At 64.5% G+C, this 50,822-nt stretch carries 48 protein-coding genes; 23 read left to right on the forward strand and 25 right to left on the reverse strand.

Annotated features, from left to right (window positions below; all coding sequences use genetic code 11):
* The first annotated feature begins 68 nt into the window (after positions 1-68).
* Entirely contained in the window at positions 69-431 is a 363-nt protein-coding gene (locus tag NUV79_RS21915; protein ID WP_257735192.1) for a hypothetical protein, read from the forward strand.
* A gap of 48 nt (positions 432-479) precedes the next feature.
* Here NUV79_RS21915 and NUV79_RS21920 read toward each other — a convergent pair whose 3' ends face one another.
* Complete coding sequence (locus tag NUV79_RS21920) at positions 480-920, reverse strand: hypothetical protein (RefSeq protein WP_257735193.1); 441 nt, start codon at positions 918-920, stop codon at positions 480-482.
* Positions 921-1,191: 271 nt separating this feature from the next.
* On the opposite strand from NUV79_RS21920, the gene NUV79_RS21925 reads away from it, so the two are divergent.
* Positions 1,192-2,169, forward strand: coding sequence for an HNH endonuclease (locus NUV79_RS21925; RefSeq protein WP_257735194.1), 978 nt, complete (start codon positions 1,192-1,194; stop codon positions 2,167-2,169).
* 285 nt (positions 2,170-2,454) lie between these two features.
* Here NUV79_RS21925 and NUV79_RS21930 read toward each other — a convergent pair whose 3' ends face one another.
* The 7 genes from NUV79_RS21930 to NUV79_RS21955 form a co-directional block, all read right to left on the reverse strand.
* Positions 2,455-2,649: a hypothetical protein gene (locus NUV79_RS21930; RefSeq protein WP_257735195.1), complete on the reverse strand. Its 195-nt coding sequence runs from the start codon at positions 2,647-2,649 to the stop codon at positions 2,455-2,457.
* Entirely contained in the window at positions 2,650-3,123 is a 474-nt protein-coding gene (locus NUV79_RS21935) for an HD domain-containing protein (RefSeq protein WP_257735196.1), read from the reverse strand. It lies immediately after the preceding gene.
* Between the two features lie 29 nt (positions 3,124-3,152).
* A complete protein-coding gene (locus tag NUV79_RS25325; RefSeq protein WP_374679314.1) occupies positions 3,153-3,341 on the reverse strand; it encodes a ribbon-helix-helix domain-containing protein in 189 nt (62 codons plus the stop codon).
* 121 nt (positions 3,342-3,462) lie between these two features.
* Positions 3,463-5,880 (reverse strand): DEAD/DEAH box helicase family protein, encoded by a 2,418-nt coding sequence (locus NUV79_RS21940; RefSeq protein ID WP_257735197.1) that lies wholly within the window; start codon positions 5,878-5,880, stop codon positions 3,463-3,465.
* A 477-nt stretch (positions 5,881-6,357) separates the two neighbouring features.
* Positions 6,358-6,573 carry a helix-turn-helix domain-containing protein gene (locus NUV79_RS21945; RefSeq protein WP_257735198.1) on the reverse strand — a complete coding sequence of 72 codons (216 nt, stop codon included), beginning with the start codon at positions 6,571-6,573 and terminating at the stop codon, positions 6,358-6,360.
* Positions 6,574-7,023: 450 nt separating this feature from the next.
* Positions 7,024-8,271: a tyrosine-type recombinase/integrase gene (locus NUV79_RS21950; protein WP_257735199.1), complete on the reverse strand. Its 1,248-nt coding sequence runs from the start codon at positions 8,269-8,271 to the stop codon at positions 7,024-7,026.
* Positions 8,272-8,533: 262 nt separating this feature from the next.
* Entirely contained in the window at positions 8,534-8,992 is a 459-nt protein-coding gene (locus NUV79_RS21955; protein ID WP_257735237.1) for an Lrp/AsnC family transcriptional regulator, read from the reverse strand.
* Positions 8,993-9,155: 163 nt separating this feature from the next.
* Between NUV79_RS21955 and putA the strand changes: the two genes are divergently transcribed.
* The 5 genes from putA to NUV79_RS21980 all read left to right on the forward strand — a co-directional run bounded on the left by putA (position 9,156) and on the right by NUV79_RS21980 (position 17,673).
* A complete protein-coding gene (gene putA, locus NUV79_RS21960; RefSeq protein ID WP_257735200.1) occupies positions 9,156-12,857 on the forward strand; it encodes a trifunctional transcriptional regulator/proline dehydrogenase/L-glutamate gamma-semialdehyde dehydrogenase in 3,702 nt (1,233 codons plus the stop codon).
* A gap of 90 nt (positions 12,858-12,947) precedes the next feature.
* On the forward strand, positions 12,948-13,955 hold the full coding sequence (gene lhpH / locus NUV79_RS21965; protein WP_257735201.1) for a trans-3-hydroxy-L-proline dehydratase: 1,008 nt from the start codon (positions 12,948-12,950) through the stop codon (positions 13,953-13,955).
* Between the two features lie 145 nt (positions 13,956-14,100).
* Positions 14,101-14,784 carry a GntR family transcriptional regulator gene (locus tag NUV79_RS21970; RefSeq protein ID WP_257735202.1) on the forward strand — a complete coding sequence of 228 codons (684 nt, stop codon included), beginning with the start codon at positions 14,101-14,103 and terminating at the stop codon, positions 14,782-14,784.
* A gap of 1 nt (position 14,785) precedes the next feature.
* Positions 14,786-16,225, forward strand: a complete 1,440-nt coding sequence (locus tag NUV79_RS21975; RefSeq protein ID WP_257735203.1) for an aldehyde dehydrogenase family protein — start codon at positions 14,786-14,788, stop codon at positions 16,223-16,225.
* A 56-nt stretch (positions 16,226-16,281) separates the two neighbouring features.
* A complete protein-coding gene (locus tag NUV79_RS21980) occupies positions 16,282-17,673 on the forward strand; it encodes an amidase (RefSeq protein WP_257735204.1) in 1,392 nt (463 codons plus the stop codon).
* Between the two features lie 3 nt (positions 17,674-17,676).
* On the opposite strand, the gene NUV79_RS21985 is transcribed toward NUV79_RS21980, so the two are convergent.
* Both NUV79_RS21985 and NUV79_RS21990 read right to left on the reverse strand, forming a co-directional pair.
* Positions 17,677-18,738 (reverse strand): Ldh family oxidoreductase, encoded by a 1,062-nt coding sequence (locus NUV79_RS21985; protein WP_257735205.1) that lies wholly within the window; start codon positions 18,736-18,738, stop codon positions 17,677-17,679.
* Between the two features lie 70 nt (positions 18,739-18,808).
* A complete protein-coding gene (locus tag NUV79_RS21990; RefSeq protein ID WP_257735206.1) occupies positions 18,809-19,819 on the reverse strand; it encodes an amino acid ABC transporter substrate-binding protein in 1,011 nt (336 codons plus the stop codon).
* A gap of 184 nt (positions 19,820-20,003) precedes the next feature.
* Between NUV79_RS21990 and NUV79_RS21995 the strand changes: the two genes are divergently transcribed.
* From NUV79_RS21995 to NUV79_RS22005, 3 genes are read left to right on the forward strand one after another with little or no spacing between them, the layout of a single operon-like run.
* Positions 20,004-20,801 (forward strand): HpcH/HpaI aldolase family protein, encoded by a 798-nt coding sequence (locus NUV79_RS21995; protein ID WP_257735207.1) that lies wholly within the window; start codon positions 20,004-20,006, stop codon positions 20,799-20,801.
* 13 nt (positions 20,802-20,814) lie between these two features.
* A complete protein-coding gene (locus NUV79_RS22000) occupies positions 20,815-21,738 on the forward strand; it encodes a cupin domain-containing protein (RefSeq protein ID WP_257735208.1) in 924 nt (307 codons plus the stop codon).
* Between the two features lie 11 nt (positions 21,739-21,749).
* Positions 21,750-22,682, forward strand: a complete 933-nt coding sequence (locus NUV79_RS22005) for a DUF6282 family protein (protein WP_257735209.1) — start codon at positions 21,750-21,752, stop codon at positions 22,680-22,682.
* Positions 22,683-22,748: 66 nt separating this feature from the next.
* Here the strand turns inward: NUV79_RS22005 and NUV79_RS22010 are convergent, their stop codons facing one another.
* The 5 genes from NUV79_RS22010 to NUV79_RS22030 all read right to left on the reverse strand — a co-directional run bounded on the left by NUV79_RS22010 (position 22,749) and on the right by NUV79_RS22030 (position 27,201).
* The gene (locus tag NUV79_RS22010; protein WP_257735210.1) at positions 22,749-23,735 is read right to left on the reverse strand and encodes a Bug family tripartite tricarboxylate transporter substrate binding protein; all 987 of its coding nucleotides are present in this window, start codon (positions 23,733-23,735) and stop codon (positions 22,749-22,751) included.
* 87 nt (positions 23,736-23,822) lie between these two features.
* The gene (locus tag NUV79_RS22015; protein WP_257735211.1) at positions 23,823-24,626 is read right to left on the reverse strand and encodes a DNA-binding transcriptional regulator; all 804 of its coding nucleotides are present in this window, start codon (positions 24,624-24,626) and stop codon (positions 23,823-23,825) included.
* A gap of 87 nt (positions 24,627-24,713) precedes the next feature.
* A complete protein-coding gene (locus NUV79_RS22020) occupies positions 24,714-25,697 on the reverse strand; it encodes an NAD(P)H-quinone oxidoreductase (RefSeq protein WP_257735212.1) in 984 nt (327 codons plus the stop codon).
* Positions 25,694-26,335 carry a fumarate hydratase C-terminal domain-containing protein gene (locus NUV79_RS22025; RefSeq protein WP_257735213.1) on the reverse strand — a complete coding sequence of 214 codons (642 nt, stop codon included), beginning with the start codon at positions 26,333-26,335 and terminating at the stop codon, positions 25,694-25,696. Before NUV79_RS22025 ends, NUV79_RS22020 begins: the two co-directional genes overlap by 4 nt.
* Positions 26,332-27,201, reverse strand: coding sequence for a fumarate hydratase (locus NUV79_RS22030; RefSeq protein ID WP_257735214.1), 870 nt, complete (start codon positions 27,199-27,201; stop codon positions 26,332-26,334). The genes NUV79_RS22025 and NUV79_RS22030 overlap by 4 nt, the downstream gene beginning before the upstream one ends.
* A gap of 237 nt (positions 27,202-27,438) precedes the next feature.
* Here NUV79_RS22030 and NUV79_RS22035 point away from each other — a divergent pair, with 237 nt between their 5' ends.
* A complete protein-coding gene (locus NUV79_RS22035; RefSeq protein WP_257735215.1) occupies positions 27,439-28,890 on the forward strand; it encodes an aromatic amino acid lyase in 1,452 nt (483 codons plus the stop codon).
* A gap of 4 nt (positions 28,891-28,894) precedes the next feature.
* On the opposite strand, the gene NUV79_RS22040 is transcribed toward NUV79_RS22035, so the two are convergent.
* Positions 28,895-29,578, reverse strand: a complete 684-nt coding sequence (locus tag NUV79_RS22040; protein WP_257735216.1) for a GntR family transcriptional regulator — start codon at positions 29,576-29,578, stop codon at positions 28,895-28,897.
* A gap of 319 nt (positions 29,579-29,897) precedes the next feature.
* Between NUV79_RS22040 and NUV79_RS22045 the strand changes: the two genes are divergently transcribed.
* From NUV79_RS22045 to NUV79_RS22095, 11 genes are read left to right on the forward strand one after another with little or no spacing between them, the layout of a single operon-like run.
* Positions 29,898-31,430 (forward strand): ABC transporter substrate-binding protein, encoded by a 1,533-nt coding sequence (locus tag NUV79_RS22045; protein ID WP_257735217.1) that lies wholly within the window; start codon positions 29,898-29,900, stop codon positions 31,428-31,430.
* Entirely contained in the window at positions 31,427-32,383 is a 957-nt protein-coding gene (locus NUV79_RS22050) for an ABC transporter permease (RefSeq protein ID WP_257735218.1), read from the forward strand. The genes NUV79_RS22045 and NUV79_RS22050 overlap by 4 nt, the downstream gene beginning before the upstream one ends.
* Complete coding sequence (locus NUV79_RS22055) at positions 32,380-33,198, forward strand: ABC transporter permease (RefSeq protein WP_257735219.1); 819 nt, start codon at positions 32,380-32,382, stop codon at positions 33,196-33,198. The genes NUV79_RS22050 and NUV79_RS22055 overlap by 4 nt, the downstream gene beginning before the upstream one ends.
* 50 nt (positions 33,199-33,248) lie before the next feature.
* A complete protein-coding gene (locus NUV79_RS22060; protein ID WP_257735220.1) occupies positions 33,249-34,073 on the forward strand; it encodes a creatininase family protein in 825 nt (274 codons plus the stop codon).
* Positions 34,074-34,126: 53 nt separating this feature from the next.
* Positions 34,127-35,182: an extracellular solute-binding protein gene (locus NUV79_RS22065; protein ID WP_257735221.1), complete on the forward strand. Its 1,056-nt coding sequence runs from the start codon at positions 34,127-34,129 to the stop codon at positions 35,180-35,182.
* A 10-nt stretch (positions 35,183-35,192) separates the two neighbouring features.
* A complete protein-coding gene (locus NUV79_RS22070; protein ID WP_257735222.1) occupies positions 35,193-36,242 on the forward strand; it encodes an ABC transporter ATP-binding protein in 1,050 nt (349 codons plus the stop codon).
* A complete protein-coding gene (locus NUV79_RS22075; protein ID WP_257735223.1) occupies positions 36,239-37,081 on the forward strand; it encodes an ABC transporter permease in 843 nt (280 codons plus the stop codon). The genes NUV79_RS22070 and NUV79_RS22075 overlap by 4 nt, the downstream gene beginning before the upstream one ends.
* On the forward strand, positions 37,078-37,866 hold the full coding sequence (locus tag NUV79_RS22080; protein WP_257735224.1) for an ABC transporter permease: 789 nt from the start codon (positions 37,078-37,080) through the stop codon (positions 37,864-37,866). Before NUV79_RS22075 ends, NUV79_RS22080 begins: the two co-directional genes overlap by 4 nt.
* Positions 37,867-37,875: 9 nt before the next feature.
* Positions 37,876-38,556, forward strand: coding sequence for an RraA family protein (locus tag NUV79_RS22085; protein WP_257735225.1), 681 nt, complete (start codon positions 37,876-37,878; stop codon positions 38,554-38,556).
* Between the two features lie 11 nt (positions 38,557-38,567).
* Complete coding sequence (locus tag NUV79_RS22090) at positions 38,568-40,244, forward strand: cephalosporin acylase I (RefSeq protein ID WP_257735226.1); 1,677 nt, start codon at positions 38,568-38,570, stop codon at positions 40,242-40,244.
* Positions 40,245-40,281: 37 nt separating this feature from the next.
* Positions 40,282-41,247: a 2-hydroxyacid dehydrogenase gene (locus tag NUV79_RS22095; RefSeq protein WP_257735227.1), complete on the forward strand. Its 966-nt coding sequence runs from the start codon at positions 40,282-40,284 to the stop codon at positions 41,245-41,247.
* Between the two features lie 21 nt (positions 41,248-41,268).
* Here the strand turns inward: NUV79_RS22095 and NUV79_RS22100 are convergent, their stop codons facing one another.
* The 6 genes from NUV79_RS22100 to pobA form a co-directional block, all read right to left on the reverse strand.
* A complete protein-coding gene (locus NUV79_RS22100) occupies positions 41,269-41,985 on the reverse strand; it encodes an ABC transporter ATP-binding protein (RefSeq protein ID WP_257735228.1) in 717 nt (238 codons plus the stop codon).
* On the reverse strand, positions 41,972-42,730 hold the full coding sequence (locus NUV79_RS22105; protein ID WP_257735229.1) for an ABC transporter ATP-binding protein: 759 nt from the start codon (positions 42,728-42,730) through the stop codon (positions 41,972-41,974). The genes NUV79_RS22100 and NUV79_RS22105 overlap by 14 nt, the downstream gene beginning before the upstream one ends.
* Positions 42,727-43,734 carry a branched-chain amino acid ABC transporter permease gene (locus NUV79_RS22110; protein ID WP_257735230.1) on the reverse strand — a complete coding sequence of 336 codons (1,008 nt, stop codon included), beginning with the start codon at positions 43,732-43,734 and terminating at the stop codon, positions 42,727-42,729. The genes NUV79_RS22105 and NUV79_RS22110 overlap by 4 nt, the downstream gene beginning before the upstream one ends.
* A 1-nt stretch (position 43,735) precedes the next feature.
* On the reverse strand, positions 43,736-44,599 hold the full coding sequence (locus tag NUV79_RS22115) for a branched-chain amino acid ABC transporter permease (RefSeq protein ID WP_257735231.1): 864 nt from the start codon (positions 44,597-44,599) through the stop codon (positions 43,736-43,738).
* A 73-nt stretch (positions 44,600-44,672) separates the two neighbouring features.
* The gene (locus NUV79_RS22120) at positions 44,673-45,866 is read right to left on the reverse strand and encodes an ABC transporter substrate-binding protein (protein ID WP_257735232.1); all 1,194 of its coding nucleotides are present in this window, start codon (positions 45,864-45,866) and stop codon (positions 44,673-44,675) included.
* Positions 45,867-46,005: 139 nt separating this feature from the next.
* Positions 46,006-47,178 (reverse strand): 4-hydroxybenzoate 3-monooxygenase, encoded by a 1,173-nt coding sequence (gene pobA, locus NUV79_RS22125; protein WP_257735233.1) that lies wholly within the window; start codon positions 47,176-47,178, stop codon positions 46,006-46,008.
* 131 nt (positions 47,179-47,309) lie between these two features.
* Here pobA and NUV79_RS22130 point away from each other — a divergent pair, with 131 nt between their 5' ends.
* Positions 47,310-48,185: a helix-turn-helix domain-containing protein gene (locus NUV79_RS22130; protein WP_257735234.1), complete on the forward strand. Its 876-nt coding sequence runs from the start codon at positions 47,310-47,312 to the stop codon at positions 48,183-48,185.
* Positions 48,186-48,187: 2 nt separating this feature from the next.
* Here the strand turns inward: NUV79_RS22130 and pcaDC are convergent, their stop codons facing one another.
* The 3 genes from pcaDC to NUV79_RS22150 form a co-directional block, all read right to left on the reverse strand.
* The gene (gene pcaDC, locus NUV79_RS25290; protein WP_308218237.1) at positions 48,188-49,369 is read right to left on the reverse strand and encodes a bifunctional 3-oxoadipate enol-lactonase/4-carboxymuconolactone decarboxylase PcaDC; all 1,182 of its coding nucleotides are present in this window, start codon (positions 49,367-49,369) and stop codon (positions 48,188-48,190) included.
* A 10-nt stretch (positions 49,370-49,379) separates the two neighbouring features.
* The gene (locus NUV79_RS22145) at positions 49,380-50,477 is read right to left on the reverse strand and encodes a lyase family protein (protein WP_257735235.1); all 1,098 of its coding nucleotides are present in this window, start codon (positions 50,475-50,477) and stop codon (positions 49,380-49,382) included.
* 38 nt (positions 50,478-50,515) lie between these two features.
* Positions 50,516-50,822, reverse strand: a 307-nt coding sequence (locus NUV79_RS22150; protein WP_308218238.1) for a CoA-transferase, incomplete at its 5' end; no start/stop codon positions are given.

Genomic DNA, 50,822 nt, shown 5'->3' on the forward strand with positions numbered 1-50,822 from the left:
AAGGGGGGCTAGCCTTCAACGCGATAAGGGGGCTGCGCTTCAATGCGATTTGACACATCTTAGCCGTCATGCTAAAGTTGACAGTGTTTTTGGTCGATAATGCCTATGCCCAAATGCCAGGCTCTCCATACCTGGAAAGCGGCATCGCCAAATGCAGCGCCCCCGGCACCTCGATTGACTTCCAATTAGACGGAAACGGCAGCGCTCGTGTCTTAAAGAGCGCATCCAACTACGATGGGTTTCGTAGCGCCGCCCGTATCAAGGTTTGGCGAGTCTCGCGAGTCGAGAAAGATGGTAAGCACCTAATTGTATTCGACAACGGCAAAAATTCCCGAATTATGACTTTGGCTGGAAGCCAAAAATCAATGGGTTTCATCGCCGATGGTGGAGTATCGGATATGCTCTGCCAGATCTTGGTACAGGCGCGCTAAAATCGGTGAGAACGCGACGTTGCGGCGCCGCGTTGAATTGTCTTCCGGTCAGTCATTCATCTGATAAGTTCTAAGCGCGTTACCGCAGAGCTTGCCATTATCGGTCATCATGCATTTTGCCGACTTTTGTACACCGCGACTCTTTGGCGGGCAGAATTTATCGTAGATCGAATAATATCCAGCGTTCATAGGTTTTGCTCTTACCGCGTTATCCCGCGCAGCCCAAGTCAAAAGCTTATAATTACCGTCTTCTTCGATATGAATGCTTCCGGGATTGGCACATTCGATGCGGATTTCATATTTAGTGACATCTCCGCGCTCTCCAACTCGGATGCCTTGTATATGCCCACTATAGGTAGGGGTTCTTTTATCGACCGATAGCGTTTTCATAACGACAAAGCCGTACCCACCGAATTTTCCAACCTCTGTGAATGCTCCAGCATTAGTGGATGCTAGGCAGAGAGCAGCGACAGTAATCCATTTATCCATTTTACTACTCCTACTTTTTCTCCAATCTAGCGCTTCCCTTTTACGTCGATTCGCTCCCAACACCATAGGCATCGAGGTCAGGCGAGGAGATTGCGCGTGGCCACGCTGGCACATCGCGCTCCCTCTCGTTCTACTTTAAATGGTCAGGCGTGCTGCCATACGCACCACTTGGGTGCCGCCAAGCTCTTGGTTGGTTCGCTAGACGAAGAGGTGGCTTGGCGAGAATTCCTCCGATGAGCTAGGTGTGTAGGCATGGTCTTGGAGATGCCTGATGCGATACGCGTTTGCTCGAGTTGTCCATAACGATCACGATTGGATTCGCCCGTCTCCTCATCGTCTGAATTCCAGAATTGACAAGGGATACCTTGCGGAAAACGGGTATGGCTTTGAGGATTGGAATTTTAGCAAGGATATTTCTTCAGACGGATTCTGTTACGGATATCACAGATACGCCCCTCAAGATCGATCCAGTCTCTTTAACTTAGCCTTTGCCACCTACGACAAGGTTCACGGGTGGTTGCTTGTCGGCTGGTATGAGGGGGCGGAATACGTCGAAGCAGGATCAAATTTCAGCTCAGATATTTTGAATGCTCGTGCAGGTCATCTCACGGAACTGGACGCCAAAGGTTCTTTAGGTGGAAAATTAAGCGGCCTCAATCAGAAGCAGATTGCATATAATTTACGCAAATCTCAGACGTCGTGGAGTTGGAAGGTCTCGCCGTCGAATATGCATCGACTGCAATTTCCGATACCAGTTCCCGCCGAATTCACATTCGGATTTGGTAAGTACTTCACAACGGCGAAATTTATTGATGAAATTAGATGGAACCAGCTTCGATCTATCGCATATGAATATTTAGATAAGAAATCTCAATCAGATTATAATGAAGGAGGCGAGGTTGAATTCCCTGAGGGAAAATCATACCAAGTATCTCACTTCGAGCGAGAAAGGAGTCAGAAATTAGTATCGCTCGCCAAAGCGAAATTTAAAAAGAAGCATGGCAGATTATTCTGCGAGGCCTGCGGATTCAGCTTTGGCAACGTTTATGGCGGTATCGGGGATGATTTTATTGAGATGCATCATTTGATCCCGGTTTCGGAATTATCAGAAGGCTCCAAGACCAAATTGAGTGACGTGGTGCTAGTTTGCTCCAATTGCCATCGTATGCTTCATCGGCATCGTCCATGGATAACTTCGGTTGATAAGCTGAAATTCATCATGAAAAACGCAAAATATTCTGAGAAGTAGCATTCATGCGTTCTCCTGCGGCGATAGAGGCAGAGCCAGGAGACGGGCATTGCGGCTAATCATTGATGCCCTGAAGGCAGTTTTCCGTAAGCTCGGCTCCTAATCCATAAGCGTCGCAGCTTGGGCAGATGGAGTATATGCGTTTCATTGAGGGCGGTGATCCCTCGCGTATCGATGCCGGCAGGCTCGGCGATTTCAAGGCCGGCTTTATGACCTGAATAGCCTCTGCCAACAGCCTCCCTGGAATGCCGACGAGCGAGGAGCCGCACCTAGCGCAGAATCTCGTCACTGCTTAAGCTGGCCGGGCTCGGGAGCATCATCAGGGACCTCATGAAGAGGCGTGACCCTGCATAACATGGCCAAAGACCCCATCAGGGCATGGAATATGAAATCCCGCTGCTCCTGGTCCGTGGCCATCAGGACGGTCTTTCCATCCGAGTCGAAAACCACATCGTTGTCGTCCTGAATCGTAATCCGCATTTATTCTCCCTGAGATTGCTCTGGCATGGCTGCAGAGGGCTCGAGGCGGTTCAGGCGCTGCATGGCCCCCTCATATTTGGCAAGGAGCCTACCGGCCTTCTCTGAGGGTAGAAGAGCTATCCTGGATGCATCCATGTTATCCCTGAGATCGGCAATCTTCACCGGACGTGCCAACTCATTGGAAGCAGCGCGATCCAGGAATGCCTCGTAGCTCTCGCCGTCCTGCCTTGAGAGAGCGACGATGGCGTCGACAATCGCGTTGGAGAAGCCCTCATTCAGCAGGGCATCTGCCGTGATGTTGGTATCTTCGATGACATCGTGCAGGACGGCGATGATGGCTCTAGTTTCGTCCCCCGAACGGATGAAATCCAGAGCCACGCGCATTGGATGGGCAATGTACGGATTACCAGCCTTGTCGGATTGATCCTTATGGGCGATGGCGGCCAGATCGATTGCCCTTTCAAGGGTGCCCATTGAAGTTATCTCCCTATTCTGAGATCGGTTTAACCCGGTGCACCCTGTTTCGAAGACCTGTCCCTATTATCGAGATAGAGTCTGATCGCTTTTCTGATCAGGAAATTCCGGGATGCACCGGTTTCAATCGTAATTCGGCTAAGGCGCTCAACCAAATCCTCGTCACACAGGATTTCAACGCGCGCCCTCTGGTTATTCAATTGCAAGGCATTCTCCATATCCCGTCTAATACCGGCATAAAGATATTTATCGTAAAATAAACAGTGGGGCTAAATCCGATCAATTTATCGAATCTAATAAATGGACTCGATAATATTTCCGCATATCAACAAATAAGGCCTATCTCCTTTTCTTTATGAGTAGACGATCAAGCTGAGATAGCAGCTTATTTCTTTCTCTAGCTCTGGAGATGAGATGCGCCTCATCCGTCATGATCTCTCTGATTCTTTCGAAACGAAATCTTTTATTGACAAGGGCAAAATACAGGGCACTCCATCCTGCATCTCGCTTGTGAGGGACATTTCCCTCAGTGCGCCAGCGTTGGATATCTTCCTCGAAATCCTCCTCGACTGATGGACGATAAGTCCTCTCTGAAGCCGCCTTCTCGACCAGTTCGTGCAGATTTTCAGGGACATCCTCGAAGCTGATCCAACTTCTTGGGTCGAGCAAACCGCGTTCAGGACCACGAAATTCTAGGAAGAAGCTCCCATCAGGATGCGCAGCCTGACATGGGAGGTACATCATGTCTGACGGCCACTTTTTGTTGTCAAACCCATGCTTCTCGAACCCATGAGACTTCAAGCTATCGAAAATGCGGGATATGATTTCTCGGTAGCAATCCGGAGGCATGACGGTTTGGGTAGGGATATAAGCACGCCACCTCGGATTATCGGGAGTGCTAGAGAATGTATTAAAAATGTAGATCTCGAATCCGGACATGATAGAGGCAAATGCTTCAGGCGAAATTCCTCCGCCATCATTGTCGAGAATAAGGCCATTTGCTAGAACGAAATTATTGTGCTTCCTCATGCTTTCCGAATTGGGCGCAGGAAGTCCGAGCGTTAGAACACAATTGTCTTCCTTTTTGGCATATTTGATTTTCGAATACTCCTTCAGTTTTTCAATGAAAATAGCGTGGTCATCGGCAAAGATGTAATGTTTAGGAAATTTACTATATGTGTTTTCCCAAATCGTTGCATAAAAACGTGTTACTTTATCTTTATTAGATATATAAGGCGTTTCATCACATGAATTGTGACAATTTTCGCCTTCTTCCGACTGATTTTCTTCAATCCAACTAATCAGGTGCTCGTATAGACCATGATATGAAACGCTGGACATACGATCTCGATATGCCTTCATTTTCTCGCTATTCGACGAATGAATCCTTGGTCTCCCTACTTTGCGCTTTGCTTCATCTGGAAGCTCGATACCAAGCCACTCAATCGATGAACCATGGAAGATCGCCTGCAACCATTCAGCCAAGCCCCTATCAGGAACCACTATGATCTGATCTTCCGTTCCATCGGCCCTGCGAATTCCCCCTCTCAACACGGCTTGATAAGCCACGTTGTAATAAAAATCTCGACGAATTTCTTCGTAATTGAGGCCCAAGAAATTTAAGAATGCTCGATATTGCGGAGTGGGATTCAAGGCTGACAAGAATACCACCATGTTCTTGCCCATGTAATCATTGAGGCCATGAGGCGAGTTCGGCAACCTGATGGCGTTGGGCGAATTGTTAAAAATGAATTCCTGATCTAGGTTGGCAAGAAACAGGAATTCATTTCCGTTTGCCATCTCGACAGATTTTTCGATTAAGGGTTCTAGGAGTTCATTTTCGAATTCATCTCGGATATATTTCGACCAATTTCGATCAAAGCCATAATATATTTTTATGCGCTCGCAGTTCGGGTGAAACGAGTATTGCAACTCCGGTAAGGTCTCATATCTGAATTTCACGCCTTCCTTGCTCCAAAGGGAAACCAAATTGCTGTCGGCGATATGCGCTCCCGCCATCCTGACGCTTTTGAACCCAGCGCAGATCGAGGGTTTCAGCTTAGCGAATAGCATGGCTTCAGATTTCCCATCCGCCAGTCCATTCAGCAGATTGGAATAATGTTCGGAATGAACATATGTGTCCCAATGCGGCGATGTCAGAAGATTCAATGATTTAGCGAAAGGTTCTAGGCCAGCATCTGTTTTGGCATTTTTACGCAATTCGCTGGCTCCGGCAGGATCCGCTATCAGCAACTCTGACCAGATATGATCCCTCGGTGAGGTCTTCAGGTGATCTGTCAAGTTTCGATGGGTTTCAGGAAATTTCAAGGCTTCCATACGATGAGGCTGCAAGACCTCGTCGATAAAGAGGTGCCATCTCGAAGCCTGAAAGAAGTAGGGAATTCGTTCGAAGGACGCACGGGTTATGAACAATATTTTCCCTTCAGCATCCGATTCTCGAAGGTATTTCATGATCGACGCGACCGTCGATTTGATCACATCCGAATCGATTCTGCGGATTTCCGCTCCGTTTTCTAGCTTGGGGAATTTTTCGATTGTTTTGGAGATCAATTCCTTCGTTGGTTGAACGAATATGATCGCTTCGCCTTTGTTAGCCATTTTGGCTGCTATTTGGCATAGGGAACGTGTTTTACCAGAGCCAGCAGGAGCGTCATGTAGTATTATAGTTCCTCTATCGATTGGTACGTCGCAATTGTTGATTTCCTCGGATTGAATATCGGTGTGGTCTTCAAACATTTATTTTTCCTTTTATTGAGTAAATTTCTGAATTGCCGACGCCTATTCAAAGACGGTCGGCTGTTGTTGTGTGCATCGAAATATCGGTGCTGCGCGCTGGTTCGCTTGAGGTTTTCGATCCCATTTGGGATCGCCCCGACAGCCGAGTGTCGGCGGATCGAGTTTCAGCTTCGCGGTTTGGTTTCGTGCCCGCCTCGTCGCAGGGATCGAGAGGCGGCTATCCTCTCAATCGTCTCGCAGCCCGGTTCGAACCAAGCCGCTTCTCGATGGATCTGGCCGGGTTGAGGGCGGAACAGCGTATCGGCGCAGCGGCAGCAAATATCCTCGCTGACCTCAAACCGAGATCAGCCCGAAAAGTGGCGACCTTTACGCCGCGCACATCGGAGGCTCACTGGACGGCTTTCTCGCCGGTCGATGTTCCAGGAAAGGGATCACCATCCCATCTAGATGCGATCTGTCGACCGAGCCTGGTTCCAACTAAGCCGCGAGTTTCTCCGGTTCCCACAGTGGCAGGGCTTCCAGCCATGCAACTGCGTCGACATGGAGCACGATAGTTTTGCCGCCGGCCTTTCTGGCCTTCAAGCGACCGGCTCCGATCTCTTCCCAAATAACAGATTTTCCTCGCCCGCAAATCCTAGCGAGGTCCTTGATGTCATATGCCAGAGGGGTGATATCCATATAATTCGTCTTCATCTCTAAAATTTCCTTCTAAATCGAGTTCCTTTCGGGAGTTGGCAATGAGAACCGCAGCAATCTTTGAATGAGTAGATGTTGTTCAGATCATCAATCCTGTTTCTTATCTAGCATAAGTTTATTTCGGTGTGAATATGTTTTCTTGTTCGCAAATAAATTAAAACAACTCGAGATATCTATGATATATTATAGTATACAGAATTAATATCAAATTATGAATCTTGCGTAATCCTGGTTATGCGCGTATTGTGATCGGTGTGTGATTGATTCAGGCTATTCTTGGTTTTTATCCTAATAATAATATTGTATTGTTTTATCAATTATTTATTTTTGCCGTCATCGTCGATGGTGCGCGCGGGCAAGTCATATTTGCGGCCAACCCAAGCGCGCCTTGCTAACCTGCGGATTTCTATAGGGGCGAGCCACCTGCAATCCTGACAGCTAGTTGCCCTACTTGGTTCGATCTGGTTTCGGGAGGCGGTTTTTCGCTTTCAGCTGCTTGGGTGTTGTCGCTTCTCCCGAAAGGAATTTTGCCCACGCATCCATCAGCTTTCGGCGCTTATCAAGCGAATCGCCGCGTCGATAGGCTCGTTCAGTCTCATCGCCGACCACATGGGCAAGCGCGGTCTCGGCCAACTCTCGAGGGAAATCTGTCGTTTCCCCAGCCCAATCGCGAAAGGAACTACGAAATCCGTGCACGGTGATATCCGGTCGCTCCATCCTCTCGAGGAGATTCAGCATCGCCATGTTTGAGAGCGGCTTACCCTTCTTTTGGCCGGGGAAGACGTGATCTCCCTTCTTCAGCAGCTCCATCTCATCGAGGATTGCGAGGGCGCGCTCACCCAAAGGAACGCGATGCTCCTTGCCCGCCTTCATACGGGAGCCAGGAATAATCCACACGGCTCCTTTCCGCTGGATCTCGTTCCATTGTGCCCCAATCACCTCCCCCGTTCGAGATGCGCAAAGGATCGTGAATTCTAAGGCTAAGGCCGAAACAGCGCGGCGCTTTCGGAGGTTGACCATAAAGGCTGGCATCTCCTGATACGGCAATGCCGGGTGGTGGCCTCGGTTCAGTCTTTTTCGTTTTGTGAGTAATTTATCGAGGTGTCCGCGCCATCTGGCGGGGTTTTCCCCTGTTCGCAGCCCCATAGCTTTCGCAGCATCCAAGACGCGCTCAATGCGGCCCCGAAGGCGAGATGCTGTCTCAGGCTTTGTGGTCCATATGGGCCTCAGGACATCGAGTACGTGCTCGGTTTCGACGTTATTGATAGCGAGTGGGCTGAGTGCGGCAGCATAGACCTTAAGTGTCTGCGTCCATTGCCAACGATGCTTCTCGTTCCGGAATTCGCTTATGATGCTTTGAACCCACGTGTCGGCAAATTCCCCAAAGGTCTGCGCGCTGCCTTCAGTGGATTGTGACGCTGCCTTTTCGCGTTTACGGGCCTCGATTGGATTGGTGCCATCTCTCACTTGGCGGCGAGCGTCTATCGTTTTTTCTCTGGCCTCGGCTAGGGACACACCGGGGAAGCCGCCAAGACCCATCTCTTTGTGCTTCCCCTCCCACCGAAAGATGTAAAGCCATCTCTTTGCCCCGCTCGGATCGACGATGAGATAGAGCCCATTGCCGTCTCCATATCGCCCCGCCTTCGAGGTCTTTTGAATCGAGAGGGCGGAGAGCTTATTCACTGCGCGGGCCATTCGTACCCCAAAATTTACCCCAACAACTGCGGTGGATTGATATGGAGAGCGTCGTCCAGAAACAAGCTCCGGCTATGTGAAAATGCCGGATTTTGTTGGAATACTGGCTGAGAATGGCCGGCTATGGACGGTAGCTTGGCGGACCTCAGCTCCACCAAGGCCTTCCTTCGAGACGCTGATGCCGAGCCACTCTTGGTGAGTGGCTGTGCGCGGATTCCGTCCCTCCCGACGCTTGATGCCGTCCGGTCATGCTGGTGGGCTGTCACCAGGTTTCCTTGACCGTCTCCATGGCGACATTGGTCGAGGTGTTCGCGACATGGGGCAGGTTCGAGATCTTCTCGCCCAGCACGGCCCGGTAGCGCCGGATGTCAGGCGTCCTGATCTTGAGGAGATAGTCGAAACGCCCGGCGATCATGTGGCACTCCTCGACCTCCCTGATCTTCTTGACCTCCTCGTTGAATTTCGAGAGTGCCTTTTCCGTGGTATCGGACAGCTTCACCTCGGCAAAGGCGATGTGGTCGAGCTTGAGCTTCGCCGGATTGAGCGTTGCCCGGAAACCCTCGATATAACCGTCATCGACGAGCCGGCGGAAGCGGATCTGGCAGGGCGTCTTGGAGAGGCCGATCCGTGCGCCAAGCTCTGCGATTGAAATCCGGCCGTCCTCGCGGAGGACGTCGAGGATCTTCCGATCGAGCGCGTCCAAATCGCCTTCGTTTGGCATTTCCTTAGGCTTCTTCACTTGCAATCTCCAAATCTGAAGTCCGAATGGACTTCAGGATAGCGAAGATTGGACCGCCTGAGAATCGGGCTCATGATAAGCTCCGCGCAAGAACGGGAGAGGGGGTGCCCTCGGCCCGTCACGTTCGAACCTGCCGGGACAAGCCATGAGCCAAGCCACCGCTTCCGCCGTCGCCACCGCCACCAGCCCGGCGCCCTTCACGGGCTTCGCCCCGCCGATCCGCGAGCAGTCGCCGCTGCGTCAGGCGATCACCGCCGCCTATCGCCGGCCCGAGACCGAATGCCTGCCGCCTTTGCTGGCGGCCGCGAAGCTCGCGCCGGCGAGCAAGCAGGAGATCGCGCGCACGGGGCGCAAGCTGATCGAGGCGCTGCGGGCCAAGCACAAGGGCACCGGCGTCGAGGGGCTGGTCCAGGAATATTCGCTCTCCAGCCAGGAAGGCGTCGCGCTGATGTGCCTCGCCGAAGCTCTGCTGCGCATTCCGGACACGGCGACGCGCGATGCGCTGATCCGCGACAAGATCGCCGATGGCGACTGGAAGTCGCATGTCGGCGGCGGCAAGTCGCTCTTCGTCAATGCCGCGACCTGGGGCCTCGTCGTCACCGGCAAGCTGACCTCCACCGTCAATGACCGCAGCCTCGCCGCCGCCCTGACGCGCCTCATCGCCCGTGCGGGCGAGCCGGTAATCCGGCGCGGCGTCGACATGGCGATGCGGATGATGGGCGAGCAGTTCGTCACCGGCGAGACGATCGACGAGGCGCTGAAGCGCGCCCGCCCGCTCGAGGCGCGGGGCTTCCGCTATTCCTATGACATGCTCGGTGAGGCCGCGACGACCGCCGCCGACGCCGCCCGCTATTACCGCGACTACGAGAACGCGATCCATGCTATTGGCCGGGCCGCCAACGGGCGCGGCGTCTATGAAGGTCCGGGCATCTCGATCAAGCTCTCGGCGCTGCATCCGCGCTATAGCCGCGCCCAGGCCGGCCGCGTGATGAGCGAATTGCTGCCGCTCGTGCGCGAGCTCGCGCTGATCGCCAAGAGCTACGATATCGGCCTCAACATCGATGCCGAGGAAGCCGACCGGCTGGAGCTCTCGCTCGACCTGCTGGAGGCGCTGAGCTTCGACAACGCGCTGCAGGGCTGGAACGGCCTCGGCTTCGTGGTGCAGGCCTATGGCAAGCGCTGCCCCTTCGTGCTCGACTGGATCATCGATCTCGCCCGCCGCTCCGGCCGGCGCATGATGGTGCGCCTGGTCAAGGGCGCCTATTGGGACGCCGAGATCAAGCGAGCCCAGGTCGACGGGCTCGCCGATTTCCCGGTCTATACCCGCAAGGTCCACACCGACGTCGCCTATGTCGCCTGCGCCCGCAAGTTGCTGGCGGCCCCCGACGCGATCTTCCCGCAATTCGCGACGCATAACGCCCAGACGCTGGCGACGATCTATCATCTCGCCGGCAGCGACTTCGCGGTCGGCAAATACGAGTTCCAGTGCCTGCACGGCATGGGCGAGCCGCTCTATGACGAGGTCGTCGGCCAGGACAATCTCGACCGGCCCTGCCGCATCTATGCGCCGGTCGGCACCCATGAGACGCTGCTCGCCTATCTCGTTCGCCGCCTGCTCGAGAACGGCGCGAACTCCTCCTTCGTCAACCGTATCTCCGACCCGAAGGTGACGATCGACTCGCTCGTTGCCGACCCCGTCGATGTCGTCGAGGCGATGCCGGTCATCGGCATGCTGCACGACCAGATCGCGCTGCCGGAGAATCTCTACGGTGCCGATCGCACCAATTCTGGGGGTATCGACCTCTCGAACGAGGCGGCTTTGGCCGAGCTGGCCGGCAATCTCGCCGCGACAGTCGGGCAGAACTGGCATGCGGTGCCGCTGCTGGCGGATAACTCGACTGCGGGCACGACGCGGCCGATCCTCAACCCGGCGGATCATTCCGATGTCGTCGGACAGGTCACCGAGCTTGCGGTCGAGGATGCCCAGAAGATTGCGCGCCTCGCCGCCGAGGGCAGCAAGGCCTGGGCCGCCGTGTCCCCGGCCGAGCGCGCCGCCTGCCTCGACCGCGCCGCCGACATCATGCAGGCGCGCATCGAGACACTGATGGGCATCGCCATGCGCGAGGCCGGCAAATCGGCCGCCAATGCGATCAGCGAGGTGCGCGAGGCCATCGACTTCCTCCGCTACTATGCCGATCAGGCGCGCAAGACGCTGGGGCCGGCGCATGCGCCGCTCGGGCCGATCGTCTGCATCAGCCCGTGGAACTTCCCGCTGGCGATCTTCACGGGCCAGGTCGCGGCGGCGCTCGTCGCCGGCAATGCGGTGATGGCGAAGCCCGCCGGCGTCACGCCGATCATCGCGCATGAGAGCGTCAGGATCCTGCACGAGGCCGGCGTCCCGCGTGGTGCCTTGCAGTTCACGCCCGGCAGCGGACGTTTCGGTGCGGCGATGATCGCGGCACCGGAGACTGCGGGCGTGATGTTCACCGGCTCGACCGAGGTCGCGCGCGGCATCCAGGCGCAGTTGGCCGAGCGCCTTTCGACTGAGGGCAAGCCGATCCCGCTGATCGCCGAGACCGGCGGCCAGAACGGCATGATCGTCGATTCCTCGGCGCTGGCCGAGCAGGTCGTCGCCGATGTCATCGCCTCGGCCTTCGACAGCGCCGGCCAGCGCTGCTCGGCTCTACGCGTGCTCTGTCTGCAGCAGGATATCGCCGACCGGACGCTGCACATGCTTCAGGGCGCGCTGAAGGAACTGACCATCGGCCGCACCGACAAGCTCAGCGTCGATATCGGCCCGGTGATCAGCGAGGGTGCCCAGCGCGAGATCGACGATCATGTCGCGCGCATGCGCGGCCTTGGCCGCAAGGTCGAGCAGCTCCCGCTGCCGGACGCCGCGGCGAAGGGCACCTTCGTGCCGCCGACCATCGTCGAATTGAAGAGCCTATCCGACCTGAAGCGCGAGGTCTTCGGCCCCGTGCTCCACGTCATCCGCTATCAGCGCGACGATCTCGACAAGCTGATCGACGAGGTCAACGGCTCCGGCTACGGCCTGACCTTCGGCCTGCATACGCGGCTCGACGAGACGATCGCCCATGTCACCAGCCGCATCAAGGCGGGCAATCTCTACGTGAACCGCAACATCATCGGCGCGGTGGTCGGGGTGCAGCCCTTCGGCGGGCGCGGGCTTTCCGGCACCGGGCCGAAGGCGGGCGGACCGCTCTATATCGGCCGCCTCGTGCGCAAGGCGCCGATCCCGCCGCAGCACAGCTCGATCCATACCGATCCGGCCGTGCTCGAATATGCCGCCTGGCTCGCGGGCAAGGGGCTGAGCACTGAGGCGAACACCGCCCGCGAGATCGGCGGCCATTCGGCACTCGGTCTCCATGTCGAGCTGGCCGGCCCGGTCGGTGAGCGCAATCTCTATGCGCTGCATCCACGCGGCCGCATCCTGCTCGTGCCGCAGACCGAAGCCGGCCTCTACCAGCAGGTCGCGGCGGCGCTGGCGACGGGCAACCAGCTCGTCATCGATTCGGCCTCCGGGCTGAAGGGCGCTCTCTCGGGCCTGCCGGCGAGTGTCGAAGCCCGCATCGGCTGGACCTCGGACTGGGAGGCCGACGGCCCGTTCTCCGGCGCGCTGGTCGAGGGTGATACCCAACGGATCGGCGAGGTGAACCGCCGCATCGCCCAGCTTTCCGGCCCGCTCGTGCTGGTCCAGGCGGCGAGCACGGAAGAGCTGAAGCGCGATCCGGACGCCTATTGCCTGAACTGGCTGCTGGAGGAGGTTTCGACCTCGATCAACACCACAGCGGCCGGCGGCAATGCCAGCTTGATGACCATCGGCTGAGCCGAAGAATGCGCGTTCAGGCGTTACCCTTGCGGGCGGCGCCTGAACCTGCTCAAGGCTGTCCGGGACACAGCGGCACCAGGGGGAATTATGCAGGCCGATCGCGTCATCCAGACCGTCGAGGCTCATACCGGCGGCGAGCCTTTCCGGATCGTGACCAGCGGCTTGCCGCGATTGCCCGGTAAGACGATCGTTCAGCGCCGCGACTGGGTGAAGAACAATATCGACGAGATCCGGCAGGCGCTGATCTTCGAGCCGCGCGGCCATGCCGACATGTATGCGGGCTACCTGACCGAGCCGGTCTCAGCCCAAGCCGATTTCGGCATCATCTTCGTGCATAACGAGGGCTATAGCGACCATTGCGGCCATGGTGTCATCGCGCTCGCGACCGCGGCCGTCGAGCTCGGCTGGGTCGAGCGCACGGAGCCGGAGACGCGGGTCGGGATCGATGCGCCCTGCGGCTTCATCGAGGCCTTCGTGACCTGGGACGGGAAGCGCGCCGCCAGCGTGCGCTTCGTCAACGTGCCCTCCTATCTGGTTCATCGCGACGTCAGCGTCGAGACGCCGAGCTTCGGCAAGGTCACCGGCGACATCGCCTTCGGCGGTGCCTTCTATTTTTACACGGATGGCCGCCCCTTCGGCCTCGCGATCCGGCGCGAGAATGCCGAGGCGCTGATCCGCTTCGGCGCCGAGGTAAAGATCGCCGCCAACAAGGCCTTCCCGGTCGTGCACCCGGACATACCGGAGCTGAACCATATCTACGGCACGATTATCGATGGCGATCCGCTCGACCCGAAGGCAACGCAGGCCAATTGCTGCATCTTCGCCGACCGGCAGCTCGATCGCTCGCCGACAGGCTCCGGCACGGCCGGGCGCACCGCGCTGCTCCATGCCAAGGGGCTGCTGAAGCCCGGTCAGGTTCTGGTCAACGAATCCATCGTCGGCTCGATCATGACGGGCCGTGTCCTGCAGGAGACCAGGCTCGGAGAGATCGAGGCGATCATCCCGGAAGTCTCGGGCAGCGCGCATCTCTGCGGCCAGGCGACATGGTTCATCGACCGCGACGACCCGCTGCGGCACGGCTTCCTGCTACGATAGCGCGCCCGAATGCCCTGGCGTCTCCGGGGTTGAATTGTCCATTCCGGCCGAAGGGCATGCCCTGCGCGAGGGGGCGCCCAGCCGCGCGCTTGCATTGACAGCTTCTGTATCCTGGATACCATTTTCGGCGATTGTGGAGACGTCGATGGGCCAGGTGCTCGCATGGCGCAGCCAGTCGCGCCTGCTCGACGAAGTGGCGCAGGCCCTGCGCGAACGCATCTATGCCGGGGTCTACGCGCCCGGCGCAACGCTCAGGCAGGAGCGGATCGCGGCCGAGTTCGGCATCAGCCGGACGCCGCTGCGCGAGGCCTTCCGTGTGCTGGAGCGCGACGGGCTCGTCGTGAACAAGCCGGGCAGCGGGGTCAGGGTGGCGACGGCCGATCTGCCGAAACTGCTTGATGCCTATGCCGTGCGCGAGGCGATGGACGGTGTCGCGGCGCGCCATGCCGCCGAGCGCGCGACGGCCGCCCAAATCAGGGAGCTGGCGAAGCTGGTCGAGCGTCAGCGCAAGCTGATCGCGGACTGGAACGCGAGTGACTATTCCCAGTCGAATATCGATTTCCATCTGGCGATCATCGATGCGGCCGGGAATGCCTCTTTGCCGCCACTCGTGCCGCTGCTGCACCTGACCTCCCAGGTTTTCGCGCCGGCCTTCGCACTGTCCTGCGAGCGGGCCGCCGCCGCGGTCGCCGAGCACGGCGACATTCTCGACGCCATCCGGAAGCGCCAGCCCGACGACGCCGAGCGCGTCGCGCGGGCTCATATCCATGCGACGGCTGTCCGCCTCAAGGCGCAGCTCGCCGAAAAGCAGAAACCCATCGAGGCCTGACGTGAAGACCTACCGGAATTTCATTGCCAATGAATGGCGCGACGCCGTGGACGGCGAGCATATCGACGTCCGCAATCCCTCGACCGGGCAGGTCTTCGCGAAGCTCGCGCGCGGCCGCAGCGAGGATATCGATCTGGCGGTCGCTGCCGCCCGGCAGGCGCTCTCCGGCGAATGGGGCCGCCTGACCGCGGCGGAGCGCGGCCGCGTCCTCGCCCGGATCGCGACCGGCGTGCTTGCAAATATCGACCTCCTTACCGAGACCGAGGCGCGCGATGTCGGCAAGCCGCTGACGCAGGCGCGGGCCGATGTCGTGGCACTGGCGCGCTATCTCGAATTCTACGGCGCCTCGGCCGACAAGGTGCATGGCGACACCATTCCCTACCAGAACGGCTTCACCGTCCTGACGATCTACGAGCCGCATGGCGTCACCGGGCACATCATCCCGTGGAACTATCCCATGCAGATCCTCGGGCGCAGCCTCGGCGCGGCGCTGGCCATGGGCAATGCCGCCGTCGTCAAGCCGGCGGAGGAGGCCTGCCTCACCATCCTGGAGTTCGCGCGGATCGCGCAGGAGGCCGGCCTGCCGGCGGGTGCGCTGAACATCGTCACGGGCTTCGGCGCGGAAGCCGGCGCGGCGCTCTCCGCGCATACCGATATCAACCACATCTCCTTCACCGGCTCGGCCCGGACGGGCGAGATGGTGCAGGCGGCCGCAGCCCGCAACGCCGTGCCGGTGACGCTGGAACTCGGCGGCAAATCGGCCCAGGTCGTCTTCGCCGATGCCGATCTCGACCGTGCCGTGCCCTTTCTCGTCAATGCCGGCATCCAGAATGCCGGCCAGACCTGCTCGGCCTCCTCGCGCATCCTCGTCGAGCGTTCCGTCTATGAGGATGTGATCGCGCGGATGAGCGAGAAGTACCGCGCGCTCAAGGTTGGGCCGGCCGAGGCCGATCTCTCCGTCGGCCCCGTGGTCTCGCAGCGTCAGAAGGTGATCGTGGAGGATTTCCTCGGCGTTGCCCATAAGGACGGCCTGAAAGTCGCGGCGCAGGGCATGATCGTCTCGGAGGCGCCGTCAGAGGGTGCCTATGTCGCGCCGACCCTGCTGCGCGATGTCCCACCCGATCACAAGCTGGCACAGGAAGAAATCTTCGGCCCGGTGCAGGTGATCATGCCCTTCGACACCGAGGAGGAGGCGCTCGCGCTTGCCAACGGGACGCCCTACGGGCTGGTCTGCGGCATCTGGACGAGCGATGGCGGCCGGCAGTTGCGGATGGCGCGGGCCGCGCATGCGGGCCAGGTCTTCATCAATAATTACGGGGCCGGCGGCGGCGTGGAGCTTCCCTTCGGCGGCGTCAAGAAATCCGGCCATGGCCGGGAGAAGGGTTTCGAGGCCCTTTACGGTTTCGCCAGCATGAAGACCATTTCGATCTTCCACGGGTGAAGGCGTTTCCGCGGCCTCCGCGGCCGTGGGAAGCCGGACAGGACGAGAGCTGCTCCATGACCGACCTTGCCGATCTGAGCGCGGTTGCGCTTGTCGAAGCCTATCGCGCCCGCAGGCTTTCGCCGGTCGAGGTCGTCGACGCCGTCATCCAGCGCATCGACGCCTGGGAGCCGCAGCTCAACGCGCTCTGGGCCTATGATCCGGACGCCGCGCGCGCGAGTGCGCGGCAATCCGAGGCGCGCTGGGCCAAGGGCGAACCGCTGGGCGCGATCGACGGCGTGCCCCTCACGATCAAGGAGAACATCGCGACCAAGGGGACGCCGGTCCCGCTCGGCACGGCCGCGATGACATTGGTGCCGGCCGTCGCCGATGCGCCTCCGGCCGCGCGGACGCGGGAGGCGGGCGGGGTGCTCCTCGCCAAGACGACCATGCCCGATTACGGCATGCTCTCCTCCGGCCTGTCGAGCTTCCACAAGCTCGCGCGCAATCCATGGGACCTTTCGACCAATCCGGGCGGGTCCAGCGCCGGAGCTGGGGCCGCGGCGGCGGCCGGCTATGGCCCGCTCCATATCGGCACCGATATCGGCGGCTCGATCCGCCTGCCGGCCGGCTGGTGTGGCCTCGTCGGCCTGAAGCCTTCGGCCGGGCGCCTGCCGATCGATCCGCCCTTCATTGGGCGCGTCGCCGGGCCGATGACGCGCACCGTCGCTGATGCCGCGCTCTACATGTCGGTGCTGGCGAAGCCCGACCGGCGCGACACGATGGCGCTGCCCTATCAGGCACTTGACTGGCTCGACCTTGCGAGGCCGGTGAAGGGCCTGAAGATCGGCCTGTGGCTGGAGGCCGGCTTCGGACAGGAGGTTGGCTCCGAAACGCTCGCGGCGGTGCAGGGCGCGGCAGCTCAGCTGGCGGATGCCGGCGCGACCATCGTGCCGATCAAGCCCTTCCTGACGCGCGCCATGATCGACGGGCTCGACCGCTTCTGGCGGGCACGGGGTTACGAGGATGTTTCCCGTCTGCCGCCGGAACAGCAGGCCAAGATCCTGCCCTATATCTTCAACTGGATCGTGACCGCCAAGGACTTCACGGGCGGAGACGTCTATTCCGGCTTCGCCCAGATCGAGGCGATGCGTAACGCGCTCCACGCCGCGCTCAAGGACGTCGATTTCATCATCTCGCCGACGGCGCCGGAACCGTCCTATCCGGCGGAATGGGCCTCGCCCTTCAACGACCCGCAAAGGCCGTTCGAGCACATCGCTTTCACAGTCGCGGCCAATATGGGCGGCCAGCCGGCCGTCTCGATCAATTGCGGCTATTCCGGCGGCGGCCTGCCGATCGGCCTCCAGATCATCGGACAGGCCTTCGACGATCTCGGCGTACTCCGCCTGGCGCGCGCCTATGAGGAGATGCGCGCGCCGTCGCGGCCCTGGCCGAAGCTCGCGGGCTGAGTCCTAGGTCGCGGCAAGAGCTTCGGGAACGGCGACGCCGAGGCGGCCGGCATGGCTGCGCAGCGCTTCGAGCGTCTCCCTGGCGAGAGGGCAATGGCCGGTGAAGCGGCTGCGGGCCTGAGCCGCGCGGTCGCCGGGAATGCGGACAGGCGCCGCTCCGGGTGCGACCCGCGAGGCGCGGACGCGGCCGGCCAGCCCCGATGCGGCTGCCGCGAATTCCGCAGGCGGGCGCAGGCCCTCGATCCGGATCGCCAGGAACAGGTTCGCGCTGTCGTAGGGGCGAGCCATGTCGCCATACAGCGGCTGCACGGCCTCGCCCATGCCGCCGCCAGACAAGCCGCCGGCAATGAGATCGATCATCAGCGCGAGGCCGAAGCCCTTGGCCCCAGCCGCAGGCAGGAGCGTGCCCTTGAGTGCCTCCAGCGCATCGCGGGTCGGCAGGCCGTCAGTCGTCTGCGCCCAGCCTTCGGGGATCGGCTCGCCCTTGTTGGCCGCTAGCCTGATCTTGCCCAGGGCGCCGGCGCTCATCGCGAAATCGAGCACGACGGGCTCGTCGTTGGTTGGCACGGCGATCGCCAGCGGGTTGTTGCCGATGACCGCCTCCGTTCCGCCGAGGGCGGGCAGCATCGGGCGGGTGTTCGCCATCACGATGCCGATCTGGCCGGCGCGCGCGATCCTGCGGGCGAAGCGCCCGGCAGCGCCGAAATGGAAGGCCTTGCGGACAGCGGCCAGCGCGAGACCATGGGTTTCGGCGCGGGCGATAGCGATATCGCAGGCCTTCTCGGCAGTGACCTGCCCCAGCCCGTTCCCGGCATCGATGGTCAGACGCGCGCCCTGATCGACGACGATTTCGCCGGTGGCACGGGGATCGACGGAACCGCCGGCGATCCGGGCGAGATACATCGGCAGATGCAGCAGGCCGTGCGAGGGCAGGCCCTCGCTATCGGCCTCGACGAGCGCATCGGCCACGATGGTGGCATTGTCGAGCGGTGCGCCGGCCGCTTTGAGGAGCGCGATGGCGAAGCTTTTCAGGCTTTCCGCCGGATAGAGATTGGAAGCCGCCATCAGCCTATCCTCGATGCAAGACGCCCGGCGCTGTGGCCGGGCGTGGTCGTCAAACGCGTGATCGCTGTGCTCAGCGCACCGGCGGAGCGTATTGCAGGCCGCCCTGGGTCCAGAGCTTGTTGAGGCCGCGCCCGATGCCGAGCTTCGAGCCCGTGCCGACATTGCGCTCGTAGACCTCGCCGTAATTGCCGACCTGCTTGACGATCTGCTGGGCCCAGTCCGGCTTCAGCCCCATGGACTCGCCGAAATTGCCGTTGCCGCCGAGCAGGCGCTGGACTTCTGGCGAGCCGCTGGTCTTGAGCCCATCGGCATTGGCGGAGGTGACGCCGAGCTCCTCGGCCACGATCATGCTGTAGAGCGCCCAGCGCACGATGCTGGTCCAGGTCTCGTCGCCCTGGCGCACGACGGGGCCGAGCGGCTCCTTCGAGATCAGGTCTGGCAGGATGACGTATTCGGCCGGGTTCACCAGCTTCAGGCGATAGGCGGAGAGCGCCGAGACGTCGTTGCTGAACACGTCGCAGCGGCCGGATTCGAAGGCTTTTGCGACCTGATCGCCGGCCTCGAAGGCGACGCCCTCGTATTTCATGCCGTTCGCCCGGAAATAATCGGCGATGTTGAGCTCCGTCGTGGTGCCCGTGGGCACGCAGACCGAGGCGCCGTTCAGGTCCTTGGCGGAGGCGATGTTCGCGGATTTGCGGACCATGAAGCCCTGACCGTCGTAATAGGCGACGCCGACATAGCGCAGGCCCATCTGGGTATCGCGCCCCAGCGTCCAGGTCGCCTGCCGGGAGAGGACGTCGATCTCGCTGGTCTGCAGCGCGACGAAGCGGTCCTTGGGGCTGAGCGGCGTGAAGCGTACCTTCTTGGCGTCGCCGAGCACCGCCGCGGCGACTGCGCGGCAGATATCGACGTCGAAGCCACCCCAGAGCCCCTTCTCGTCCGGCACCGAGAAGCCGGCCACGCCCGGGCTGACGCCGCAGACCAGTTCGCCGCGCGCCCGGACGTTCTCGAGCGTGCCGGCGGCGGCGGGCAGGGCGGAGGCGGCAAGCAAGCCGGCGAGCAGCAGGAGGCGCTTCTTCATTTGGATGGCCTTTCAGACGGTGCGATCCGCCGTTTCGTTGATCCCGGCGTGATCCTGCCGGCTTTCTGACCCAGGGGCAGTTGCGCATCGGTGCATTTCGTCAAGTGAAACGAGGCCAATTCCAGCCGCGTGCGGCTCCGGTGATGCCCATCATCGCAACCATCGAAAACCGGCAGGTCGCATCATGCAGGAACCCGCACCGAACAGCTTCCGCCAGCGCCTGCTCAGCGGCGCCTTCCTGGCCGGTAGCTTCATCAAGACGCCGACCGCCCATGCGACCGAAATCCTCGGCTTCTGCGGTTACGACTTCATCGTCGTCGATCAGGAGCACGCGCCCTTCGACCGGAATGCGACGGATATCGCCCTGCTGGCCGCCCGCGCCGCCCGCATCGCAGGCGTCGTCCGGGTGCCCACGCTTTCGGCTGATGCGATCCTCTCCGTGCTCGATTGCGGCGCCGAGGGCGTGCTCGCGCCCCATATCGCCACGGTCGCCGATGCCGAGGCGCTGGTCGCCGCCTGCCGCTACCGGGGCGGCAAGCGCGGCTTCTCGGGCGTCACCCGTGCCGGCCGCTATGGCGGATCGAAGATGTGGGACCTCGTCGATGCCTCCGATGCGGCTGTGGCCGCCATCGCGATGATCGAGGACCCCTCCGCGCTAGAGCGGATCGACGATATTCTCGCGGTCGAAGGGCTCGATGCCGTCTTCATCGGCCGCGGCGACCTGACCGTCGCGTTCGGGGCGCCCAATCGCGATGCGCCGGTCATCCGTGATGCGGTCGATACGATTTTCCGGGCCGCGAAGGCTGCGGGAAAGCCAGTCTGCGTGATGACCGACAATGGCGAGGAATCTGCCGCCTTCGCCGAGCGCGGGGCCAGCGCCTTCATCCTCTCCTCGGACCAAGGGTTCCTGCGCAAGGCCGCGAGCGACACCCTCTCACAGATGCAGGCCGCCCGGAGCCGGGTCGAAGCTTCCGCGCGATAGGAGAACCGAACCCGTGTCCAGCTATCCCTCCAGCGACCCCCGCTCGCAACTGGCGACGCAACCGGCCGCCAAGGCTCCTGCGGTCAAGGCTTATGCCGGCGCCAATTATGCACGCTTCTACGCCGAAGCCCCGCAGCAGGCCGGCGATGGGTTCAAGACTTGGCTGGCGCGCGGGCAGAACTTCATCGTCGCCTATTCCGATGTCGAGGCCGATGCCTTTCTGGAACGCCCGGCGCAGCCCGACGAATACTGCCTGATCCTGCCGGAGGAGGCGCTTGGCGCAACGGTCACGGCCGGGGCTGAGACGGTCGAGGTGCCCGGCCGTTCGATCGCCTTCATCCCGCCCGGCGCGTCGAAGGTGACGGTGGCCGGCAAGGGGCGCCTGATCCGCATCTTCTCCAGCGCCGCGCCCGATCTCGCCGCCGCCTGCTCCAATGCGGCGTCCTATGCCGAGCCCCATGCCAATGTCGCGCTGCTGAAGCCCTGGCCGGAGCCGCGTGGTGGTTGGAAGGTCCGTGTCTACAACCTGGATGTCGATGCCGGTGGCACGGGGCGTTTCGGCAGCATCTTCCGTTGCACGACGCTGATGGTGAACATGCTCGATCCGCGCTTCGGCCTGCGCGACATCACCACGCTCTCGCCGCACCATCACGACGATTTCGAGCAGGGTTCGCTCGTGATCGACGGCGGCTATATCCACGATATCCGCTGGCCCTGGACGCCGGACATGCGCATCTGGCGCGAGGACGAGCACGAGCTGATGGCCGCACCCTCGCTCACCGTGATCCCGCCGCCGTCGATCCACACCTCGCGCTCGGTCCTGCCGGGCCTGAACCAGATGATCGACATCTTCTCCCCGCCCCGCCTGGATTTCTCGCTGAAGCCCGGCTGGGTCATCAACGCCGCGGATTATCCGATGCCCGGCGAAACCGCGTGAGGGCCACGGACATGAACGCCACCGCTACCAGCGCCGATGCGCGCAGCCGCCAGATCGCCGATCTCCTGGTCGGCGCGGTCGACCTGCACTGCCATAGCGGCCCGGCCGCGATGCCGCGCATCCTCGACCATCACGAGGCGATGCTCGACGCTGCCGCCGCGCAGTTCCGCGCCGTCGTCTACAAGGACCATTTCTATCTGGGCGCCGCGCACGCGATCCTGCTGGAGAAGCTCGTGCCGAATACCGGCGTCAGGCTGTTCTCCGGCATCGCGCTCAACAACGCCTCGGGCGGCTTCAACCCGCATGCGGTCGATCATGCGATCAAGCTCGGCGGCAAGATCGTCTGGCTGCCGACGCTCGCGGCCAAGAACCATATCGACGTGCTCGCCTCCGGCGCGGTGAAGACCTTCCCGAAGACGGCGCAGAAGATGCTCGATCCGATCCCGCTGACGGCCTTCGGCCCGGACGGCAAGCTGATCGACGAGGTCAAAGTGATCCTCGACCTGATCGCCGAGGGTGACATCATCCTGGCCGGCGGCCATCTCTCGACGCCGGAGCTTTTCGCTGTGTTCGAGGAGGCCAGGGCCCGTGGCGTGAAGAAGCTGCTCGTCAATCACCCGACCTACATGGTCAACAACTGCAGCGATGCGGAAATCCGTCACCTCGTCGGGCTCGGCGCGGTGATGGAGCATTCGATCTGCATGTTCGTCGAGGGCAAGTCCAAGAAGTTCGACCCACCGGAGCTGCGCCGGGTGATCGAGGTCGCCGGCGTCGAGAACACCGTGCTTTGCTCTGATCTAGGTCTCGTCGGCTCGCCGCGCCCGATCGACGGCTATCGCGAGATCATCGGCCATCTGCTCGACCTGCAGTTCACCGAAGCCGAGATCAAGCGGATGACCGGCGGGCATGCGGCGGAGCTGCTGGGGCTCGATCAGGCCGCCTGAGGACGGAACGAAAAACGGCCCGGATCGCTCCGGGCCGTTCTGCTTTGGATCGTGATTGCTTCACGCTCAGTCGAGCGTAATGCCGGCGGCCCTGATCACATCGGCCCATCTGGCGATTTCCATCGCTTGCGCCGTGCGCATCGCGGCTGCATCGCCGCTGCGGGCACGCACGCCGATCACGGCGAGCTTGTCGCGGCCTTCCGCGCTTTCGACATAGGCGCGGGTGATCGCGGCGAGGCGCGTCACCACCGGCTCCGGCAGGCCCTTGGGGCCGACGAGGCCGAACCAGCCGGCCGTGTTGACATCGGGCAGGCCGGCCTCCGACAGCGTCGGTACCTCCGGCAATTGCGGCGCGCGCTGGTCACTGGTGACCGCGAGCCCGCGGATCGCGCCGCTTTTGACATGGGGGATATAGGCCGGGATGAAGTCGACCGCGACATTGACGGTGCCCGCCAGCAGGTCCGTCGCCAATGGCGCCGAGCCGCGATAGGGCACATGCGTCATCTGGAAGCCGGCCTTGCGCTGGATCAGCTCGCCGATCATGTGGCCCATCAGGCCGAAGCCGGGGCTGCCGAAGGTGAGCTTGCCGGGATTGGCTTTGCCGTAAGCGACGAGTTCCGCGAAGGACTTGGCCGGTACGGACGGGTGCACGGTGACGATGCCCTGGACGTCGCCGAGCAGGGCGATCGGCGTGAAATCGGCGAGCGGATCGAAGTTCAGCGTCTTGTAGAGCAGCTTGTTGGTCGCGAGCGGCCCCGAGGACGAGAACATCAGCGTGTAGCCGTCGGGTGCGGCGCGAACCACGCTGGTGGCGGCGATATTGCCGCCGGCACCGGTCTTGTTCTCGACGATGAAGCCCTGGCCGAGCTCGCCACGCAGTCGATCCGCCAGCAGCCTTGCGACCACGTCGGTCGAGGCGCCGGCTGGGAAGGGCACGACGATATTGGTCGCGCGGCTCGGCCAGGCGTCGGCGAAGACCGGGCCGTTGCCCGTCAGGACACTTGTCCCGGCGATGCCGGCGATAAAGCTGCGGCGTGAGAGCTGTCGCTCCATTTCTGAATTCTCCTCCCCAAGGCGCCACTGCGGACGCGTTGGGCGGAGACTAGGGGCGCGCCGCCACGAGGCTGCGGAAATGGGGCGTCATTTCTCACCTTGAAACGCAACGCCCATGGATTGCGAGAGCGCCTCCAGTTGCGCCTCGATACTGGCGGCTGCCTTCTTCAGGGGATGGATGATTCGCGCCTTGTCGTCGGGATTGGCGACGGCCGCACGGAAGAAGGTGACGCCGAAGGTCGCGAGCACGCGTTCGCCGAGCTTGATCGGGACCGCGATCGTCGCCGAGTTGCGCGGCTCGACGGCGGTGTCCCGCTCGGTATAGCCGCGCCAGCGGGCCTGCTCGATCAATCGTGCGACATCCTCGTCGGTCAGGCTGCTGTTCTCGGCATCGGGAGAGGCGCGCATCGCGGCGAGCAGGACTTCGCGCTCCTCGGCCGGGCAGAAGGCGAGATAGGCGCGCCCGAGCGCCCGACCGCCGAGGCTCAGGCGATAGCCGAGCGTCGCGTGGAAGGGTGAGATCGGGCTGTCGGGGATCGTGCTGAAGCGGACGATGACGGCGTCGTAATCGAGCAGGCAGACGGTGCAGGGCCATTTGATCTGGCGGGTCAGTGCCGTAGCCCAGGGCCGCGCCGCCTCGATCACCATCGGCGCGCCATGGAAGCCCGAGCTCAGTTGCGTGACCTGCGAGGTGACGAGATAGCCGCGCATGCGCTCGTCGCGGGTGACATAGCCGGCCTCGATCAGTGTCTCCAGCAGGCGCACGATGGTCGGCTTCGGCAGGCCGGTGCGGCGGTGCAGTTCGCCGACGGTCGCCGGGCTGGAGCGATTGACCTCGGTCAGCAGCCGCAGCGCCTTGAGGACGGATTGAACGGGCGCGAAGGAGAACACTCTGCAGGTCCGGCGTAGCGAAGACGAACGCCGACATTAGTGCAGAATGCTCCGGGTTTGCGCGCGGTATTTCGGGGCGGGGACCCGTCAGCCCGGCATGGTCAGGACGACCTTGCCGATCTGCTCGCCGGCATCCATCAGCGCATGCGCGTCGCGGACATCGGCCCAGTCGAAGGTCGCGCAGATATGGCTGCGGATCCTGCCATCGGCGAGCAGGGGCCAGGCATGTTCCAGGAGCTTGGCCGCGATCCGGCCCTTATAGGCGGCGTCGCGCGGGCGCAGCGTCGAGCCGGTCAGGGTCAGCCGACGGCGGACGATGTTGCGGACATTGACCTCCGCCGTCTGGCCGAGATGGCTGGCGATCAGCACGACGCGGCCGTCGGGGGCGAGCAGGCCGAGCTGCTTCTCGGTATAGGGGCCGGCCTGCGCGTCGAGCACGACATCGACCTTCTCCTTGCCGATCGCGGCCTCGATCTCGGCGACCCAGTCGGCGCGGTAATCGAAGGCATGATCGGCGCCGATCTCCAGGCTGACGGCGCGTTTCTCGGCCGAGCCCGCGGTTGCGATCACGCGGGCGCCGCGCAGTTGCTTGGCGAGCTGGATCGCGGCCATGCCGACGCCGCTGGTGCCGCCCTGGACGAGCAGGGTCTCGCCCTCACTCAGCCGGCCGAGCCAGATCACGTTGTTCCAGGCGGTGAAGAAGACCTCCGGCAGCGCAGCGGCCTGCGCGAAGGAGAAGCCATCCGGCAATGGCAGGCATTGCGAGGCCGGCACGGCGCAGAACTCGGCATAGCCGCCGCCATTGGCGAGCGCGCAGACGCTGTCGCCGGGCTTGGGCCAGCTTACGTCGGCGCCGACAGCCTCGACCACACCGGCGACGTCGAGGCCGGGCAGATCGGTCGCACCGGGCGGCGGCGGATAGAGGCCGCGCCGCTGCTGGATATCGGGACGGTTCACGCCCGCGGCACGGACGCGGATCAATACATCATTTGGGCCGAGTTCGGGCCGCGGGCGCTCGCCGAAGGCGAGGACCTCCGGGCCGCCCGGCTTGGTGATTTCGATCACTTTCATCGCGATGTCTCGTTGTTGCCCGCAGAGGGGTGAAGCAGTTGCAGGATGTCGGGCATCCGCTCGCGCGCCGAAGCCATGAGGCGCTCATAGATCGAATTGCCGTGGGCATCGATGGCGACGATGACCGGGCCGAAGCCGTCGAGCCGGATGCGGTTCAGGCGGAACTGCATGATCAGGTCGATCCAGGCGCAGTCTGTCACGGCCTGAACACCCTGGCTCAGCAGGGCCGAGGCGCCGCCGACGAAGGAGAAATAGACGCAGCCGACCTCGCGCATCGCCTCGACGCTCTCGCGGCCGAGCCCGCCCTTGCCGCCGGTCGCGCTCAAGCCCAGCGACCGGATCAGGGTCGGCATCAGATGGTCGAAGCGGCTCGACGTGGTCGGGTTGACGTAATGGAGCGGGCCGGGGCCGTTCGCTGCCTCCTCATAGCTCACGCCCATGTGGAAGAAGGCGCCGCCGTGCAGCGGCAGGGGCAGTTCCCGGCCGGCTGCGAGTTCGGAGACCATGCGTTTCTGGGTGGGCATGCCGACGGTCGCGACCGCGTCGCCATCGAGCAGGACGACCTCGCCGAGCTTCAGCGATCGCGCGTCCTCGCGGGACAAGGGCAGGGTGAGGCGGCGGAGCGGCGGATTCGTCATTCGATCCGCTCCACCACGCCGGAATTGTGGATGCGGGCGCGGGTGCGCCGGTTGATCCAGCAGTTGAAGGAGACCGCGACCGGCGTGAAGCCATGGCCGGAGGCGTATTCGATATGGACGCCGAAGGTCGTCGTCGAGCCGCCGACGCCCATCGGGCCAAAACCCATCTGATTGACCGCGCGGGTCAGGCGCTCCTCCATCGCGGCGACCATCGCCTCGGGATTGCGTTCGCCGAAGGGGCGCAGGGTCGCGTCCTTGGAGAGCTTGGCGGCATGGTCGAAGGTCCCGCCGATGCCGACGCCGATCACGACCGGAGGGCAGTGCTGTCCCCCCGCGCGTAGGACGAGCTCGAGGATGCAGCGCTCGATCTCCTCCAGGCTCGGGCTGACCAGGGTCTCGATCGCGGCCCAGCGTCCGCCGCCCAGCGCCTTGGGCGCGCAGGTGATGTCGAGATAGTCGACATCACCGATCAACTCGCAGGAGACGAGCGGCATGTCCTTGCCGTGGAAGCTGCGCTCATTGGTCAGCGGGTTGGTGACGAAGCGCAGGAGCGGCGGCTGGATCGTGCGGACGAGATCGGCAAAGCCGTCGACGATCGCCTGGCGGATATCGCCTTCCATGCGGGCGCCGGAGCCGATCTTGAGGGTGTAGCTGGGCACGCCGGCATCGGAGCAGAGGAACTTGCCGGTCTGTTCGGCGCGCTCGGCGCTGTCGAGCATGAAGGCCAGTGTCTGGCGGGCCTGCGGCTCGGTCTCCGTCGTCAATGCCTTGCGGAACTCCGTCTTGGAGGATTCCGGAATGCGGCGTAGCGACCAATCGTAGAGATTGGCCGTGACCTCCTTGACCAGATCGTAGGTGATCGCCATGCGCTTGCGTCCGTTTCGATGGCGCGAAACTAGCCGATCCCGGATGGGTGACCGGGCAGGCAGGTCTTCATTTCAATCAATGAAATGAAGACGTTTCGCCGTTGCGCTCTTCGGCTTCCCGGCCATCACGGAAACGGTCAGGGCTGCGCGTGCGGTGTTACGCAGGCACGTTGAAAACAAGCCGGGTGAAGGGGGGCTCCCCAAACACCAGGCAGTCTTGCTGGGGACGGAGTTGCCATGGATCACGTGGATATCACCGGTTTCGATCTCACGATCGATCAGCTCGTCCGCGTCTCCCGAGAGAAAGTGCCGGTCTCGGTCACGGCGGAGGCGGTCGAGCGGATGAAGGCCGCCCGCGCCGTCGTCGACAATGCCGTGGCGCGCGGCGAGAAGGTCTATGGCGTCACGACCAGCGTCGGCGCCAAGACCGGCGTGCCGCTGGCGCCGGACCGGATCGGCGAGTTCAACCGCCGCCTGCTGCTGACCCATAATGTCGCGCATGGACCGCTCGCGCCGCATCAAGCGGTGCGGGCGATGATGGCGGTGCTGCTGAATTCCATGGCAAGCGGTCGCCTCGGCGTCAGGCCGCTGCTGGCCGAACGGCTGGCTGCCGCCCTGAACGAAGGCCGCGCGATCGACGTCCATATCTGGGGCTCGATGGGTCAGAGCGACATGGCGCCGATCACCGATCTGGCGCTGGCGCTCTACTCGGATATCGAATTGCAAGCCGGCGAGGCGCTGGCGATGCTGAATTCCAGCGCGCTTGCGCTCGGCACCGCGGCGCTGGCGATGGCCGATCTCAAAGATGTTCTCGATCAGTGGAGCCTGATCGCGGCGCTCAGCATGGAAGGCTTCGCCGCCAATCCCTCGATCGTCTCGAACGCCGCCTTGCAATCGCGCCCCTTCGCCGGGCTGAAGCGGCATGGCGAGCGCATCCGGGCCTATCTCGCGGGCAGCTATCTCTTCGCCAAGGGCGGGCCGCGCCATCTGCAGGACCCGCTGAGCTTCCGCTCGCTGCCTCTGCTCCATGGCGCGGCCGCCGACAGCATGGCTTTCGCCTATGGGCAGGTCGAGGCCGAGCTCAGCGCGAGCCAGAACAACCCGATCGTCTCTATCGAGGAGCAGGCGCTGGTCTCGGTCGCGAATTTCGACACAGTGTCGCTGTCGATGGCGCTCGACATTGCCCGGCTCGGCTTCGCGCCAGTGATGACGAGTTCGGCCGAGCGCGTCGCCAAGCAGGTCGATTCCTTCTGGTCGGGGCTCACCGTCGGGCTGATCGAGGAGGACGGTGTCGGCCTGCCCGGCTTCAACGGGCTGGCGCAATTCCACAAGGCGATCACCTCGGAGGCGCGGCTCGCGACCGCGCCCGTGGTGCATGAACTCGCCAGCTCCAGCCATTCCAACGGGAATCTCGACCGGGCCGGCATGGCCGGGCTCGCTGCCCGCAAGACGGCTGAGGTCGCCTCGCTCTGCCGGTCGATCGCGGCGGTCGAATTGATGGTCGCGGCGCAGGCGGTGGAGATCCGGAAGGCGACGCCGCTCGGCGCCGTCACGGGCAGGCTTCATGCGCTGGTGCGGGAGGCGGTGCCGTTCGCGGCAGCGGGCGATCGCGTGCCCCATCTCGATCCGCTGCTGCGGCATCTGGGCGAACGCCGCGATGCCGTCCGGACCCTGCTGGAGCCGGTCTGACGCGTCAGATCTCGCCGGCCTGCTCCGGCAGGCGCGAGATCACGCCGACGATCGGGCGCAGGTGCTGTTCGAGGATCGCCAGCGCCTTCTCCTCGTCCCATTCGGAGAGGGCGGCGACCAGAGCGTGGTGCTCCTTGCTGATCCGCACGACGCGGCTCGGGTCGGTGTTGATGGCCGTCATCGCGACGCGCTGCTGGCGGGCACCCAACGACTGGTAGAGCTCGGACAGCACGACATTACCGACCGCCGCGATCATCACGAAATGGAACTCGCGGTTGAGTTCGACGCGGTTGAAATAGTCGCCCTGCGGCAGGCGCTCCAGCTCGGCGAGGATCGCGTGCATGTCTGCGGGCAGCGGCAGTTCCTCGCGGCAGATGCGGCGGATCGCATGACCCTCGATCATGCGGCGGGCTTCATAGAGGTCGAGCAGCTCCTGCGCCGTCACCTGCCGGACGAGCGCGCCGCGGCGCGGCAGGAGATCGATGAAGCGCTCGGCCTCCAGGCGGTGGAACGCCTCACGGACCGGCGTTCGCGACACGCCCAGAGCCGAGGAAATCTCTTCCTCCTCGATGAAGCAGCCGCCGAGGAAGCGGCCGCGCAGGATCTGCTCGCGCACATAGAGATAGACCCGTTCCCGGGTCGGCTTCCCGCGCAAGGCAGCCATCTCGTCCTGTTCGATCATGGCCATCGACATCGTGCCCCTTTCGCTCTTCCATAGGGCTTTCGAGAGTAGACAACAAAAAATCCGCCACGTATACATGACGCATCAAGAGCGTGGCTCATCTGTTCGTCTACAGTGAAGTCGCGCCGGGGAACCGCATGACCGTGCACGCCATCATCGCGACAGAGAGCCGGAGTCCGGGCCGTTTGGCCAGGCGCGACCGGTCCTGTCGGCTTGCTGGCGCGGTTATTGCTCGCATCCGCCCGGCTCCGCCCTTCCCGCCATCGGGACGCGACAGGGCATAACGCCCCGCGGACAGCCGGACCCAGCAGCAGAGGATCAGCCGATGACCATCTCTCGCCGTTCCGTCCTTGGTGCCGGTCTTGCCGGTCCGCTGCTGGCCTCGCCCTTCCTGATCCGCCCCGCCAGTGCGCAGCGCGCCGCCGGCATCATCCGTTACGGTCTCTCGGCTTTCCCGCCGAACCTGCAGCCCTGGGTCTCGACGGGCGCCTCGGCCGGCACGGTCAAGATGCTGATCAACCGCAGCCTCGTCTCCTACGATGCGAAGGGGGAGCTGCGTGGTGAGCTGGCCGAGTCCTGGTCGCGCGATGCCGATGGCGCCTGGGTCTTCAAGCTGCGCAAGGGCTGCGTCTTCCACAATGGCGAGCCGGTCACGGCCGATGACGTGAAATGGTCGATCGAGCAGATCGCCGGCGAGAAATCGACCGCCTACATGCGCACGCAGTTCCAGCTGATCGAGCGCGTCGACATTCCCGATCCGCAGACCGTGCGCCTCGTCACCAAGGAGCCTCAGGTCACGCTGCCGAGCTGGTTCGCCAATTACAACACCTTCATCATCTGGCGGAAATCGAACGCGAACGAGCCGATCGGCGCCGGTCCCTTCCGCCTCGTCGGGCAGGAGCGCGGCAGCTCGGTGGAGCTTGCGGCCTTCGACAAGTTCTACAAGCCGGGCATCCCCAAGGCGAAGGGCATCAAGTTCATCGTCTATGCCGACGAGAACCTGCGCAACGCGGCGCTGATCTCGGGCGATGTCGACATGATCGAGTATGTGCCGTGGCAGTCGATGGCGACGGTCCAGGCCGACCCGCGCCTCAAGCTCGACACGCAGGAAGGGCCGTTCATGGACGTGCTCTTCAACGGCACCAAGCCGCCGTTCAACGATCCGCGCGTGCGCCGGGCCGTCGCCCATGCGGTGAAGCGCGAGGATATCGTCAAGGTCGCCTTCTTCGGGCGCGGCAAGCCGCTCGAAGGCGTGCCGATCGTCGAGGGCACGCCCTGGTACGACAAGGAATTGGCGCATGGCTGGAACTACGATCCGGCCCGCGCCAAGGCGCTGCTGACGGAAGCCGGCTACGGCAATGGCTTCCAGACCACGCTGCTCGCCACCGCCCAGTTCGGCATGCACAAGGATACCGCCGAGATCGTCCAGCAATATCTCGCGGCCATCGGCATCCAGGCCGAACTGCAACTGCCGGACTGGTCGACGCGGGTCAGCCGCGGCACGCGCGGCCAGTACGACATGGCGATCCATGGCGTGTCCTCGGACAATAACGACCCGGACGGGCTGACCGTGGTGCTCGATACCTCGCTCTCGCCGACGCATGGCCGCTCCTTCAAGGTCGATGCGCCGCGCACCATCGCCGCGCTCGCCAGGGGCCGGGCTGAATTCGACCAGGCCAAGCGCGTCGAGATCTACAAGGAGATGCAGCGCGCCGCCCTTGAGGAGGTGCCGCTGGTCGGCCTTGCCTGGCGCGAGCAAGGCTACGGCATGGACAAGGGCATCAAGGGCTTCGCCAACCTGCCCGGTGCGCTCTCGACCTCCTCCGGAAACCAGCTCGAGGAGACGTATTTCGGATGAGCGCGGCCTGGCTCGGACGGCGGCTTTTCCTGACCCTGGCGATGGCATGGGTCGTCGCGACGATCGTGTTCCTGGCGCTGCACATGGTGCCCGGAGACCCGGCCGAATTGCTGCTTTCGACCTCCGGTGCGATGCCCGATCCGGCGACAGTGCAGGAATTGCGCGAGAAGCTCGGGCTCGACCAGCCACTCATGGTCCAGTACGGCCGGTTCCTGGCCGGGCTGGTTCGCGGCGATCTCGGCACCTCGCTGGTCGACGATTATCCGGTCATCCAGGAAATCGCGCTCCGGCTGCCGCGCACGCTGGAACTGATTCTGGCGGGAACGCTGATCGCGGTGGCGATTGGCGTGCCTGCCGGCGTCTATGCCGCTGTTCATCGCGGCGGCACCTTCGACCGTGTCGCCTCCTGGATTACCGCGCTCCTGCTCGCAGTGCCGGTCTTCGTCGTCGGCACGCTCCTTGTGCTGCTGCTGGCGCAGACACTTCGGGTGATGCCGGCGGGCGGTTTCGTCCCCTTCGCACAGGACCCGGGCCAGCATCTCAAGCTCCTGACCCTGCCGGCCATCGCCATCGCCAAGGGGCTGGCCGCCGTGCTGTTCCGGATGACCCGGGCCGCGACGCTCGATGCGCTTGCCCATGACTATGTCCGCACCGCCCGCGCCAAGGGGTTGTCGCCGCGGCGGACCCTCGTGGTCCATGTGCTGCGCAACGCACTGAATCCGGTTGTCACCGTGCTGGGTCTCCAGATGGGGACCTTGCTCGGCGGCACTGTGCTGGTCGAATACGTCTTCAACTGGCCCGGCCTGTCGACGCCGCTGCTGCGCGCGGTCGAGGGGCGCGACTATCCGATGGTGGTCGGCATCATCCTGACGATCTCCGTGCTGTTCCTGCTCATCAACCTCCTCGTCGAACTGCTGCATGCGGCGATCGATCCAAGGGTGCAGCACGGATGAAGCGGCGCGGCATCAAACGGCTCATCCTGCCCGGCAGCATCGTCGCGGCGATCCTGCTCGTCGCGATCGCGGCGCCCTTGCTGCCGCTGCCCGATCCGATCCGGCAGGACGTGGCGCGGCGCCTGGCCGGGCCGATGGCCGGCTCCTGGCTCGGGCGCGACGAATTCGGCCGCGACGTGCTCTCGCGGCTGGTCTGGGGTGCGCGCACCAGCCTCTCCGTCGCTTTTGTCTCGGCTCTGTTCGCCGGTCTCGTCGGCATCACGCTCGGGCTGATCGGCGGCTGGGCGCGCAGCTGGGGCGCTTTCCTCACCGTGCGCAGCGTCGAGATCATCATGTGCTTCCCGCCGGTGCTGCTGGCGCTGCTGGTGGTGACCCTGCTCGGGCCGGGCGCCGGGACGCTGATCCTGGTGCTCTCGGTGCTCTACCTGCCGGGCTTCGCGCGGGTGGCCTATGCCGAGGTGCTGGCGGTGAAGGGGCGCGACTATGTCGAGGCGACGCGGGCGCTCGGCGCCACCCAGTCGCACCTGCTGTTCCGCACCGTGCTGCCGAACATCGCAGGGCCGCTGCTGGTTCAGTTCTCTCTCGCCGTTGCCGCTGCGGTTGTGATCGAGAGCGGCCTGTCCTTCCTGGGGCTCGGCGTGGTGCCGCCGGCGCCGTCCTGGGGGCTGATGATCCGCGGCGCGCGCTCCACGATGGAGCAGGCGCCTTTGCTGCTGCTCTGGCCCTGCGCCGTGCTGACCCTGACCATCCTCGCGATGAACCTGCTCTGCGATGCTTTGCGCGACGTTCTCGACCCGCGCACCAGCGAACGCTGAAGACCTAAGCCTATCCCAAGGCAAGCTGATTTCGAAGGAAGGACCACGCCATGGCTACCAAGACCGATCCCCTCGTCCATATGGGCACCATCACGGGCGGGGAGGCGCGCGAGCTGCTGAAGTCCAACCCCGTCATCCTGCTGCCGATGGGCAGCCATGAGGACCAGGGCCCGCATGCGCCGATGGGTGACTATCTGCTGGCCGAGAAGATCGCCGAGCTTGCCGCTTTGCAGGCGAGCAAGGCTGGCACGCGCACGCTGGTCGCGCCGGTGCTGCCCTATGGCGGGGCCGACTGGTTCGGCCCGATGATCGGCGGCATCGCCATCTCGCAGGGCACGCTGACCGCCGTCATCGCCGAGATGGTCGACTCGCTGCATCGCAACGGTCTGACCCGGATCATCGTCATCAACGGCCATGGCGGCAATGTCGGCCCGATCTCCGAGGTCGCGCGCGAACTCTATCAGCGCGAGCGCATCGTACTGCCGAGCCTTTATCTCTGGCGCATCGCCTATGGCATGCTGCCGGGCATCGTCGGCGCCGAGAAATCGGCGAAGGTCTCCGGCCATGGTGCCGATCCGCTGACCAGCCTCGGCCTGCACCTCTTCCCCGAGCTGATCCGCAAGGACTTCATCCCGGCCGGCAAGCCGATGAAGCGCGATCCGGTCCTCGACCTGCCCTTCACGGGCTTGGGCACCGCGAGCTTCGATGGCGCCGAAGTGGGCATGCCCAACGAATATGACGAGGTCTATCATGACGGCGTCGGCAAGGGCGATCCGACGCTCTGCTCGGCCGAGACCGGCGTGCAGCTGGCCGAGAAGCTGACCGATGTCTGCGCCCGCTTCATCGCCCATTTCGCGTCGAAGGTCCCGGCCTGAGCCGGCAGCTCGCCAACCAGCCGCCCGAGGCGGCGCCACAGCAGGAGATTGTCATGCTCACCCGCCGCCTCGTCCTCCGGTCCGGCCTCGCGACCATCGCGATGCCGGCCGTCCTGCGGGCCCAGACGCTCTCGGGGCAGATCACGCTGATGTCCTATGCGGGCATCTTCCAGGACAATTACACCAAGGCGGTGATCGAGCCGTTCCAGCAGGCGCATCCCGGCGTGAAGGTGAACTACGTGCCCGGCGGCACCTCGGCCCAGATGGTCGGCAGTGTCCGGGCTCAGAAGGCCGATCCGCAGACCGATGTGGCGATCATGGACGTCACCACCTCCAGCATCGGCAATCTCGAGGGGCTGTTCGAGAAGCTCAGCCCCTCCGAGTTCCCGGTGTTGAACGAGCTCCTGCCGGAAGCGCGCGCGGCCGGTGGCGAATTCGGCCCGGCGGTAACCTTCGATCATCTCGTCCTCGTCCAGGACGCGGCACTCAATCCCCAGCTCGCCAAGCTCGCCGATCTCTGGCGGCCGGACCTCAAGGGCCAGATCGCGCTCTCGGCGCCGCCGAACATTCAGGGTCTCGCACTGACCGCCATGACCGAGAAGATGGAAGGCGGCGACTATCGCAAGTCGATCGATGCCGCGATGAAGCGGCTGAAGGAGCTCGCGCCGAGCGTGAACACCTTCGACCCCAACCCGGATGGCTATTCGCTGATCCTGAACGGCGTGGCCAAGGTCGCGACCGGCTGGAATGCCCGCGCCCAACTCTATTCCGACCAGACCGGCGGCAAGATCAAGGCGTTGCTGCCCCCAGAAGGCTCGGTCTTCCAGATCAACACCATCAACCTGACGGCCGGTTCGAAGAACCGGGCTGCGGCCGCCGCCTTCGTCGCACATGCGCTGTCGCAGGGCGCGCAGAAGGCCTTCACCGAGCGGATGTTCTACGCGCCGACCAATGCCAAGGCCGATATCGACGCCAAGGCGCTGGCGCGCACCGCCGCCTCGCCGGAGAATCGCGCGCGGATGATCCCGGTCGACTGGAACGAGGTCCTGAAGGTGCGCGACCAGTGGAACAACCGCTGGCGCCGCGAGGTCATCTCGGCGGCACGTTGAGCGGCAGGCGATGAGCTATCTCGAACTCGCCGGGCTGCAGAAGCGCTACGGCAACTCCGTTGCGGTCGACGACGTCTCCTTGTCGGTGGAGCAGGGCGAATCCGTCGCGCTGCTCGGCCCCTCCGGCTGCGGCAAGACCACGACCCTGCGCATGCTCGCCGGGCTGATCGAGCCTAACAAGGGCACGATGACGCTCGACGGCAGCGAGATCACCAGGCTGCCGGCCCATAAGCGCAACATGGGCTATGTCTTCCAGTCCTATGCGCTGTTCCCGCATCTCTCGGTCGGCCGCAACATCGCCTTCGGCCTTGAGGAGCGCGGCGTCTCCCGGGCCGAGATCGACAAGCGTGTTCAGGAGGGGCTGGCGCTGGTGCGGCTTTCCGGGCTTGCACAGCGGCGTCCGAAGGAATTATCCGGCGGCCAGCAGCAGCGCGTCGCGCTGGCCCGCGCGCTGGTGATCCAGCCCTCCGTGCTGCTCCTTGACGAATCCTTGTCCAATCTCGACGCCAAGCTGCGCGACGCGATGCGCCACGAGATCCGTTCGATCCAGCGCTCGCTTGGGATCACCACGCTGTTCGTCACGCATGACCAGGTCGAGGCGCTGACGATGTGCGACCGGATCGCGGTGATGCATCGCGGCCGCATCGCTCAGATCGGCAATGCCGAGGATATCTACGACCGGCCCGCGACGCGCTTCGTGGCCGAGTTCGTCGGACGGGCGAACGTGCTGCCGCTGGCGCGCGACGCGCAGGGCCGCGCGACCGTCTGGGGACAGGCGGTGCCGGTCGAGGCGGCTGACAATGCCGATCTCTTCGTCCGGCCGCAGCGCATGCGGATCGTGCCGGTTTCCGAGCCGGCCGGCGGCGATGCGGCACGCCTGACCGGACGGGTCCTGCGCAGCGTCTTCGTCGGCGATCATGTCGAGGTGCTGGTGGAAGGCACTGGGGGCCAACTCACGGTCGAGATGCCTTCGGGCTCGGCTGCGCCGGCCGAGGGCACCGAGGTCGCGGTGGTCTGGCCGCGGGCCGAGAGCCGCGTCTTCGCGCGCGAGGCAGCATGACCGCCTCGCATCGCCTGCCGCTGCTGCTGATTCCGGCGACGCTGTTCCTGCTCGCCATCTATGTCTGGCCGTCGCTCGGGCTGTTCCGCAACGCCTTCAATGAGGTTGGGCCGACCGGCGCGATGGTCGAGGCCTGGTCGCTGGAGACCTGGCGCGCGACATTCCACGACAGCTTCACCTTCGAACTGACGCTGAACTCGCTTTGGCTTTCGGCGGTGTCGACGCTGATCGCGCTGTGCCTGGCCTATCCGGTCTCGCTCTTCCTGTTCCGTACCGATTCACGCTTTCGGGGTCTGCTCGCGGTGGTCGCGATCATGCCCATGCTGGTCTCCGGCGTGGTGCGTGTCTTCGGCTGGCTCGCCATTCTCGGCGACCGCGGGCTGGTCAATACGACGCTGCAATCGCTCGGCCTGATCTCGACCCCCTTGAAGCTCGTCTTCAACTGGACCGGCGTCACCATCGGCCTCGCCGAGAGCATCATGCCCTACATGATCCTGGCGCTGCTTGCCGGCTTCGGCCGGCTCGACCGCACGCTGGAGGAAGCGGCGCGCTCGCTTGGCGCCTCGCCGTTCCGGACTTTCCGGCGCGTCACGCTGCCGCTCAGCCTGCCGGCGATCGCGCTGGCGGCGGGCTTGGGCTTCGTGCTCTCGATGTCGGCCTATATCACGCCGAAGCTGCTCGGCGGCGGTCGCGTCTTCGTGCTGGCGACGGAAATCTTCGAACAGGCGACGACCAATACCAACTGGCCGGTCGCGGCGGTGCTGGCGATCTACACGCTCGTCCTGCTGCTTGCCCTGCTCGTGGTCTCCAACGTGGTGGCGCGGAGGCTGCAGCGATGACCGGTGCGGGGCGCGTTCTCTCCAGCTTCGCGGCGCTGGTCTATATCCTGATCCTGGCGCCGATCGTCGTCGTCGTCATGCTCTCCTTCTCGGCGGATAATTTCATCCTGTTCCCGCCCTCCGGCTATTCGCTGCGCTGGTTCAGGCAGCTCGCCGGTAACGAATCGTTGCTGGCCGCGCTTTGGCTCAGCGTGCGGATCGCGGCGGTGGTGACGCTGCTGTCGCTGGCGGTCGGTGTGCCCGCTGCGCTCGCGCTGGCGAAGGGGCATTTTCCCGGCAAGGACGCGCTGACCGGCTTCTTCCTGGCGCCGCTCCTGCTGCCCACGCTGATAACCGGCCTCGCGCTGCTGCTGTTCTTCTCGCCGCTCCGGCTCACCGCGACGCTGCCCGGCCTCGTGCTCGGCCATATGACGGTGACCGTGCCCTTCGTGATCCGAATGATGACGACGGCGCTTGCCAACCTGCCCGACGATATCGAGGCCGCCGCCGCCACGCTTGGCGCCACGCCCTGGCGGGTGGTGCGGCGGGTGACGCTGCCGCTGGCCACGCCCGGCCTGATCGCCTGCGCCTGCCTGTCCTTCCTGCTCTCCTTCGACGAGACGGTGATCTCGCTGTTCATCGCTGGTCCACGCGCCTCGACCCTGCCGGTCGAGATGGTGCGCTATGTCGAAGGGCGCACCGATCCGCTCATCGCGGCCCTGTCCGTGGTGCTCATCGTCGCGACGCTCGCCGTCGTTCTCGTGGTCGAACGCCTGGTCGGCGTCGCCCGTGCCGTAGGGAAGTAGGAGAGAGAAATGCCCGATTATCGCATCGAAGCCATGCCCGAGCAGCTGCCGGCGGCGCTGGTCGAGAAGCTGCAGAAGGTCGAGACCGCGACCATCGGGCATTCCCAGCATTGGGGCTTCATGGATCGCGGCATCCAGCCGCTGCTGCGCGGCAAGCGCATCGCCGCCGCCGCCGTGACGCTGGCGATCCCCGGCCAGGATTCGACCCTGCTGCACCACACGCTCGGGCTGCTGCGTCCCGGCGATATCCTCGTCGTAGACCGGCTCGGTGACGACAAGCATGCCTGCTGGGGCGGCGGCGTCACGGTGGCGGCGAAGGCTGCCGGCGCGGTCGGCGGCATTGTCGACGGGCCCTGCACCGATCTTGCCGAGATCGAGGATTCCGATTTCCCGATGTGGTGCCGCGGCATGTCGCCGATCACCACCCGGCTCTACAATCTCGGCGGCACGCTCAACCTGCCGATCTCCTGCGGCAATGTCCCGGTCAAGGCCGGCGACGTCATCCTCGCCGACGAATCCGGCGTGCTGGTGCTGCCTCGGGCCGAGGCCGAGGCGATCGCGGATGCCGCCATCGCCCGGCAGGAGCGCGGCGAGCGCAACCAAGGCAGGGTGAAGGCGGGTGAGAAGCTCGGCGACATCTCCGGCGCGACCAAGATGGTGCTCGACGCCATCGCCGCGGCGAAAGGCTGACGAGGCCCGCCATGAACGCTCCCGTCCCCGTCCCGCGCGTCGCCGACTTCACCTGCGAGAAGAAGCCGGCAACCGGCTCGCGCGGCATGGTCGTCACCAATCATCCGCTCGCCTCGGCGGCCGGCGCGCAGATCCTGCTCGCCGGAGGCAACGCCATTGACGCGGCGGTCGCCTCGCTCTTCGCGCTGACGGTGGCCGAGCCGATGATGGTCGGCATTCTCGGCGGCGGCCTGAGCCATATCCGGCTCGCCGACGGGCGCCATGTCGTGATCGACAATCTCTCGACCGCGCCGGGCAAGGCGACGGCCGATATGTACGAGTGCCTGTCCGACGAGATCGGCAAGCAGCGCGACACGCGCGACCGGGAGAACGTGGTCGGGGCCAAGGCGGTCGCGGTTCCCGGCGCGCTCAAGGGCTGGTGCGAGGCGCTCGCCCGCTTCGGTACGCTGACGCTGGCCGATGTTCTCCAGCCGGCGATCGGGCTGGCGGAGCGCGGCTTTGTCGTCACGCCCTATCTCTCGAACTGCATCACCGACAACGCGGGCGATCTCGCCCGCGATCCCGGCCTCGCGGCGATGCTGCTGCCCGGTGGACAGCCGCTCCAGCCGGGCATGCGGCTGGTCCAATCCGATTATGCCGCGAGCCTGAAGCTGATCGCGGCGGAAGGGCCTGAAGCGCTCTATGGCGGCAAGCTCGGCCGGGCGCTGACCGACTACATGGCCGCCAATGGCGGGTTGATCGATCAGGCCGATCTCGCCAATTACCGCATCGAATTACGCGAGCCGATCCGGGGTTCCTATCGCGGCTACGAGATCATCGGCCCGCCGCCGCCCTCGTCCTCGGGCGTGCATATCGCGCAGATGCTCAACATTCTCGAAGGCTATGATATCGGCTCGCTCGGCTTCGGCTCGACCGACGCCGTGCATCTGCTGGCCGAAGCCCTGAAGATCGCCTTCGCCGATCGCGCCGTGGCGACCGCCGATCCGGCCTTCGTCAAGGTTCCGGTCGCGAGGCTGATCGACAAAGCCTATGCCGACGAGCGCCGCGCCCTGATCGCGATGGAGCAGGCGAAGAGCTGGACGGCAGGGCTCTCCGGCGGCGAATCTGCCGACACCACCCATGTCACCGTCGCTGATGCCATGGGCAATGTCGTCAGCGCGACGCAGACGATCAATGGGTTGTTCGGCGCCTGCGTGCAGATCCCCGGCACCGGGATGATCGCCAATAACTACATGTTCAATTTCGATCCGCATCCTGGCCGGGCGCTCTCGATCGCGCCGGGCAAGCGAGTCTTCACCTCGATGGCGCCGATGATGGCGGTGAAGGACGGCCGGCTTGCCTTCGCGCTCGGTCTGCCCGGCGCCTTGCGCATCTTCCCCTCGGCCCTGCAGGCGATCGTCAACCTGATCGACCATCGCATGAGCCTGCAGGAGGCGGTCGAGGCGCCGCGCGTCTGGACCGAGGGCGGCGTGCTCGAACTCGAGGAGGCGATTCCCGAGCCCGTGGCGCAGGCGCTGATCGCGCGCGGCCACAAGGTGGTGCGTTCGCCGCGCGTCGCCGGTGGCATGAACGCCATCGCCTTCAACCCGGACGGCACCTTGACCGGCGCCGCCTGCTGGCGCGCCGACGGCACGCCCGTCGCCATCTCCGGCGGGCTCGCCCGCGCCGGTGCCCGCTTCACCATCTGACCCGATCTCTCCACCGATCCTGCGACTGGACCATCCCATGCCCGAGACCATCTGCCTCCTCGACATGACCACACCCGAGCGGGCCGACCGCCTGCGCGCCTTCCTGCCGGAAGGCTTCGTGCTGACCCATGGCACCGCCCGCGGCGACGAGCACATGAAGGAGATCATCGCCGAGGCCGATTATGCGATCTCCGGTCAGGTCGGCGTCTCCGGCGACGTGCTGCGGGCCGCGAAGAAGCTCAAGCTCCTGCATAAATGGGGCGTCGGCTACGACAATATCGACATCGAGACGGCCAAGGAGCTCGGGATCAAGGTCGCCCGCACGACCGGCTCCAACGCGGTCGCCGTCTCCGAATTCGCGCTCGGCCTGACGATCTCGACGCTGCGCCTGATCGCCTATGGCAATGCCGAACTGAAGAAGGGCAACTGGCGCACCGGCCAGTTGCCGTCCGATACCTATACGCTCTCCGGCAAGACGGTCGGCGTCGTCGGCTTCGGCGCGATCGGCAAGAATTTCGCCAAGCTGCTGAAGGGTTTCGGCTGCACGATTCTCTACAGCAAGCGCACGCCGCTCGATGCCGCCGAGGAAGCGGCGCTCGGCGTGAAGCATGCCTCGATCGATGAGATCCTGACCCAGGCCGACGTCGTGTCGCTGCATTGCCCGCTGACGCCCGAGACCAAGGACCTGATCGACCTCGCGGCGCTCAAGAAGATGAAGAAGACGGCGGTGCTGATCAATTGCGCGCGCGGGGGTGTGGTCAACGAGGCCGATCTCGTCACGGCGCTCCGGGCGAAGGAGATCGCGGGCGCGGCGATGGATGTCTACGAGATCGAGCCGCTGCCGGCGGACAGCCAGTTGCTGACCCTCGACAATCTCGTGACCACGCCGCATCTCGCCGCGATGGCCGCCGACAATTTCGCGCCGGTGGTGAAGCGCATGTTCGCGAACATGCAGCATGTCTCGCGTGGCGAGCCGGTGCCGCCGCTCGATCTGGTGGTGTGACGTGAGGTTGGCGTCGGCGGCTCAGTGCAGCCCGCCGACGCCGATATAACGTTCGAGCACCTCGGCATCCGTCCGCAGGGCGTCCGGCTTGCCTGACCAGACGATCCGACCGCGTTCGAGGATAATGACGTCGTCGGCGAAGGCGAGCGCGCTTTCCAGCCGTTGCTCGACGAAGAGGATGGTCATCGCGCCGCTGCCGGCGAGCCGGCCGAAAGCCTCCATCAGCATGTCGCAGATCACTGGCGCGAGGCCCTCCAGGGGCTCGTCCAGTAAGAGCACCGAGGGTTGGCCGAGGATGGTGCGGGCCGTCGCCAGCATCTGCTGCTCGCCGCCGGAGAGTTGTGAGCCGAGATTGCGACGGCGCTCGCCGAGGCGCGGAAAGAGCGCATAGGCCTCCTCGATCGCGCTGCGCGGGCGGCCCTTGAGCCCGGCGAAGAGATTTTCCTCCACCGTCAGCCCCTTGAATATCTCTCTGGTCTGCGGGACGAGGCCGATGCCGCCATGGGCACGCGCCGCCGTGCCGAGCGCGGTGACGTCCTGTCCGCCAAGGTGGATACTGCCGGCATAGCGGCGGGTCAGCCCCATCAGGCTCGCCATCAGCGTGGTCTTGCCCATGCCATTGCGCCCGAGGATGGAAAGGCGCCCGCCGGCCGGCACCGCAAAGGAGATATCCTCCAGCACATGGGTCTGGCCGTAACCCGCGCTGAGGTTCCTGATGTCGAGCTCAGCTGCCGGCATGGGCATAGCTCCCGAGATAGGCTTCGCGGACCTTGGGGTCTCTCGCAACTTCGGCCGGCAGGCCCTGGAAGATCAGCTCGCCTGCCGCCAGCACGACGACCCGTTTCGCGAAGCGGAAGACGAGGTCCATGTCGTGCTCGATCATCAGCACGGCGAGCGAGGCGGGCAGGCGGGACAAGGCTTCCTCGATGCGCGGCGTGTCGCTGGAGGGTACGCCGGCGGCGGGCTCGTCCAGCAGCAGCACCTTGGGGCGCTGCGCCAGCGCAATGGCAATTTCCAGCAGGCGCTGCTGGCCGTAGGCGATGGTGGCGACCTTGCGGCGGGCGACCTCGGTCAGGCCGAGCGTGGCGAGGATTTCGGCCGCTTCGTCCGTCGCTGCGGAATCGCCGTGGAAGCGGGCTAGGATGCGCGTCGCCCGGCCGAGGCGCTGCAGGATGGTCATGACGACATGCTCTTCCGGCGTCATGTCCGGGAAGAGGCGCGTGACCTGGAAGGTTCGGACGAGGCCGCGCCTGACACGCTTGACGGCGCCCAGGCTGGTAATCTCCTCGCCCGCAAGTGTGACGCTGCCTGCGCTGGGCGGGATGCGGCCGGTGACGAGATTGACGAAGGTGGTCTTGCCGGCGCCGTTCGGGCCGATCAGGGCGAGGCGCTCGCCCTCGGTCATCGCCAGCGAAATATCGCTGTTGACCTTGAGCCCGCCGAACGCCTTGGAGAGGTGCGAGACTTCGAAGACCGCGCTCATCGGCCGGTCCTCCAGCGCTCGCGGGTCAATAGCCGGGCAAGCTCGTCGAGCGTGCCGGAAAGCCCGCGCGGGGCGAAGAGCACGATCGCGATCAGCACGGCGCCGACCAGCGTCATCCAGTGGAACGGGTTGATCGCGGCGACGATGTGCTCAAGCGCCATGAAGATCACCGTGCCGATCAGCGCGCCGTAGAGATGGCCGATGCCGCCGAGCACCAGCATGACCAATGCGTTGGCCGAAATCTCGAAGCTCACGCTGTCGAGGCCGACGACCTGCGTTGCGATGGCCGCGAGCGCACCGCCCATGCCGGCTACGGTGCCTGAGATGACGAACATCTTGAGCAGGACCGGGAAGGCGTAGATGCCGAGCGCGCTGATCCTGAGCGGGTCTTCCTTCAGGCCGCGGCAGACCATGCCGAAGGGCGAGCGCGTGACGAAGCGCAGCACGGCGAAGACGATGAGGAGCAGGCCGAGGCCGAAGAGATAGGCGCTGCGGCCCCAGAGATCGAACTCGAAGAGGCCGAAGAGCGGGGCCGGGCTCATGCCGGAGAGACCGTCGCTGCCGCCGGTGATCGAGGAGGCCTTGTTGGCGGCCTCGTGCAGGAGCTGGACGATGGCGATCGAGAGCACGAGCTGCGGCAGGCCATGGGCGCGCAGCATGATCGCGCCCATCAGAAGCCCCATGGTCGCGCCGGCTACGGCTCCGATCAGGATCAGCAGGACGGGGTCCGTGACGCCGTTGATGCAGGCGATGCCGGCAGCATAGGCGCCCGCGCCATAGAGCGCGCCCTGACCAAGCGAGGCGACGCCGCAATAGCCGACGATCAGGTCGAGCGAGAGCACGAGCAGCGCGACCGAGATCACACGGGTCAGGAAGGCGAGGTTGTCGGGAAAGAGCCAGTAGCCGGCGAGGCCGACAAGCGCGATCAGGGCGAGGCCGAGGAGGTCGCGGCCGAGCGTGCGGCTTGCGGATGCGGCAACGGGCATGGTCGTCGCGCTCGCCATGCTACTGCGCCCGCCCCATCAGACCGCGCGGGAAGGCGCAGACCACCAGGATCACCGCGAGATAGAAGAAGAAATTGCCGAAATCCGGCACGAGATAGCGCGCGGTGACGTCGATGGCGCCGAGCAGCAGGCAGGCGGCGAGCGCTCCGGGAATCGAACCGGCGCCGCCGACCGAGACGACGACGAGGAAGGTCACCATGTAGCGCAGTGCGTAATACGGCTCGATCGGCAGGAACTCGGCGCCGACCACGCCGCCAAAGGCCGCAAGCCCGATCGCCAGCGCGAAGCTCGCGGCATAGATGATCTCGGTGCGGATGCCGAGCGTGCGGGCCATCGGTGCGTTCTCGACGGCGGCGCGCAGATGGATGCCAAAGCCGGTGCGCTCGATCAGGAACCACAGGCCGCCGGCGACGGCGAGGCCACTCGCGATGACGAAGAGCCGGTGGCCGGCGATGCTGCGGAAGCCGAGATCGACCGAGCGGGCGAGTTCGGCCGGCAGGGGTATCGTCTTCAGGGTCGGGCCGAAGAAATAGTTGGTGATGCCGATGACGCAGAAGGTGATGCCGATCGTCATCAATACCTGCGAGAGCTCGCTGCGGTCATAGATGCGGCGATAGAGCAGCCGCTCCAGCGGCACGGCGATGATGACCGTGCCGATCATCGCGAGGATGATACCGAAGCCGTAGCCGAGGCCGAGATCGCGGGCGGCGTAAGATGCGATGTAGCCGCCGATCATGGCGAAGGCGCCATGGGCGAGGTTCACCACCCGCATCAGGCCCATGGTCAGCGACAGGCCGATGCAGATGATGAACAGCGCCATGCCATAGGCCAGCGCGTCCATGGCGATGCTCAGCGCGGTCTGCATGCTGCGGGCCTCGTCGAACGGGAGCGGATGGCGGGAGCTTGCGCGCTCCCGCCGTGTTTCAGGCTTGGGGCCGTTACTTCGTCAGGCCGGAATCCTTCTGCTCCGGCACGCTGGCGATCTCCTTGTTGATCCAGCGGCCCTGCGCATCCTTCGCGACTTCGCGCAGATAGATCGTCTGCGTGATGTGGCGGGTCTCGGGATCGATCTTGACCGGGCCGCGCGGGCTTTCCCAGCCGAGGCCCTTCACCGCCTCGACGGCCTTCTCGGCGTCCTGCTTGCCCGCGGTGGCCGCGATCATCTTGGAGATCACGAACATGCCGTCATAGGCGCCGACCGCGGGGAAGGAGACGAGATCGGGCGCGCCGATCGCCTTTTCGGCTGCGGCGACGAAGCGCTTGTTGATCTCGGACTCATGCGAGACCGCGTAGTGGAACGAGGTGATCAGGCCGGCGGCCGCTTCGCCCAGGGCCGGCAGGTCCGATTCCTGGGTCAGGTCGCCCGGCGCGAAGAGCTTGACGCCTGCCTTCTTCAGGCCGGTATCGCTGAAAGCCTTGACGAAGCCGAGCGTCGGCGGGCCCGACGGCAGGAAGGCGAAGACGCCCTCGGCCCCGGCATCGCGGATGCGCTGCATGATCGGGCTGAACTCGGTGGTGTTGAGGGGAATGCGGATCGCTTCCTTGACCTCGCCGCCGGCCGCCTCGATCGCCTTCTTGAAGGCGGTTTCGGCATCGACGCCGGGGCCGTAATCGCTGACGATCGAGACGAATTTCTTGACGCCGCGCTCCACCGCCGCCTTGCCGAGCGGCGTCGTGGTCTGAGACAGGGTGAAGGAGGTGCGCACCACCAGCGGCGAGGAGGTCATGATCGCCGAGGTCGCGGCGTTGAAGATCACCAGCGGGACATTGCCCTGCTTCAGCAGCGGGGTGATCGCCATCGCGTCCGGCGTGAAATAGACGCCGCCGAGATATTGCACCTTGTCGCGCACGATCAGCTCCTGCGCCAGCGCGCGGGCCTGCTGCGGATTGGCGGTCGGCAGGTCGCGATAGACCAGCTCGATGTCGTGGCCGACGACGCTCTTGCCGTTCTGCGCCAGCCAGGCCTCGGCGCCGGCCTGGAAATTCTTGCCCTGCAAGGCGAAGGGGCCGGAGAACGGCCCGATGATGCCGACCTTGATCGTGTCCGCCATGGCGGAGGCACTGAGCGCCAGCGCCCCGGCGAGAGCCAGCGCGCCGGCCGGCAGCAACCTGTTCAGGAAACCCTTGGTCATTTCATCTCCTCCCGATCCTGCCTGCGATCCCGCAAATGCCTTGCGTGGGTCGAAGCTCTAGCTGCTTGGGCCGGTCGCCGCCATGGCGCCGTGCCTCTTGTTGTCACCAACGCAATTTTCTGCCGCGAGGGCAATGCCCTCAATATGGCAGGCCGACATAGTTCTCGGCGACGGCGGTGGCCGCCGCGCGGGAATGGACGAGGTAGTCGAATTCCGCTTGCTGGATGCGCTGGTCGAAGCCGTCACGCTCCGGGAAACGATGCAGCAGGTTGGTCATCCACCAGGAGAAGCGCTCGGCCTTCCAGACGCGGGCGAGCGCCCGCGCCGAATAGCCGTCGAGGCCGGCATTCGAGCCGTCGCGATAGTGCTCGCGGAAGGCGTCGAAGAGATAGCGGATGTCGCTGGCGGCGAGGTTGAGGCCCTTGGCGCCGGTCGGCGGCACGATATGGGCGGCGTCTCCCGCGAGAAAGAGCCGGCCGAAGCGCATCGGCTCGGCGACGAAAGAGCGCAGCGGCGCGATGCTCTTCTCCAGCGAAGAGCCGGTCTGCACGGCCTCGGCGATCTCGGCCGGCAGGCGGCGGCGCAACTCGTCGAAGAAGGCGTCGTCCGACCAGTTCCCGACCTTTTCCTCCAGCGGGACCTGGACATAGTAGCGGCTGCGCTCGGCCGAGCGCATCGAGCAGAGCGCGAAGCCGCGTTCGTGATTGGCGTAGACCAGTTCATGCGCGGCCGGCGGCTTGTCGACCAGCAGGCCGAGCCAGCCGAAGGGATAGACCCGCTCGAATGTCTGCAGAGATGTCGTCGGGACGGAGGCGCGAGAGACGCCGTGATAGCCGTCGCAGCCGGCGATGAAATCGCAATGCAGCTCCTGCTCCTGCCCGTTTGCCCGGAAGGTCACGCGAGGCAAGGTGCCGTCGAGATCATGGAGCGCGACATCCTCGGCCTCGTAGATCGCCGGCCGGCCGAGCGCCTGGCGGGCCTCGATCAGGTCGCGCGTCACCTCGGTCTGGCCGTAGACGGTCACCGTCCTGCCGCCGCTCAGGTCTTTCAGATCGAGGCGGTGGAGCGTGCCGCCGAAGGCGAGCGAAAAGCCATCATGGACCAGGCCTTCGTGATCCAGCCGCGCCCCGACGCCGGCCTCGTGCAGGAGATCGACCATGCCCTGTTCGAGCACGCCGGCACGGATGCGCGACAGCACATAGTCGGCGCTGCGCCGTTCGAGGATGACGTTGTCGATGCCGGCGCGCGACAGGAGCTGCCCGAGCAGCAGTCCCGCGGGCCCGGCGCCGATGATGGCGACCTGCGTCCGCATTGTTCTTCTTTGCCTCCCGCGAAGCAACGGTTTGCACCGTTCGATCCGCAGGTTGATGCTAACGCTTTCACTGACGTTGACGGAATGGAGGATTCGCGCATTGTCTTGGACAAATCGATCGTGAGTGCGCCATGCCCGGCAGAAGCGTCCCCGCCTACTGGCTCTATGGCGAGCGCCTGACGGAGCGCTTTCCGGACGCGCTGCATATCGAGCCGATCGTGGCGCGCAGTTCCCTGCATGGCTGGACGATTCAGCCGCATATGCATCACGATCTCTTCCAGTTCTTCCTGGTCACGGCGGGGGGAGGGCGCACGCGCGTGGATGGGCGCGAGCACGCCCTGTCGCCGGGCTCGGTGCTGCTGCTGCCGCCCTCGACGATACACGAATTCGCCTTCCTCGACGATACCGACGGGTTCGTCGCCAGCGCGGCCGCGACCTCGTTGAAGCGCCTGTTCTCCAGCGAGCCGGAGGCTCGCGCGCTGCTCGGCAGCGCGGCGGTGCTGCATGTGCCGGTCGGCGGGGGGCAGTATGCCGGGCTCGATGCCACGCTCCGGCTGGCGATGAGCGAGTTCGCGGCCAACCGGCCGGTGCGGGAATTTTCGCTCGGCGCCTATGCCGACCTGATCGCGGCCTGGTTCACGCGGGCGATGCGCGGGGCGCGAGCGGTCGCGGAACCGGCGCGGGATGCGCGCGCCGAACTCGTGCGCCGCTTCGTCGAGCAGGTCGAGGCGCGCTTCCAGCATCATGATGCGCTGACGGATTATGCGTGCACGCTCGGCACCTCGGTGCCGCATCTCTCGCGCTCGTGCCGGGAGCTGCTCGGCCGGTCCGCCGCGCGGGTCATCCAGGACCGGCTGATGATCGAGGCGCGGCGTGACCTCGTCTACACGTCGATGTCGATCTCGCGGATATCGTTTCGGCTGGGTTTTGCCGATCCCGCCTATTTCTCGCGCTTCTTCGCCAAGCGGACAGGCGTGTCGCCCTCGGATTACCGGGCGAAGGCCTGAGTTCAGCCGGCCGCCTCGATCTCCTTCATCACCGCGGCAGCCTCGGCAAAGGCGGTATTGCCGGCGGGGACGCCGGCATAGATCGCCGTCTGCATCAGCACCTCCTTGAGGTCGTCGCGGGTGAAGCCGCCCCGTGTCAGCCCGGCGCGGACATGCAGACGGAACTCCTCCCAGCGGCCGAGGCTCGCGGTGATCGCCAGCACGAGCAGCCGGCGCGTCCGGTCGTCGAGGCCGGGCCGGCTCCAGATCTCCTGCCAGGCGATGCGGGTGATCATTGCCTGAAATTCGGCGTTGAACGGCGTGCGGTTGGCGAGGGAGCGGTCCACCCAGGCATCGCCGAGCACGCGGCGGCGGTTCTTGAGGCCGGCTTCGAACAGGGTCTCCGCCGCGTCCTGTGTATCCGGGGCGGGAGAGAGGAAGGCGCGGAGGGCGCCGGCCAGCGCGGCGGGCGCTTCCAGCGGGGCGAGATGGCCGCAATCGAGCCGTTCCAGCGCAGCGCCGGGGATGGCCGTGACGAGGTTCTCGCCATGGCCAGCGAAGGGTGTCGAGGCATCGCGTTCGCCGACGACGACCAGCGTCGGGCAGGCGAGGGCGGGGATGCGGCCGATCATCTCCATGTCGCGGATCGCGGCGCCCGCTCCCGCATAGCCCTCGCTGTTCATGGCAATGAGGCTGCGCCGGACACTCGCGGCGACTGCCGGCTGCCCCACCGTGAAGGCCGGCGACAGGAAGCGCTGCATGGCAAGGTCGGCGATCGCGGCGGTGCCGCCAGTGCGGACTTTTGTGATCCGGTCCTGCCAGGCCGTCTTGTCCATGGTGGCGGAGGTGCAGATCAGCGCCAGCGCCGAGACGCGCTCGGGCCGGGAGAGAGCCAGTTCCATCGCGATCATGCCGCCGAGCGAGACACCGGCCACAGCCGCTTGTGCGATGCCGGCCGCGTCCATGACGGCGGCGACATCACTCGCCAGCATGGCGAGGGTATAGTCGCCGTCCGGTGCGTCGGATGCGCCGTGGCCGCGCGTGTCGAGCCTCAACACGCGGAAGGCCCCGAGCAGGGCCGGCATGGCGGCGTCCCACAAGCCGAGATCGGTGCCGATCGAGTTGAGCAGGACGAGCGCCGGCTTGTCGTCGGTGCCCTCGAGCTTCCAGTAGATGCGGGCGCCGTTGCTCGTCGCGAAAGGCATCGTGCGTTCCTCAATCGTCCCTTGCGAGCAGCGCGGCGACCAGGGTCGCGCTTTCGCCGATATCATTGCCGAGCCCGGCTGCTGCGAGATTGCGGGCGATGGCCGCTTCGTCGATCTCCAGCCCTTCCGCGACCGTCGCCATGGCATCGGCGGCGCCGGCCGCGAGCAGGAAGAGATCGGCCAGCGCCGGGCCTTCCGCCTGCCAGCCGCCGAGGCCACGCTCCTGCTCCGCGGGGAGGCCTGCGAGGATGCCGGCGACGAGACCGGGCGCGCGCAGGCTGGCGGAGAGCGCGACCTGACAGCCGGTCGGGTTGCGCTTATGGGCCATGGCTGAGGAGCCGCCGCGGCCAGGAATAGCGGGTTCGCGGGCCTCGGCGATGCCGTTCTGGGCCAGAAGCGAGACGTCGCGCGCCATCTTGCCGAGCGCGCCGATGGCGATGGCGAGGGCCGCCGCGATGCCGGCGATGCCGCCGCGGCGGGCATGCCAGGGCGGTGCGTCGGGGAGGCCTAGCGCGGCGGCAAGGCCGGCGGAGACGGCAGCGGCCTTGCCGCCGAGGCCGGCTCGGGAGCCGGCCGCGCCGCCGAATTGCAGGGCGGCACCTGCCTGGACTTCATGGCGCAGACGGGCCGCGGCTTCCGCGACGCCAGCCTGCCAATGCGTGATGCGCAAGCCAAAGCCGATCGGCAGTGCATCCTGCAACAGTGTACGGCCGATCGCCGGTGTCGCGGCATGGCGCCGGGCGAGGATGGCAAGCGCCGTCGTGATGCGGGACAGGTCGTGATCGAGCAGGCCGTTCGCGGTGCGGATCTGACAGGCCAGCACCGTGTCGGCGACATCCTGGCTGGTCGCGCCCTTGTGCAGGGCCTTGGCGGCGTCACCGCTCAAGGCGGCGCGCAGGCGCGCCACCAGCGGGATTGCCAGTGTGCCGGCGAGCGCCGCTTCTTCGGCCAGTTCGGCGGGGTCGATCGTGATCGAAGCGCAGAGTGCGGCGATGGCTTCGGCGGCCTCGGTGTCGATCAGGCCTTCGGCTGCCTCGGCGCGGGCCAGCTCCGCCTCGAAGGCGAGTGCATGGCGCAACGTGGCCGCGTCCGAGAACGCGGCCAGCATGGCTGGGGTCGTCGCCGGCCTTGCGCGGAGAAGCCCGCTCACGCGGCCTTTGCGAGGCTTGGCGCAACAGTGAAGGCGGCCTGCGTCTTCGCCTTGATCTCGTCGAGCGTGACGCCCGGGGCGATCTCGATCAGGGTGAGCCCGCCGCCATTGGCCTTGTCGCAGGTCATCACGCAGAGATCGGTGATGATCATGTCGACGACGCCGGCCCCGGTCAGCGGCAGGGAGCAGCGCTCCAGCACCTTGGATTCGCCGGCCTTGTTGGCGTGGTCCATCACGACGATGACCCGCTTGACGCCGGCGACGAGGTCCATCGCGCCGCCCATGCCCTTCACCATCTTGCCG

The organism is Allobosea sp. 47.2.35 (assembly GCF_024655635.1).
Classification (GTDB): Bacteria; Pseudomonadota; Alphaproteobacteria; order Rhizobiales; family Beijerinckiaceae; genus Allobosea.

Bases quoted from the DNA above. Each gene is read 5' to 3' on its own strand.
- NUV79_RS21915 (WP_257735192.1), top strand. From the start codon at position 69: ATGCTAAAGTTGACAGTGTTTTTGGTCGATAATGCCTATGCCCAAATG.
- NUV79_RS21920 (WP_257735193.1), bottom strand. From the start codon at position 920: ATGGATAAATGGATTACTGTCGCTGCTCTCTGCCTAGCATCCACTAAT.
- NUV79_RS21925 (WP_257735194.1), top strand. From the start codon at position 1,192: ATGCGATACGCGTTTGCTCGAGTTGTCCATAACGATCACGATTGGATT.
- NUV79_RS21930 (WP_257735195.1), bottom strand. From the start codon at position 2,649: ATGCGGATTACGATTCAGGACGACAACGATGTGGTTTTCGACTCGGAT.
- NUV79_RS21935 (WP_257735196.1), bottom strand. From the start codon at position 3,123: ATGGGCACCCTTGAAAGGGCAATCGATCTGGCCGCCATCGCCCATAAG.
- NUV79_RS25325 (WP_374679314.1), bottom strand. From the start codon at position 3,341: ATGGAGAATGCCTTGCAATTGAATAACCAGAGGGCGCGCGTTGAAATC.
- NUV79_RS21940 (WP_257735197.1), bottom strand. From the start codon at position 5,880: ATGTTTGAAGACCACACCGATATTCAATCCGAGGAAATCAACAATTGC.
- NUV79_RS21945 (WP_257735198.1), bottom strand. From the start codon at position 6,573: ATGAAGACGAATTATATGGATATCACCCCTCTGGCATATGACATCAAG.
- NUV79_RS21950 (WP_257735199.1), bottom strand. From the start codon at position 8,271: ATGGCCCGCGCAGTGAATAAGCTCTCCGCCCTCTCGATTCAAAAGACC.
- NUV79_RS21955 (WP_257735237.1), bottom strand. From the start codon at position 8,992: ATGCCAAACGAAGGCGATTTGGACGCGCTCGATCGGAAGATCCTCGAC.
- putA (WP_257735200.1), top strand. From the start codon at position 9,156: ATGAGCCAAGCCACCGCTTCCGCCGTCGCCACCGCCACCAGCCCGGCG.
- lhpH (WP_257735201.1), top strand. From the start codon at position 12,948: ATGCAGGCCGATCGCGTCATCCAGACCGTCGAGGCTCATACCGGCGGC.
- NUV79_RS21970 (WP_257735202.1), top strand. From the start codon at position 14,101: ATGGGCCAGGTGCTCGCATGGCGCAGCCAGTCGCGCCTGCTCGACGAA.
- NUV79_RS21980 (WP_257735204.1), top strand. From the start codon at position 16,282: ATGACCGACCTTGCCGATCTGAGCGCGGTTGCGCTTGTCGAAGCCTAT.
- NUV79_RS21985 (WP_257735205.1), bottom strand. From the start codon at position 18,738: ATGGCGGCTTCCAATCTCTATCCGGCGGAAAGCCTGAAAAGCTTCGCC.
- NUV79_RS21990 (WP_257735206.1), bottom strand. From the start codon at position 19,819: ATGAAGAAGCGCCTCCTGCTGCTCGCCGGCTTGCTTGCCGCCTCCGCC.
- NUV79_RS21995 (WP_257735207.1), top strand. From the start codon at position 20,004: ATGCAGGAACCCGCACCGAACAGCTTCCGCCAGCGCCTGCTCAGCGGC.
- NUV79_RS22005 (WP_257735209.1), top strand. From the start codon at position 21,750: ATGAACGCCACCGCTACCAGCGCCGATGCGCGCAGCCGCCAGATCGCC.
- NUV79_RS22010 (WP_257735210.1), bottom strand. From the start codon at position 23,735: ATGGAGCGACAGCTCTCACGCCGCAGCTTTATCGCCGGCATCGCCGGG.
- NUV79_RS22020 (WP_257735212.1), bottom strand. From the start codon at position 25,697: ATGAAAGTGATCGAAATCACCAAGCCGGGCGGCCCGGAGGTCCTCGCC.
- NUV79_RS22025 (WP_257735213.1), bottom strand. From the start codon at position 26,335: ATGACGAATCCGCCGCTCCGCCGCCTCACCCTGCCCTTGTCCCGCGAG.
- NUV79_RS22030 (WP_257735214.1), bottom strand. From the start codon at position 27,201: ATGGCGATCACCTACGATCTGGTCAAGGAGGTCACGGCCAATCTCTAC.
- NUV79_RS22035 (WP_257735215.1), top strand. From the start codon at position 27,439: ATGGATCACGTGGATATCACCGGTTTCGATCTCACGATCGATCAGCTC.
- NUV79_RS22040 (WP_257735216.1), bottom strand. From the start codon at position 29,578: ATGGCCATGATCGAACAGGACGAGATGGCTGCCTTGCGCGGGAAGCCG.
- NUV79_RS22045 (WP_257735217.1), top strand. From the start codon at position 29,898: ATGACCATCTCTCGCCGTTCCGTCCTTGGTGCCGGTCTTGCCGGTCCG.
- NUV79_RS22050 (WP_257735218.1), top strand. From the start codon at position 31,427: ATGAGCGCGGCCTGGCTCGGACGGCGGCTTTTCCTGACCCTGGCGATG.
- NUV79_RS22055 (WP_257735219.1), top strand. From the start codon at position 32,380: ATGAAGCGGCGCGGCATCAAACGGCTCATCCTGCCCGGCAGCATCGTC.
- NUV79_RS22060 (WP_257735220.1), top strand. From the start codon at position 33,249: ATGGCTACCAAGACCGATCCCCTCGTCCATATGGGCACCATCACGGGC.
- NUV79_RS22065 (WP_257735221.1), top strand. From the start codon at position 34,127: ATGCTCACCCGCCGCCTCGTCCTCCGGTCCGGCCTCGCGACCATCGCG.
- NUV79_RS22070 (WP_257735222.1), top strand. From the start codon at position 35,193: ATGAGCTATCTCGAACTCGCCGGGCTGCAGAAGCGCTACGGCAACTCC.
- NUV79_RS22075 (WP_257735223.1), top strand. From the start codon at position 36,239: ATGACCGCCTCGCATCGCCTGCCGCTGCTGCTGATTCCGGCGACGCTG.
- NUV79_RS22080 (WP_257735224.1), top strand. From the start codon at position 37,078: ATGACCGGTGCGGGGCGCGTTCTCTCCAGCTTCGCGGCGCTGGTCTAT.
- NUV79_RS22085 (WP_257735225.1), top strand. From the start codon at position 37,876: ATGCCCGATTATCGCATCGAAGCCATGCCCGAGCAGCTGCCGGCGGCG.
- NUV79_RS22090 (WP_257735226.1), top strand. From the start codon at position 38,568: ATGAACGCTCCCGTCCCCGTCCCGCGCGTCGCCGACTTCACCTGCGAG.
- NUV79_RS22095 (WP_257735227.1), top strand. From the start codon at position 40,282: ATGCCCGAGACCATCTGCCTCCTCGACATGACCACACCCGAGCGGGCC.
- NUV79_RS22100 (WP_257735228.1), bottom strand. From the start codon at position 41,985: ATGCCGGCAGCTGAGCTCGACATCAGGAACCTCAGCGCGGGTTACGGC.
- NUV79_RS22105 (WP_257735229.1), bottom strand. From the start codon at position 42,730: ATGAGCGCGGTCTTCGAAGTCTCGCACCTCTCCAAGGCGTTCGGCGGG.
- NUV79_RS22110 (WP_257735230.1), bottom strand. From the start codon at position 43,734: ATGGCGAGCGCGACGACCATGCCCGTTGCCGCATCCGCAAGCCGCACG.
- NUV79_RS22115 (WP_257735231.1), bottom strand. From the start codon at position 44,599: ATGCAGACCGCGCTGAGCATCGCCATGGACGCGCTGGCCTATGGCATG.
- NUV79_RS22120 (WP_257735232.1), bottom strand. From the start codon at position 45,866: ATGACCAAGGGTTTCCTGAACAGGTTGCTGCCGGCCGGCGCGCTGGCT.
- pobA (WP_257735233.1), bottom strand. From the start codon at position 47,178: ATGCGGACGCAGGTCGCCATCATCGGCGCCGGGCCCGCGGGACTGCTG.
- NUV79_RS22130 (WP_257735234.1), top strand. From the start codon at position 47,310: ATGCCCGGCAGAAGCGTCCCCGCCTACTGGCTCTATGGCGAGCGCCTG.
- pcaDC (WP_308218237.1), bottom strand. From the start codon at position 49,369: ATGCCTTTCGCGACGAGCAACGGCGCCCGCATCTACTGGAAGCTCGAG.
- NUV79_RS22145 (WP_257735235.1), bottom strand. From the start codon at position 50,477: ATGCTGGCCGCGTTCTCGGACGCGGCCACGTTGCGCCATGCACTCGCC.